This window comes from Sphingobacterium haloxyli (assembly GCF_002980525.1).
In the GTDB taxonomy this organism is placed as follows: domain Bacteria; phylum Bacteroidota; class Bacteroidia; order Sphingobacteriales; family Sphingobacteriaceae; genus Sphingobacterium; species Sphingobacterium haloxyli.
The window spans coordinates 115,344-173,014 of sequence record NZ_PVBQ01000007.1 but is presented as its reverse complement, the minus strand read 5'-3'; the positions used below and the strand labels follow the sequence as shown (position 1 = coordinate 173,014).

The following is a 57,671-nucleotide window of genomic DNA, read 5'->3' as shown; positions in this document are numbered from 1 at the left end:
CGTATTCGCTGATTTCGCGTTCCGGATAAAACCAAGTTTGGTTAGCCCATTTAAACGGAATTCCCACACCTTTCAATACGCCCGTAGCTCCCACCCTGTGTAATATCTTGAAATGCGGATCTGACGCAGGCACATCGATATAGGGCATGATATAGGCTTCGTGGTCTAACAAGATCGATTGAACATCGCGGATCGCTACCTGCGATGGCGTTATTCCTTTTTCGACTGAGATTGCCGCAATTACACCGGCGGCCTGTCCAATACCCAGGACAACCGGCTGTAGACGCGTAGCGCCGTTCACGATATTGCTCACACCGATACTTTTTTCCGCTACAATTAATCCCTCATAATCTCTTGGTATCAGCGATCCCATAGGGACATTATAAGACGGAACGCGAATTTTGACGAAATCGATTTCTGGCGCATTACCATATTTATAATGATGATGATCGATAGTATAATCACCTACAACTACACCAGTGCGATAATATGCTTCCGGCGTATCAAAGGGTGTCATCACATGCTGTAATGAAAATAGAGATTTAGCCTGCAATCGTCTTGATTCACGGTGATAAGGTATCATCGGGAAACCATCCTTAGTAGGATACTCATCATAGGCTATTCCTAAGTTTTTAAACCCTAGTTCCGATTGGATGTAATAAACGAACCGCAGGGTCATCTGTTTGGCTTCTTCCAATAGTTTAATGCGTTCCGCTGGTGTTTTTTCAACAATGTTCAGGTAAATATCATTTCCTTTCTTGGGCCAGTTGATCATGAACTTGTTGTTAGGCAACCGCCCGTAGGTCAACATCTTGAAACAATCGTTATTGTCTTTATTGAATGTAGCCGGATCAGATACATCGCAGCAACCTGCAAACTCTTCTTTGTTGTAGTTTTTCGGTTTCTTTATCGTTTTGTCTGTTCCTTTGCCAAAATCTTTGAGTGTGATGACATAGGTTAAATCCTGTACGATATCATTTGCTTCATCCAAGGCAAAAGGCTCTCCAGTCAGCGATTTACTGTCCATCCCCAAATAGTAAGGCACGTTCAAAAAAGCTAAGACATCACCTAATTCCGTTGCATCGATAAGAACTTTTCCTTGGACAGTGGATCTCTTGCCAGATTTAGATTTAATATCCACGAACCAGTTACTGTTTGTTTTTTGCACGTCGCTCCACGAAGTCTCAAACAATACTTGGATGCTTTTCTCTGCGCTAACCATTTTTTGGAGAATGTTATTACCGATAGCAGGCTCGAATAGCGTATTGCTCACCCAACCAGTTTCCACGGCTTTCGGTCCGCCATAATAATCGTACAAATGTTGACGGAATTCACCCCAAAGGCCCGATGGTAGTTTATGGTTACCGTCTATCGCAGATACTCCCGCCGATGTCAACATGCCTCCTAGCCAAGTCGTCTCTTCGATTATCGTCACGTTAGCCCCCAAACGAGCAGCTTGAATTGCAGCCATGGTACCACTAGCCCCTCCACCGACAATAATAACATCTGTTTTTGTTTGCGCGGATAACTGCACGATCCATAGCCATAAGAAAACTGATAAAAGCGCTGCGTAACGTATCTTCATCATAATATGTTAGGTTTCTAATACACGAAATAAGAAATAAAATTTTAAATAAACAATATATTTTTAATTTATTTTAATAATGACGGAACATTTATTTTATTTATTCACAAATGCAAATAATATCCAGTTTTGGTTTTACTGCGTTGCTTCCACTGTCTCATCTTCATCCACCTTTCTCAGCGGCACTAACCAGGTCACCACAAAAGCCGGAATAGTTGCGATCAACACCCAGATGAAAAATTCTTTATAACCCAAATAATCACTCAATAGACCGCTGACCATCGAAGGGATCATAAAGCCTAAGTTCATCAAGCCACTTCCAAAGGCATAGTGTGCCATTTTATAAGGGCCAGGTGCAATCTGCTGCATCATAAATAGGATGAGTCCCACGAAACCAAAGCCATACCCAAAATATTCTGTGACCACTGCCGCCCCGATCGTCAGGAGGCTTGTCGGCATACCTATGGCTAAAAATGCGTAAGCTGCAAAGGGCAAATTAAAGGCTGCGCACAGAATCATCAATGTCTTCCGGGTGAGGCCCTTATTAGACACGTAATGGCCTGCCACAATAGATCCCAGCACAAATGCTATGGAGCCAAACACCCCATATAACAGCCCAATTTGAGAAGTGCTCAACTCCAGTCCCCCCTCGGCCCGGGACGCTTTAAAAAACAGTGGGATAATCTTGATTGCCTGTCCTTCGGCGAAGCGATATAACACAATAAAACATAAGCTATACACGATATTCTTCTTTTGGAAGAAGGTAATGATGACGTCCCTTAATGTAACGAATCCCCCTTTTAACGAACTTGTGTTCGCCGCCCGCTGCTTGGAAGGCAGTACGCGCATATTATACACGCCAAGTATCAACATAATTATACCATAGACAAACATGACGATCATCCAAGCGTTCCGTATGCCTAATTCTTCTTCCAATTGCCCAGCCAAATACACCAACGCTCCGCCAGAAAAGACTTTGGCTATATTATAGAAGGCACCTTGCCAGCCGACATATTTTGCCTGTAGCTTGGCATTCAATTCATTTAGATATACCCCGTCCGCAGCCGTGTCATGGGTAGCGCCACTAATAGCAATAATTGTTAATACAGCTATCGAAAAACTAAAAAAATGATCGAGTTGGAGCGTAAGGCCGACCAAACCGAAGAGTACGCCGGTAAAAATTTGAGTGATAAATACAAAGAATTTCTTAGTTTTATACATCTCTAAAAATGGCCCCCACAATGGTTTTAACGTCCACGGAAGCATAATAATAGACGTCCAGAAGGCAATCTGCGTGTCAGATATGCCAAGGTTCTTGTACATAATGGAGCTCGCCCCCGATAAAGCGACAAACGGTAGGCCCATAGCAAACCAGGTAGTAGGAATCCAGTATATAGGATGTATAGTTTTTGTATTAGTATTACTCACGGTATATTGAAGGATATATAATTTGTTAAGGTTCATGTTTAGAAAATTCCAAACACCCAATATTATTAAAAAAATTAGACAATTCAAATTTATTATTAAATTTTTTTAATAATTACGAGGTTTAGAAAAATGACTATAGACTAATGCCGCGTTATTAAATAGTTTTTTTCTAACTTCGCTTGTTAATTGGATAAAGTTTTATTAACAAGATGAGCTCAAGTTTTCTGAAAGATTTACATAATGCCAATATCAGCGGTGTGGCGTACAAGAACGTTCAATTAAAGAAGAAGATATTGGCTTATTTTGCGACACATGAATTGGGCACGATTGCTGAATTAAGCAAGGCGTTTAACGTCAGTATTCCGAAAATCAATGAATCGATTAACGAATTGATAGAAGAAAAACTGGTCAAAGATTATGGCAAACTAACTTCCAATGTAGGAAGGAAGCCCAACCATTACGGGCTAGAGGCGAATTCCGCTTTTTTTATCGGTGTTCAGGTAAGCGATGATTATATCTCTATTGCCATGATCAACATGAAAAAGGAGTTGGTCGCCCATAAAGATGAAATCCCATTTTTACTGGAGAACAACGAACGGTCTCTTCAACATTTATGTAAGGAGATAAAAGATTTTATCACAAAGATTGCTATTAAGCAAGAGAAGATATTAGGTATTGGCGTTAATTTGTCTGGAAGGATAAATTACCGGACCGGCTATTCCTATAGTTATTTTAATTTTTACGAGGATCCGTTGTCTAACTTTTTCGAGCAGCAACTCGGAATACATACTTTCCTTGAAAATGACACCAAAGCGCTGTCGTACGGTGAATTTACAAACGGGGGTTTGAGTAACGAAAAAGACGCCTTGTTCATCAACGTCGATAATGGGATAGGTTTGGGGATTATGATCAACAAACAACTTTATTATGGAAAATCCGGCTTTTCAGGCGAGTTTGGTCACATTCCCATTTTTGACAACGACATTATCTGTCGGTGCGGAAAAAAAGGTTGTTTGGAGACAGAGGCTTCTGGACACGCTTTACGCAAGAAGATTATAGAAGCAATCCAAAACGGAGCCACCAGTATTCTGACAAAAAAATTCAGTTCTATTGAAGATGTCCGGCTTAACGATATCATGCAGGCCGCAAAAAAAGACGATACGCTCGCTATCGAGGCTATTAACGAAATAGGCGAAAAATTAGGCCGCGGCATGGCTGCACTCATTAATATATTCAACCCCGAATTGATTATTATAGGAGGTATCCTTGCTAAATCAGAGGAATATCTAAGCCTCCCACTCAAAAACTCAATAAATAAATATTCTTTATCAGTAGTTAACAAGGACACCAAAATTGTCCTTTCTACCCATGGAGAGAAGTTTGCCGCAATAGGCGCTTGTTTACTCTTAAGAGATAGACTGCTATCTATCACCGAATAATCCGATATTTACATGTTGTTTATCGCTCCCGCCAAAACGGATAGCGTAACCGAAAATTTTCTTTTCGCTGTTCTTTACGATACATTAACAGACCAAAGTGGAATAGGTTGATAGATACGACGACGTCCTTACTTTGCACTAGTCGATGCCATATCCTTTTTGTTTTACGGGTTCGAAAAGGCTCGTGTACGACGATCACCTTTCCTGCACGAACCGCGTCTGCTATCTCATCAGCAGCAGCATCCCTTAAATCCACAAACAGCGCCTCAGTCTGACTGGACTGCCCCAGATACCCCAGTTCCGGTACTTTCATATAAACCAATATATCTAAAAGTAAGCTTCGATATTTGGGATTAAAATCCAACGGGACTTTCAGCGTATTCGGCTGTGCACGTGAAACCTGATAAATGGCGCTCGAAGCCAAACCGTATACGAAAGGAGAATGCGTACCATGTCGGCTGTTGGATACAAAAAAATGTTTTATCAGATCCCAGTAGTAGCGCATGCTACAAAGGTAATATTTAGTATGAAGTTAAGACATAAACTGCAACGAAAATGTGCTCCCTTTCCCTTCTTCACTTTCCACAAAAAGGTTTCCTTTGTGCAGGAGCATAATCTGCTTACTGAGCGTCAACCCTACTCCACTGCCCGATTTCTTGGTCGTAAAAAACGGCGTAAATATCTGCTCCTGAATATCGGGAGACATCCCTCGTCCATTATCTTGGATTTTGATAAACACGTGGTCGTCTCTTTTCAGCCCCGCTATACTGATATAAGGTGCAGCACAATCTTTAACCGCTTCCATCGCGTTGAGTAACAGGTTAATCAAAGCTTGCTCCACTAAGTTAATATCCGCCTGGAGAACCAAACGCGTATCCTTCAAAATGATGTCCAAGTCAATGTTTTTTTGTAGTAGCGTAGGTTCCAGCAACTGATAGGTATTCTCGAAGAGCGTCTTTAATTGTATATCTACAAAATTAGGCTGATCTACCTTATTAATTAACCGATAGCTCTTAGCGAATTGCAAAAGACCCTCACTGCGTCGCTTTATCGTATAGATGCCAAGTTTAATATCGTCTATATCTTCTTCCCCATATCCCTGCTCTAAACGAGCGTGCAACGTTTCTGCCAACGAGCTGATCGGAGCGATGGAATTCATAATTTCATGCGTCAATACCCGAAGTAGTTTATGCCAAGCCCGGGTTTCCGTCTCGTCTATCGCTTCACTAATATTTTGGTAGACGACGATGCGAAATGTCCCGTCTTGCGTTGAAAACGTGGAACCGTGCATGAGTAGTTTAACCTTTCCCATTGCGAAGCTTATCGATTCCACCTGTTGCTTTCCAAGTTTCAAGTGAATTGTCTTCTCATACAACTCAGGGTGGCGTTTTGTCAAACCACGGATATTTCCGACGTGAGGCGTTCGAAAGAGCTGTTTGAACGCCTCATTGATCCACATCACTTTTCCGGTATCTTCCTGGTAAAAGATAATAGCGGAATCCAGCATATTGAGAACCTTATTAAGATACTGATGCTGAATTTCCTTGTCCATACTGATACGCTTATACACGTCATTAATGTCGTTAAATGCGGCAAACAATCTTCCCTCAGCCGTTTTCGGATGCTTGACTACGAACCGTCGGGTAAAATCCCGGTAGCGTACCGATTCGGAAAAATCAAGTACCTCACCGACTAATTTCCGCTGTTTGCCCAACCATCGAGAAGCGAGCAGGAAAAGCCCAATAAAACTTACCACTGCAAGTAAATAAGATTTCAGAAAGCATAAATAGGCTATTCCTACCGCAGCCGATAGCAGTAACAGTATTTTCCAAACGAAAAAATCCCGCACTCGCTCCATTTATCAAATGTTATATTTCTCCATCCGCCGATACAACGCAGCTCTTGTTAATCCCAACTCGCGTGCTGCTTTGCTGATATTGCCATTATAACGTTCGATTGCGGATTGAACGGCGTGACGTTCCATTTCTTCCAGGCTCTGATTAGCATAAGCCGGTTCACCCAGCTTATTATCCTCCCGCATCGCCTGCTCGATGGGAGAAAACAAAATATCGCTATCCCGTATGCTTTTTTGCTCCGCCATAATGACGGCACGTTCAATACTGTATTGAAGTTCGCGAACATTACCCGGAAAATGATAGGCTTTTATTTTTTGGATCGCATCACGTTCGAAGCCCTCCAAATGCTTGTGATACTTCCTGTTATAGAAGTCTAGAAAGTGGTTTGCCAATAACGCAATATCCTCCCCTCTTTCCCGTAACGGCGGCACCTGTATCTCTACCGTATTGATACGGTATACTAGATCTTTACGAAACCTGCTTTCATCGGCCAGCGCTTTCAAAGGCACATTAGTCGCACTCAACAATCGAATGTCCACCGGAACTGGTTCATAAGAGCCTAACGGCACGACTTGCCGGTTTTGCAGAACGCTCAATAGTTTAGCTTGTTGCTGTAGGTTGATATTGCCTATTTCATCCAAAAACAAAGTACCGCCGTTCGCCGCCGTAAAACGGCCCTGCCGGTCTTCTCTCGCATCCGTGAAAGCACCCCTCTTATAGCCAAACAGCTCGCTCTCAAAAAGTGTTTCGGTCAAGGCCCCTACATCCACTTTAATATAGGTTTGCTTTGCTCGCAAGGAACGCCGGTGTAAAGCCTGCGCAATCAAGTCCTTTCCTGTCCCATTCTCGCCTAATATTAAAATATTTGCTTCTGTCGGCGCGACTTTATCTATCTTATACTGGAGGTCTTCCATAATCGCCGATCGACCTATCAAATCATGTTCTTGACGATGGACTTGGGTGATTGTTTTGTCTCGCCCTTTTGTTTGTTTTGCTTCTTCGAAAACGGCCGTCAACGTCTGCAATAGATGCTCGTTTTGCCAAGGCTTTACGATAAAATCTGATGCTCCCTGTTTGAGGGAACGCACCGCAAGATCAACCGCGCCATAGGCCGTAATCATGATCACTTTGATATGCGGATATTGGCTTTTGATTTTCCCCAGCCAAAACAGGCCCTCGTTACCCGTGTTGATGGCACTTTTAAAATTCATATCCAGCAACACCATATCAATGGCATTCCGCTCCAGCGTACGGAAAATATTTTCAGGATTAGGCTCGACTATGATCTGCTTTACTTTCGGTCTTAATAAGATGCGAACGGCTGTAAGCAAATCCTGGTCATCATCAACTACTAAAATAGCGGCTTTCTTCATCACAAACTAAGGTAATCTTTTTCTAAGTTACAAACTTAATGTTCCTGCATAATAATCATTGATATATTTTTGCATTATCCACTCGTATTGTTTAATTACCAATGCATTCCGGGTATTGTCCAGCTTGTTCTTTGCCGTAAGAAATACAACAGAATTACTATTCCCGGCGTCAAAATGCACCTGCGCAATACGGAAGGCCTCTTGATAACTTTGCTCTTGTTCACGCAAATTATTTACATTTTCCCGAAGCGTTTTCATGCTAAACACCGCTTTGGCAGTTTCTTCCCGTAATGCATTTTCTTGAATTTCTTGTTCCCATTTCACCTCATCCAAGTCTAATTTCGCCAGTTTTACTTGTGTCCTTATCCGCATCTTACTAAAAATCGGAATGCGTAAATTCAGCGAAACGCCTTTTGCAGGATAGTTTCTGAATTGTTGCCAATAATTAAACCCCGATTCATCAATACTTGAAAAACGAGACTGGATGGAAGCAGCTAGCGATAGCGAGGGGTAATAATCGGATTTCGTCACTTTAATTTGTTGTCGGGCTTCCTTGACACGCCAATTCAAGGCCTTAAATTGTGGTAACACGTCTATCGCGGTGTGATACAGCTCGAGGCCGGAATAACGTTTTTGATCAATAGAGAATGGTAATGGTTCTAATTCGGGCAATTCATCAATAGCCATATTCAATAAAGCGGCTAGACGTAATCGTCGATCGTACAGCACCTGTTTGTTTGTTTCTAACATATTTTGATCAGTACGCAATTGCCCCTTTAAATCGTAGAAATCGCCCGGATCAGCGGCACCCTCCCGTTGCATGATTTCCATCCGGTCTACATTTTCTCGTGTTACGGCCAATTGTCCCTCTGTCTGCAGCAACATATCCTGCGCCGTCAACACCAACACATAGGCTTCTATAACATCGAGCTTCAATTCATTCACGGCACCTTCAAATTCCAACTTTCCCGCTTCCCGGGCACTAGCCCTGCGCCGGATGTCATGCAGAATTTGAAATCCGTTGAATATCGGCGCACTGAGATAAAGTGACTGTCCCCCAGAGAAGAAACTCGTGTTCACGAACTGATTGGTCGTGGCGTTCACGCTTCGTCCTTCGTTATATCCATGTTCTATATTTCCTTCTAAAGACGGCAACCGATTATAACGCGCTTGCTGATAATTTACCTCATTCCGATATAAGTTCAATTCCGTTTGCTTCAGGGTTGGGTTATGCTCCACCGCCAACCGCACACATTCGTGAAGGGACAAACGGGCCGAAGTTTGTCCCACCGTAATCGTACTACAGCTGATTGTAAATATGACAATTAGAATAACAAAATTCTTCATTCACCATGTGTTTTACTATTCTTTCCATAGCACGTGCCAAAAACATAAAAGACTATAATAGAATATAATAGGAAACATAAACGAGACCACGTGTCCGCTATCGAACAGTTGTTGTTCGTCAACGAACATCCTTGTCTTTCTTTTCCCTTGATGGAAAAGAAACAAAAGATCAAGACTGAATATAGTTCTGCTATTTTCCTTCGTCTATTCCTGAACAAAATAAACTCGCTCCGCTCGGACAGTATTTTGTTCTATACGGAATAGCCTTCAGAAAAATGGTCGCAGAACAATATAAGGTCATTTTAATCCGCGGCATCGGTATCAATTATTGAACGCGTCCATTTACGCATTTGCACGGTCCTTCCCTTAACCTCAAATGTCGCCTTAAAAGCTTTGGCAAATGTAGAAATACCAATTTTGCACTATCTCCAATGCCAAAGGTTTTCAGCGACGAGCTTTTTGTTTCTTTTTCGCGGAGAAAAAGAAAGAAGAAAAACTATTATTTCCAATTCTTAAACAACAATTTCCTTATACGTTATATTTTATTTGTAATCTTTCTAAATAACCAGCATCTTTACAATAGTTTAAAATGATTCTAAATAAATCATAACAAAAATATACTTTTCTATTTCTCTCTCTATTTCTATTGGCTTCCGTGCGCTCCTCAACTAGCATGGGAGCCGTAGAAATTTTCTCTTTGCTCACACGTTTATCCCCTTGTTCACGACCGAACAGCTAACTGTCCGTATACGGACACCTTTTGCGAAACAAGCAAATTAAAACACTATGAATAAACCAATTACAATATTGGCACAGCGTTGTATAGTAAAAAGTGGACAAACATAAATCTTTAATTTTTTAATGGACAGGCCAATACAGCAAAAGAAATGGAATAGTAAGCGGATCTTAACGCTCGCCGGTACTGTTGGGATCATCATTTTAATCGGTGCAAGCTACTATTTTACGAGTGGAAACAGCCGTTTGAATGTTGATGCCGATCGCATCAGTATTGCCGAGGTAAAAGAAGGTGCCTTTCAAGAATTTATTCCGATTAACGGAACGGTACTTCCCATTAGCAGTATCTATCTAGATGCTTCTGTAGGGGGACGTGTAGAAGAAAAATATGTGGAAGATGGTGCGATCTTAAAAAAGGACGACCCGATTATGCGGTTGGCAAATACAGATCAAGAACTGAGCCTCGTCCAGCAAGAAACCCAAGTGCTCAATCTCTTAACACAGGCGCAGATTGCACGCACCAACGCGGAACAAATGACCATCAACAACCGTAATCAAATGGCGGATGTACAGCAGGCGTTTCGGGAAGCGGAGCGCGTGTATAGCTTAAACCAAAAATTATATAAGGAAAAAGCTATCGGCTCGCAGGAATACGAGAAATCGGCTAACGAATACAACTATCAAAAGCAACGTGTGGTATTGACCAAACAAATCCTTCGTCAAGATTCCATTTCCAATAATCAAAAAGCCCTCCAGGATCAAAAGACATATGAACGCACGCAAAGCGCATTAGATCTCATGCGGAAGAAAGTAGATGACCTTATCGTGCGTGCCCCTGTTGACGGACAACTAACGTCTTTTGATGCAGAAATCGGTCAGAATAAAAATGCCGGCGAACGGCTTGGGCAAATCGATGTTTTGACCGGATTTAAAGTACGTGCTGACATTGATGAACATTATATCAATCGTATCTTTACGGAACAGATTGGTGAATTCACCTTGAGCGGGAAGGTCTATAAACTGAAAATCAAAAAAGTGTACACACAAGTAACGAACGGACGCTTCCAAGTAGATATGGAGTTCGAAGGGCAAACACCTTCCAGTGTACGTCGCGGACAGACGTTGCAAATTCGTTTAGCGCTAAGCGACGAAACAACAGCGTTACTACTGGCAAAAGGAGGCTTCTATCAACAGACGGGTGGAAATTGGATTTTCAAATTAGATAAAAACGGGAATACCGCCTATCGGGCAGATATACAGCTCGGGCGTCAGAATCCAGAATATTACGAAGTAATTGGAGGTTTACAACCCGGCGATAAAGTTATCGTGTCGAGCTATGAAACGTATGATAAGATACAGGAATTGAATGTTAGATCGAACTAGTTATTATAAAGCATGATAAAAATAACCAACTTACAAAAATATTACCGCACCGACGAGGTGGAAACAGTCGCATTGAACAATGTCAGTATTCACGTAAAAGAAGGTGAATTTGTGGCTGTCATGGGGCCTTCCGGCTGTGGCAAGTCAACCCTGTTAAATATCGTCGGATTATTAGATGATTTGGACGAAGGAAGCTATCTATTCAACGGCACGGAAGTGGCGAAATTCAAAGAGAGCAATCGTTCTAATCTGCGTAAACATAATATTGGTTTTGTTTTCCAGAGTTTCAATCTGATTGATGAACTGACTGTATTTGAAAATGTAGAACTTCCATTAGTGTACACAAAAGTACCCGCTGCGGAACGCAAACGCCGTGTAGAAGAGGTATTAGAGAAAGTACAGATTATGCATCGGCGCAATCACTTTCCACAACAGTTATCTGGAGGCCAACAGCAACGTGTGGCCGTTGCCCGCGCAGTTGTCAACAACCCGAAACTCATCTTAGCCGATGAGCCGACGGGTAATCTGGATTCAAACAATGGTAATGAAGTCATGCAGTTATTGACAGAATTGAACGAGACCGGCACGACTATCGTGATGGTAACACACAGTGAACACGATGCAAAATTCGCCGACCGTGTGATCCGTATGTTGGATGGGCAGGTCATTATGGAAACGGCGCACGTTTAAAAATTAATGAGATACGGAGATTATAACTAAACACCAATGATTAAAAACCATTTCAAAATAGCTTGGAGAAACCTTTTGAAAAACAAAGGGAATTCCACCATCAATATTCTTGGTTTAGCGTTGGGTATAAGCATATCGCTCATCATCGGGTTATGGGTAAACGCTGAAGTACAATACGATCGCTTTTACGCTAAAACCGATCGCCTATCTCAAGTATATACGCTCGATACATTTGAGGGTAAAGCCCACACATGGGGTGCTACGCCCGCAGTACTAGGCCCGATCTTAAAACAGGAGCATCCAGCGCTAGAAGAAGTCGTCAGAACCGCTACCGTCAATCACCTTCTCCATGACGACGAAAAACGTTTTAAAGCCTCCGGTACAGTGAGCGATTCTGGATTCTTCAAATTATTTGATTTTCGGTTTTTAGTAGGGAATCCAGAAACCTCGCTTACAAGGCATGACGCTATTGTACTGACTGAATCCTTAGCGAGGAAAATGTTTGGGCATACGCAGGTGATAGGAGAAACAGTAAAAATAGATACATTAGCTTCGATGACTGTGCAAGGTGTTATCCAAGATATCCCAAGCAATTCTACATTTCATGGAAACGATTTCTTCTGCTCGTGGGGTTTTCTAACCACCGCCGGCTGGACATTCAATGATTCTTGGACAAGCTACAATCACCAAACATACGTCTTGTTAAGAGAGGGTGTTTCCCTGTCTTCAACCAATCGAAATATCGCCGATCTGGTGAGGAATCACACCAACAATCAGGTAAAAGCCCGTATTTATCTCTATCCAGCAGACCGTTGGCATCTGTATAATAAATCGGAGAATGGAAAGATGGTAGCTGGTCATATTGTCAATTTACGTATGTTTGCTTTAATCGGAGTATTCATTCTGCTCATTGCCTGTATTAACTTTGTCAACCTCAGCACCGCGGGGGCGGAAAGAAGAGCTAAAGAAGTTGGTGTCCGCAAAGTCGTCGGCGCTCCAAAGAAGACACTTATTCAACAGTTTTTATTGGAGTCGTTTATGATAACACTCCTGGCGGGCATCATAGCATTGTTACTCACCGTCATAGGGCTCCCTTTCTTTAACAACCTTATCAACAGCGACATCAGCATAGACGACCAGCCCACTATATTTTGGGTGCTTTTTGCGACTGTGATTGGTGCTGCCACTCTTGGTGCCGGTATATACCCCGCTTTCGTATTGTCCGCTTTTGAGCCAATCAGAACCCTTAAAGGCAATCTCGTATCGGCCAAAGGAAATTTCAAACCTCGGAAGGTATTAGTAACGCTACAGTTTACCATCTCCATCTGTTTAGGCATTTGCACCATTATCATCAGCCAGCAAATACGCTACGGGCAGGATCGTGATAGCGGTTATGACCGAAACAATTTGGTTTACATCGCTTTGGACGGCGATTTAAGAAAGAATTATGAGGTAGTGCGTCACGAGCTCATGCAGCGGGGAATCGCCTCTAGTGTTGTTAAATCGGCCGGACGTGTCACATCTTACAACAGCAATAGTTGGGGTTATTCCTGGCCCAATGCGCAACCGGAAGATTATGACGTAACCTTTAACACCATGAGTACAGATGCCAGTTTCACGCAAACGATGGGTATAAAATTGCTAGCTGGACGAGACATTGATATTTACACACACCCATCTGACTCCAATGCCGTATTATTAAATGAAACTGCTGTTAAGCGTATGCGGCTTACAAATCCGCTAGGTACTCCTATTATAGAAGGTAAAGGAACAATATACGAGACAACATGGAACGTAGTCGGTATCATAGCGGATTTCATATTGGCATCACCCTACCAGGAAATCGACCCGATGATGGTGAAAGGCCCCGCCAGCTATTTTAGCTATATACATATTCGGCTAAACACCGATAATAACCTGTTATCTAATTTGGAGCAAATACAAACCATCTTAAAAAAATACAATCCAGATTATCCGATAGACATTCACTTTGCGGATGAAGCGTATGCGCTAAAATTTGTTCAACAAAAGCGTACCGCAACATTAACGGCCTTATTTTCCGGATTAGCTATTTTCATCGCTTGTTTGGGGTTGTTCGGGTTAGTCTCCTTTGCTACGATACAACGACAAAAAGAAATTGGTATTCGAAAAGTATTAGGCGCGTCGGTTGCCACCATCGCCACGATGCTGTCGAAAGATTTCTTAAAGCTGGTCATCTTGGCCATTGTTGTCGCCTCTCCTATTGCCTGGTGGATTATGCATCAATGGTTACAGGATTTTGTCTATCGGATAGACATACCTTGGTGGACATTTTTCTTCGCCGGTCTTCTCGCTATTTTAATTGCATTATTCACGGTCGGTACATTAGCCATTAAGGCCGCACGGGCAAATCCCGTAGATAGCTTAAGGGATGAGTAATTAGGAAGGATGATTTAAAATACGAACCATGCTAAAGAACTACATAAAATTCACTTTCCGTACCCTCTGGAAAAACAAGGGCTACGCAGCCATTAATATCTTAGGTTTATCGGTCGGGCTAACAAGCTTTTTGGTGATTTTACTCTACCTCAATTACGAACTAAGTTATGACCGCTGGGATCCGGGACTTGAAAAAGTGTTTAAGGTTTCCATTCGTGATGCCGACGACGATATTTCCCCGAATACACAGGCCCCTTTAGCGGCTTTATTGCGAGATAACGCCTCTCAGATCGAGAGCGCTACAAAAATCTCCACAGATGTCACATTTGAAATACCGTTATCTGTGGAAGACAAGGTAATATCGCAAAGTGGGGCGATATCTGCCGACTCGTTATTTTTTCAAGTGTTCCCCTATAAAATTATAGATGGTGATCCGCTTACCCCGCTGCACAAACCGAATGCCATGGTCATCAGCGCAGCTATCGCAACGAAGCTGTTTGGACAGGAAAATCCTATCGGAAAAACGATTAAAGTATTCAACTCCTTCGAACGCGAGGTAACCGCTGTCATGGAACATCCCCAGGGACCGACGCATCTAGATATTCAGATGGTGTATCGTTCGCCATATGAAACCGACAATTACCACTGGGGAAACTGGTCCTATTACACGTATGTCAAAACCAAAAGTCTTATACGGGGCGAAGAAGTAGAATCCGCAATCGATCGGATTTATTATACCGATAGACTGATGAAAGACAAAAACATGACCTATGAAGCCTTTCGTACGTCGGGAAGTCAAGAAGGTCTGTTTGTTGATGCCGTCCATGATATCCACAACTTTCCAAAATATGGAAACAGCAATATGGCTAATATTTCCATTTTGCTGGTATTGGCAATATTGCTCCTATTTGCAGGGGCTGTTAATTTCAGTAATCTGTCCATTGCTTCTTCCTTAAAACGGGCTAAAGAGGTCGGCGTGAAGAAGGTATTAGGTTTTAGCCAAGCAAGATTATTCTGGCAGTTCATGGGTGAAATCGTCATCCAGTGTCTTATCGCATTAGGAATTGCTATCCTGCTTTTACATATCGCCTTACCCTACTTCAACCGGGAATTCCAGATCTCCTTACGTCTTTTCGATGCCCAATTTTCATGGGGTCTCGTCACACAGGTTATAGCATGTTTGGTTGTCGTCACTTTACTTTCGGGTTTATATCCCGCCGTCTTCCTTTCTCGTTACAATACGACCAAGGTGTTGAAAGGAGACTATTCTAGTGGAAAACAGGGGGCTACCCTCCGCAATGGATTGATTGTAATACAATTTGTGGTCGCTGCTTTTTTTATCATCGGGATTGTGATTGTCGACCGTCAACTAAATTACATGCAGCAGTTTGACAAAGGATTTTCGGGAGAGCAGGTACTACGGATACAGGCATTAATGATGCAGACCAGAGAAGATAATTTCGAGCAAGTCAAGAATAGCCTCTTAAGTATATCTGGAGTACAAACAGTGGCAAAGACTACCAAGGTTCCAGGCGACCAATTCTCCGACACATCAACGATGAATTTTAAGCATAATGGCGAGTTACACCGTCTTGGATCAGTCAAAGTAAGTAAAGATTATTTTGAAACACTGGATATCAAACTGATCGATGGCAGACTGTTCACGGATAGCTACAACGATCAACATACGCGCTCGGCCATTATCAATGAGACGGCAGCGATGAAGCTCGGGCTTCAACACGCTGGCGGCACCTATATTACCTATCCCGATTGTGACAGCATTCCGATGGAAGTTGTAGGCATCGTGAAAGATTTTAACGTCCTTGGGCTGGAACAGCAGATACAACCAGCCGTTTTTACCATCGGTAATGATGCTTGTATGTTCCAGTCGGGCGGGGCCATACTCGTTAAGCTGGCCGATGGTGACATCGGAAAACAGGTGACAGCGATCGAGAATCTCTGGAAACGTGTCGAGCCGGGATTCGGTATCCGGCTTTCCTTTTTAGACGAAAATTTCCATCAACTCTTTAGCAGCCATCTTCGTTTGCAACGTATCGTCGCTTTTTTCGGATTTACGGCGATTGCTATAGCTGTTATCGGGCTATTTGCCCTAACTGCGTTTTTGATTGGACGACGTACGAAAGAAATCAGCATCCGCAAAATATTAGGTGCTAATGCCACTGATCTCGGTCTTTTACTAGGGAAAGATTTTATGCGGCTCATTGCCTTTGCCGTCGTGGTGGCTATTCCATTGGGCTGGTGGGCCGCTGATGTATGGTTACAGAACTTCGCCTATCGCATTTCGTAAAGCGGGTGGCTGTTTGCCGTAGCGGCAAGCAGTGTACTTGTCGTCGCTGCGTGCACGATTTGTATCAACATCTTAAAAGTATCCCGGACAAATATTGCTGAAAACTTAAGGGACGAGTAAAACCTAAGATCATGTTTAAGAACCATATAAAAATCGCGTGGCGGAATGTCTGGAAACGGAAGTTCCATACCGTCATTAATATCGTTGGGTTAGTATCGAGCATGACTTTCGTGTTATTGATCGCCGCTTACGTATGGCAGACGCATCAAGTAAATAGCGATCTACGTCATCAAGATAGACAGTATGTATTGCAAAGCGAATACAAAAAAACTGGTATCGGCCTAGAACTCACTACGATTGGTGCCCTCCCGAAAGCATTACGGGAAGAATACCCCCACCTTGTCGCAAATTATTACCGCATCGATGGTTTAACTTGCATCATATCCAATGGAACAGCTGTTTACGAGGAGTCCGTTTCTCTAGGGGATTCCACGTTGCTTGAGATGTTCGGCTTTGAGCTTTTCGAAGGAAATCCAAGCACAGCGCTCACCTCTCCGTTCTCGGTTGTTATCACAGAATCAGCGGCGATGAAGTATTTTGGTAAGAAAGAAGTTCTCGGCGAAAATCTGACTATTCGCAATTTCGCAGGCGAAAAACGGGATTTCGTTGTAACAGGCGTACTGAAGCCGACTGCACAAAATTCCGTTATGGAACTGAATGCCGCCTTGAGCAGCTCCATATTCCTTCCCATTGCGAGCGAACAGTATTTCGGCAGAAACGTAGACAACTGGAATAATCTATGGATTGCCGGTTTTATCGAGCTACAGGAAAACGTGCAACCCGAACAATTAGCTATCCCCATACAAAATTTATTAAAGCAACACGCCGACGAGCAAGTTGCGGCCAACCTTATTCCGCAACTCAAACCACTCTCCTCCTATTATCTAGATGATAATAATGGTGCTATGAGACAACTAACGCAGGTCTTGATACTCATAGCAGGCTTTCTCCTCATCATGGCTGTGGTCAATTTCATCAATTTTACGGTAAGCCAAAGCTTCACACGCCTAAAGGAAATCGGCGTTCGAAAAACGATGGGAAGCAACAGGTTCCAATTGATACTACAATTGACCACCGAATACATCATGTTGGTATGGATCGCCGGCTTAGGCGCTTTGGCGTTATATCCTCTATTAGCACCTTTGTTTGAGTCCATCATGCTGACCGCGCTGCCAAACATCTTTGAGCTGCCGGTATTCTTCTTCGTTTATTTTATGCTTGCGGTATTATTTTTAGGTATGCTCTCCGGTTTGTATCCTGCCATGAAGCTGTCCCAAAACCATCTCTTGGAATCAATGAAGAACCAGCTGACGAACATACAGCAAAAGCATCTTATACGCCGCATATTGTTATTCACACAGTTCACGGTTACTATCGTTGTTCTGATTGCCGCCGTTGTTATTTCCCGACAAGTTGATATCTTTATGAAAGGAGATTTAGGCTATGACAAAGACTATCTCATTACCGTACAAGCGCCACGCGACTGGTCGGAAGCAGGTCTGCATAAAATGGAGCTGGTGCGCGAACAGTTACGCGCTTTACCTCATGTCGAAAATCTCAGTCTGTCTTATGGTGTGCCTGGAGCATTTGCTGACGGCATACAACAAATACAAAAAGTAGGAAGCGAGGACGAAGTAGACGCATTGATGATCGCATCCGATTCATACTTTTCCGAAACGTACAGTATTCCGTTATTGGCCGGTGAATTTTTTAACCAAAAGGGAGCTATGACGGATAATTCGAAACTGGTCATCACCAACAAAACGGCAAAAGCATTGGGGTTCCATATGCCACAGGGAGCTATCGGACAACAGATCAGCTTGTTCAATGGTCGGTTTGTAGGGACTATAGCTGGTGTTACAGAAGATTTCTATGCCAATTCTATGCATAGCGTGTCACCTCCGGTAATCTGGTTTTCAATTAAAAATAATAACCAGTATCGATTTTTATCCATTCGACTTAACGCAGGTTCCACACTCGACGCGTTGACCGCGCTTGAAAAAAAATGGAAACAGCTTATGCCAGAAGCCCCTTTCGAATTTCGTTTTATGGATGATACAATTAAGAACATGTATACGATTGAGCTTCAACTACAGCGCGCTTCGCAGGCTGCGACGGTTATCTCGATTGTTATCATCGCTTTGGGTCTGATCGGGCTAACCGCTTTAGCGATTAATCTACGTCTAAAAGAAGTCGGTATCCGAAAGGTGTTAGGCGCCTCTTTACAACAAATCATCATGCTATTCAGCAAAGAATTTTACATAACGTTCTTCCTAGCGGTGCTGGTCGGTTGTCCCTTGGTTTACACCCTCATGAATAAATGGCTGGCAAACTATGCCTCACGAATAGAATTGACCATGAGCGTGTTTATATTTCCGCTAATAGGGCTGATTCTGCTCTTATTTTTCGTTACTGGTAGCATTATATCAAGCGCGATAAAATCCAATCCGGTGGATAGTTTAAGGGATGAGTAAAAATTAAAATCATGTTTAAGAACCATATAAAAATCGCTTGGCGGAATATAATACGGCACAGATCTTTTGCTTGCTTGAACATTGCTGGCCTTGCAGTCGGCCTCGCTGCCAGTATGCTGATATTGTCATGGGTACAGCACGAGCGCAGTTACGACAGCTTTCACACCGATGCCGATCAGCTCTATCGTATAAAGTCTATGCTGGACCATGAGCATTTTAAAGCTGCTGTCTCGCCTTCACCTTTAGCGCCTGAACTCAAAGAAAGAATGTCCGAGGTAGCCGACTTTGTGCGTATAACTCTACCACGAACCCATTATTTCGAATATAGAGATGACCAGTATGAAGAAAAAGGCGTTATTTACGCTGATACCAATTTTTTAGATGTGTTCACTTTCCCGCTTGTTGCCGGCCATACAACCTCTGCCCTGCAACGTCCCGATGGTATTGTTATTACAGCACGTATTGCCAAAAAATATTTCAACGACGAGAACCCCATAGGCAAGGTTTTAAAGATTGACCACACACAGCAGGTCACTGTAACGGGTGTACTGAAAGATATCCCTGATAATTCGCACCTGCAATTTGATTATGTTCTTCCGCTAACTTTTCTAAACAAAGACCATTACCTCTATCCTAACGACGACTGGGGGCACTTTATATATCACAGTTATCTGCGGCTCCAACTACCTCATTCCACCCATCATACTGGACTTAAGGCTTTAGAACAGCACATTAACGAAATTTATCGTGAGCATGTAGAAGGTACTTTGCTTAAAACAACCTACCAGTTACAGCCCTTAAAAGATATACATCTTCATTCCCAAAACTTGCAGGTCGAATGGGCTGCACGAGGCAATTATCAATATGTTAACACCCTATTCTTTGTCGCTATTTTCATCCTTATTGTAGCTTGTATTAATTTCATGAATTTAGCAACGGCTCGCTCTACACGACGGGCCAAAGAAGTAGGTTTACGTAAAGTCATCGGAGCGCACCGTATGCAACTCATTTTTCAGTTCCTGAGCGAAGCGTTAATGATCGCCTATTTTTCCTTTGCCTTGGCTATCGGCTTGGTATGGATTTCCCTCCCCCTATTTAACAACCTAGCGAATGCCTCCCTTGACGCTGCTTTTTTCAACCCTAGTTTTTTCCTCTCCGCTCTAGGCATCGCGACACTTACGGGATTCGTAGCTGGTATCTATCCGGCAATATATTTGTCAAGTTTTATACCTATAAAAGTCCTTAAAGGTATATTCGGTGGTTCCGGAAGTGGAAATCTAGTATTCCGCAATACACTTGTTGTTATACAGTTCGTCGTTTCCATCATGCTGTTAGTAGGCACCCTATTAGCTTATCAGCAGCTGAATCACCTTAAAAACAGAAATCTCGGTTTTGATAAATCGGGACTGGTGTACGTACCGATGATTGGCGATATCTGGGGACAGCAACAAGCCTATAGGAATGCACTACGTGAAAATCCGCTGACAGCTAACTTCTCCGTGACGGACGATGTGCCTACCAATCTGCGTAGTGGCACTATAGATTATCATTTTGAGGGCAAAGATCCTAACTCATCCCTTGTCCTACCAACCATGGATGTAGATGAACATTTTCTAGATGTTTTTGACATGCAATTGATAGCCGGCCGTAGCTTCTCTCACCAATTTGGTAACGATTCAAGCAATTATATAGTTAACGAAACCTTGGTAAGCCATATGGGTTTATCACCTCAACAAGCCATCGGTATACCTTTTACGCTTTGGGACAAAAAAGGAATGATTATCGGTGTAGTGAAAGATTTCAATTTTAAACCCGCCAGTCAGGTTATCGAGCCCATTGTTCTAAAATACAATGATTGGGGAGGGATGGTTGTTATCAAAGCGCCAAGAAACAAATTGGAAGTTACACTTAAAGCGCTGATGCAAATTAATACAAAGTTAAATCCGAATTTTCCGTTCTCTTATGGCTTTGTAGATCGGGATCTGGAAGAGCTCTATCTTGGGGAACAACGCTTAAGCAACTTGTTTCATTTTTTTGCCTTACTGGCTATTTTTGTTTCCTGCCTCGGCTTATATGGCTTATCATCTTATATTGCCGAACGACGTGCCAAAGAAATCGGCATCCGAAAGATACTAGGCTCTTCCTCGATCAGCATTTTCTATCTATTATCTAAAAATTTCTTAACCTTGGTGGCGATCGCCATCTCTATTGCACTGCCTTTTTCATGGTATGCCGGCAAAACTTGGCTGGCATCCTTTGCTTACAGAATAGACATTCATTGGAATATCTTGATATTAGCTGCTGGAATAGCCACGTTGACCGCAATGGTAACGACAAGCTACCAAGCATGGAAAGCCGCTCGTGCCAATCCAGTGGACAGTTTACGAGATGAGTAAAACCTAAAATCATGATCAAGAACCATATAAAAATCGCTTGGCGGAATATCAGAAAAAGCAAACTATTAAGCGGAATTCATATTTTTGGGTTGTCTCTTGCTATTGCTACCGCTACGTTGCTCTACCTCACAGCTATGTTCGAACTGTCGTTCGATGATTTTCATGAAGAAAAGGAGCGCATCGGTTTAGCGTACACCACTAGCGAGCCGGAAGAAGGAATAACATATAGTGCGACCATGCCAGCACCCTTCGCCACATCGTTGAAATCGGAACTGCCAGGCATCGAGCATATCAGTCGTTATTACAACACCAGCGTTACCCTGCGTCATGGCAACAAACAATTTGCATCCAATAATAAATACGTAGATGCCGACTTTCTCTCTATATTCAGTTTTCCCTTACTCCATGGGCACCAAAAAGCATTGGAAGACCTAAACGGAATCGTGATAGACGGAACGATGGCGAATAACCTTTTCGGGACGACGGATGTTGTGGGCAAACAAGTGGAGATTTCCCGGGGAGAAGGATGGGTACCCCGAACTATTACAGCAGTCATTACGCCTCTTCCTTCTAATTCTAGCCTTACGTTTACCAGTTTACAGCGTTTTGAGCAAAAGGCAGATTACCAAAATCGCATCGAGGATTGGGGGCACGAAGACCATTCGGTGTTCGTAAAAATGACCGACAAAATAAACGATGCTGCTTTTACGCAGCAGACAAAATCGTTTATAGATCTTTATTATAAAGACAACAGCAATATGCTGAAACGAGATGGGGCTAAGGCCGATAAAAGTGGGGCCTATATTTCCTTACACCTGTTACCCCTAGATCAATATCACCGAAATGATCTGGGATTGGGACAAGCGAAATCCACCCTATTCCCGTGGATATTATTAGTAATCGCCGCACTCATACTCTTTATCGCCTGTTCAAATTTCATCAACTTGTCACTGGCAAATTCCATCACGCGCACCAAGGTGATCGGTACGCGGAAAACACTGGGAGGTTCAACCACTCAACTCATCGGACAACTGTGGACAGAGTCGCTGGTGCTCTGCGTAGTCGCCCTGATAATTGGTCTCGGACTAGCCGCTGTACTCCTACCCGAATACAATGCCGCTATGAACGTTCAGCTTAGCATGTTGCAGCTGTTTTCTCCAATCAATCTACTCTTTTTTATGCTAATGTTCGTACTGCTCACCCTTTTTGCCGGCGGGTATCCAGCATGGCGTCTGGCTCGTATTAATATTATCCATAGCTTGAAGGGTACAGCGACCGTTACAGGTGGTGGTTTACGCAATAGTTTAACCGTGGTGCAGTTTGCGATAGCCATCGTTCTGATTACAGCGACCATCGTCATCAGTACGCAATTACACTATATCAGCGAACGTCCGTTAGGTTTCAACAAGTCGGAAGTGATCAGTATTCCGATTGGTGACGGCGTCGATCCGGAGTCGGCCTTACAAAAAATGCGCGCCAAACTAGCTTCACAACCTTGGGTGGAGGCAGTCAGTGCTTCGGATATCAATATAGGTATCGGTCAGGATGGAAATAACGCGAACAGCAGGTTTGGTTTCGATTATGAGGGAAGGCAGATATCGACGAATTTCATGCGTGTGGATTACGACTACTTGAAAACTTTGCATATTAAATTAATTGCCGGCCGTGATTTCGATCGTGCGTTTTCGTCGGATTCCACGGCTGTCTTAATCAATAAACAGATGGCGGCACAGCTTGGCGGTCTGGAAACAGTATTGGGAAAAACCTTATCGATTGACGGCGACCCACAAATTATCGGCATCATCGATGACTTTAACTTTAAGGATCTGCGCACGAAAGTAGGTCCGCTGACACTGTCGATCAATCCGCGTATCTTCAACCTAGAGTATATTTTTGTACGCGTGAAGACGAGCGGTTTACGTGAAACGTTAGCACAGGTGGGAAAAACCTGGAAGGAAGTGAACCCCAAAGCGGACATCGCGGCATCTTATCTGGATGAGAATACGCAGAACATGTATAAGGATGAAAAGCGCTTTGCGCAGGTCATTATTGGCGGTGCTCTGGTGGCCATTGCCATATCTTGTTTAGGACTTTTTGCTTTGGCGTTGCTAACAATTAACCAGCGTGTAAAAGAAATCGGTATCCGGAAGGTACTCGGTTCTTCCGTTTCGAGTATTGTTCTACTGCTTTCGAAAGACTTTGCGAAATTGGTGTTACTGGCTTTCGTCCTTGCCGCACCACTCTCCTGGTGGATAATGAAAGGTTGGCTCCAGAATTTTGCCTATCATATCGATTTGCAATGGTGGATGTTTGTATTAGCTGGTTTAGCCACTGTTATCACCGCATTGCTTATGGTCAGCTTCCAAGCTGCACAGGCCGCCCGCACTAACCCGGTAGATAGTTTGAGGGATGAGTAATCCTCCCTCAAATCACCCACGCCGTGACGATATCACTATAGTTCAGCATGACGTCGCTTCCTATATACGACACCCGGAATTCGTATTGCTCCAGCATATCGAGATGGCCCAATTCGAGGGTAGATTTCGTGTGCATTAGGTATTCCCAAGTCTCCATTCCTTTTTTCCGGTATTCGTACTGATAAAGCCTTGCCGGCCGCCATGAATTGACACGTAAGCGAATTTTCCCGGATCCAACCTGTATATGCTCTATACGGAGGTTTTCGGGTTTTGGTGTACGACCTAAAGAAACATGACTGGATCGGGAAGGACGGAATCCTGCCGCCACGATAATAGCCTCATCACCACCTGCAACACCCTCCACATAGTGTGATAAGCGGCGAATAACATCTTGGAGCTTTTCACCCTGCTGTGCTTTCAAAATCACGGCACGCTTATCCCGAAAGATGGCCTCTGCATATGCCTCTCGGTAGGCGTTCAAGCTCATTTCCAACGTCGCTAAATTCGGAACCGGATTGGCAAATAGATCGGCGTTCTCCGTCATCTTTAAAAAAATTTGTTCTGCATAGACCAACAACTGGGTTGCATCCTTGCTTGTAAATACTGGTTTTGCCATTTTATTATATGTTAGATATTATATATCAAACTTCCACGACAAAGATGGAGTAGAAAATAAAGCAAAAGGTTCGCTTTTTCGCCAATTTTTCAGGTCCCACTAAAAAGTTTTTGGCGAAAAAACGAACCTTTACAGGATGTCTTTTACTATTTGCGTAGTCAAAAACACGGCTTTCAACAACGCTAAACCAGTTTATCTTTCAGATTCTTCGGAAAACCGGCAAAACAGACTTGCAGGCACGTTTATCAAACCTGCATACCATATGCTACAAATAATCGGCGCGGTGACCATCCTTGCCTCACGCTTGGAACAACTTGTTGACGTTTTTGAAAGAACGGCTTAAATATGACCAACACCTGTTTTAGCTTATCTCCGAGTTGCGAGCATCATCAAATGTTTTATGTGCAACTCCGTTGTGTCTGTTAACCAAACTGTTCCACTTGCAAACATGTACAAACCAAGGACATGCGCGTTGCTTACGAGTACAGTTATCTTTATCCTGTCGACAAGCACCTATCATACGATCGCTAACATCGCCAGTGTACTTGCCGGTCCACTATGCCTAATGAATTACAAAGCCCTTATCCTAACGACCGGCCTGATAAGGTACGCATTAAAACCTAGCCATAAAATATCGTGGGAATCGTCCCGATCAATTGCTCCATGATTTGAAACAAGAATGGAAACAATGGTATCCAAACGAGCTTTTTGATTATAAATTTTACGACGACCAGATTGGTAACGATCATCGTTCAAACTGTCCGGGCGGCAAAAACTAATCCAGTGGACAGTTTGCGGGATGAGTAATGCTGTTATAACAAAAAGATTATTTATCCGTTCTTGTATTAGGCAACTACCGAACACGATGCGGCTATACACGGCAACTATTCACAGATGATTCACTCATGCTTCGATAACCAGAGCAGATAAATCCGTGTTCTCTCCATGGTGAGTCCGTGTTGAGTCCGAGTATCGCACAGTAACAAGGTAGACCGATTTCTCCAACACTACCCACGCACCTCCTATTATAGACGAAGCATTAGCGGAGTATGAGTAAGGCAATATACCAGTATTATCGAATAGCTCTGCTGACATGTCTCCAACTTAGTTGGGGAATAGCAAAACCATATCCAGCCTTGATTTATGGATTTGTGTTTGTTTTGGTATCCATGAGCTCGCTTCGTTCGGTTTTTTGCCTCGTTTTTTCATCAAGGAAAAAATGAAGAAGAAAAACCTTCCTTTTCTTTAAGTTTGTATAACACAGCAGCGAAAAGAGTATTACTATGAAATATAACTTTGACGAATTAATCGATCGATCGAATACCGGAAGTGTAAAATGGTCCAAACTTGACGTGCTCCCGATGTGGATCGCTGACATGGATTTTAAGACAGCTCCTGAAGTAACTGAAGCCTTAGTAAACCGTGCTTCGCATGGCGTGTTTGGCTACTCCGAAACACCAGCCGCTTTTTATGATGCAATTACGAATTGGTGGAAGAAAAGACACGCGCTACACCTGGGAAATGACTGGATTGTGGCTACACCTGGAGTCATGCCGGCACTTGCTGCAGCAGTGGAAGCGTTAACTTCTAAAGGTGACAAAATCATCGTACAACCTCCGGTATACAATCATTTCTTTATAACCGTTAAACAAAGCCACTGTGAACTCGTGGAGAACAACCTCCTGTACGACAATGGTAATTACAAAATTGATTTTGAAGATCTCGAGCAAAAAGCTGCCGATCCGGCCGTAAAGGTACTTTTATTTTGTAACCCCCATAATCCTGTCGGCCGCGTATGGACCCGGGATGAGCTCTTAAAGCTTGGTGAAATATGCATTCGTCACCATGTTGTCGTGCTTTCAGACGAAATCCATTCGGATTTGGTATATGAAGATTTTAAACATGTCCCGTTTGCTTCTTTGGGAGATGCTTACGCCAGAAACTCCATGACGTTCTCCTCCCCTACCAAAACGTTTAACTTAGCGGGCTTACAAGTCGCTTATTTCTTTACCGAAAATGAATCTTTCCGTAAGATGGTAAAGAATGTATTAACGAAATGGGAAATGACGATGTTAAACATATTTGCCATCGACAGCCTTATCGTGGCTTATGAAAAGGGAGAAAACTGGCTAGCGAGTTTAAAAGAATATGTATATGAAAACTATCAATATCTAAGGGACTTCTGCCGAACACATCTTCCCCAACTCCGTGTCATTCCGCTACAGTCAACCTATTTGGTTTGGCTTGACTGTGCTGCCTGGGGCCTACCTTCATCCGAGATCACGAATAGGCTGCTTGAGCAGGAACACCTATGGCTGCAGGCGGGAATAAAATATGGTCTGGCGGGAGACCATTTCGTCCGCATCAATATTGCTTGCCCGAGAACGCTATTAGAAGAGGGTTTGAATCGGCTAGCACAAGAATACAGGCGGATATTGAACATATAGTCGTGTTTTCTAGCTGTCCGACATCGAACAACCACTGTCCGATATCGAACAGCTGGCCACTACAAAATACCACGACAAACATTTGAAAATCAATATATTGATTTTATGGTTCAGCAATTGTTTTGATAAAGCACAGACATGGAGAATCAAAGATGATCAAAAATTATTTTAAAATTGCTTTCCGTAATCTGGCAAAGAACCGAATGTTCTCGATGCTCAATATTATTGGACTTTCATTCGGGCTTGCTGGATTTATGTTTATTGCTACTTACGTATTTGACGAGCTCAGTTATGACCGTTTTCATACCAAAGCGGAACGTATCGTTCGTCTGAATGCGCATATCCATATGGGTGAAAGCAAGCTGGACATGGCCCGAACAAGCGATATGATGGGACCGATACTTCGCGACGAATATACAGACGTGGAAGACTTCGTCCGATTATATACCTCTGCCGGTGCTAAGCTTATAAAAAACGGCGATCGTTGGATTAAAGAGGTTCGCGTGGCGCATACCGACTCCTCTTTTTTCGATCTTTTCACCTACCAAGCACTTCACGGTGATCTTCGTCGGGCACTTACGGCACCGAATACCGTTGTATTAACCCGCTCGGCCGCCGAACGCTACTTCAACACAACGGATGTGGTAGGCAAAACATTAGAGACCAATGATGCCGGCAACACAGTTTATCAGATCACAGCAGTAATCGATGATATGCCGCGAAACGGCCATTTCAGCTACGATTTCCTGTTCGCTATGGAAAATGCATCGTATGAAAGCTGGGGTTCGTTGCTTTCCCATAACTTCACCACCTATATACTGCTGAGAAACGCAACAGACCGATCACTGTTGGAAAACCATCTGGAGGAATATGTGCACAAGCATTGCCTTCCCGCAGCTAAACAGTTCATGGATATTGCGAGTATGGAGGAGTTTAGAACACAGGGGAATGTGTTTTATTACGATGTTACACCGATCAAGGATATTCATTTACGTTCCAATTTGATGGGCGAACTTCAGCCCAACGGCAGCGTACAGTATGTTTATATTTTCGGTGCCATCTCGTTGTTTATACTACTCATCGCTTGTGTCAATTTTGTGAACTTATCGACGGCACGATCAGCAAGCCGGGCGAAGGACGTCGGCGTGCACAAACTATTAGGTTCATCGAGAAGTGGTGTCGCCGGTCAATTTTTGACAGAGTCACTCCTACTATCTTTTGGAGGCGTCATGGTAGCGATAGGCATTGTCCTATTGGCACTGCCCCTGTTTAACGAGTTATCGGGTAAAGCATTCAAGGCATATGATTTAATAAACGTCCGGTCATTGCCATTGATTGGATTTCTGACACTCTTCGTCGGATTGGTGGCTGGTTACTACCCAGCCGCTTATTTGTCCGCATTTAGACCATTACAAGTTATACAATCACGGTCCGTCATTAATTCGGGAAAAAGTTTCTTCCGAAGCAGTTTGGTAGTTTTTCAATTTGCCATATCCATCACGTTAATTGTTGGTACATTTATCATTACGGCCCAGCTGCAGTACATTCAACGTAAACAAGTCGGTTATGAACGGGAGAATATTCTCCTGATCGGCGACTATCATGTTCTAGGAAATCAAGCGAAGGCATTTCGCGACGAGGTTTTGAACCTACCAGGTGTTAAAATGGGTACCGTCAGCGGTTATTTACCGGTATCGAGTTCCAGCAGAAACGATAATCCCTATTCGAAAGAAACGGTTATGTCTGCCCATAATTCGGTATCCATGCAGACGTGGCACGTCGATGAGCAATATTTACCAACGTTTGAATTAGAATTGACAGCGGGTCGTAACTTTTCGTCTGCGCGCATTGCAGATTCGACCGCCGTCATCTTAAATCAGACTGCCGTAAACCACTTTGATTTTGGTTCAGAAAAAGAGGCTATCGGCAAAAAAATACATTTTCAACTAGGCAATAGCATGAGATCGTTCGACGTTATCGGTGTGGTCAAGGATTTTAACTTTGATTCGCTCCGCGATCCCGTAACCCCACTCGGCTTCTTTTTAGGTAATCATCCTGTAGAAGCGGCTTTCAAAATTGAAGCCGCTGACCTTCCGGCTTTACTTACTCGGATAGAGAGCTCCTGGAATACATTAGCGTCCGGATACGCTTTCTCGTATCGATTTTTGGACGAAGCATTTGATGCTATGTATAGAGCGGAGCGTCGTATGAGTAGGTTAAGCTTAGCGTTTGCCGCGTTGGCAACTGGCATTGCTTGTCTAGGGTTATTTGGGCTCGCCGCATTTATGGCAGAACAGCGTAGCAAGGAAATCGGTGTCCGGAAGGTACTAGGGTCGTCTGTGATAGGAATAGTCATTATGCTTTGCAGGGATTTTATAAAATTGGTTCTCATTGCCCTTTTGATTGCTGTTCCTATTGCGTGGTGGGGCATGAGCAAATGGCTAGAAGACTTCACCTACCGAATCGAGATGTCTTGGTGGATATTTGCGTTAACCGGCGTAATTTCCATTCTCATCGCACTGCTCACGGTGAGTACACAAGCCATTCGAGCAGCTCGCACGAATCCAGTGGATAGTTTAAGAAATGAATAACAATGATGAATAAACGACAAAGATGATAAAATTAGAACATATTTTTAAATGGTATAATGTAGGTGGCACGCGCTCTTTTGTCGTGAAGGATATTAACCTGCAAATTGAACAAGGTGATTTTATTTCCATCATGGGCCCGTCGGGTTCGGGAAAATCTACACTTCTGAATATTATCGGTTTGCTCGATGAACCCAGCGAGGGACATTATTATTTTATGGGCGAGGACGTATTGGCTTTAAAACCAAAGAAGCGGACCGCATTGTTCCAGTCGCACATGGGCTACGTTTTCCAATCTTATCACTTGATAGACGAACTCACCGTATACGAAAATATCGAGACACCTTTGATTTATAAGAATCTATCGGGCAAAGAGAGAAAAGCCATCGTAGGCGATATGCTGGACCGTTTCGGAATTGTAGGAAAGAAAGATTTATTTCCGGCACAATTATCCGGCGGGCAACAGCAGGTCGTGGGCATTGCCCGGGCCTTGGCTGCTTCACCCAAGCTGTTGCTGGCGGACGAACCAACAGGCAACCTCAACTCTAAACAAGGCGAGGAAATCATGGCTCTTTTCAGACAACTTAACGAAGAAGGCATGACGATCATACAGGTCACTCATTCGGAAAAAAATGCAGAATATGGGAAACGGGTTATTGATTTATTGGATGGGCAAGTGAGATAGTAAAATGCCACTCAAGCCGTGGCAGGGCTCATACTTTTTTTACCTCAAAAAAAGTATGCAAAAAAAATCGCCACTTAAAAATTTTGATGCGTGGATAGTGCAAAAATATTGTTTTCTACATATCTCAAAATTTTTGATGTGGCATTATCGTTTAAGGATGGGGCAATACATTTGCACAATCCCTCCCTTAACCTTCCAGGTCGCATACAAATTTTTGAGGTTGTAGAAAGTCCTCCTTAGTACTATCCCTTTCCTCAAAGATTTGAAGCGACGAGTTTCTTTCTATCTTTTTTTGCGGAAAAAAAAGATAAAAAGAAAACCCGTATATTCGTACAGATGAACGAGCAGGAGTTAAAGGCACTGATTTCGCTCTTGGATGATCCGGACGCGGAAATCTATCAGGCTTTGGAAGATAAGCTGATTACTTGTGGCCCCGAGGTGATACCCTTGTTGGAGGAATCTTGGGAACAGTCTTTTGATGTGTTATTACAGGAGCGCGTTGAGCAGATTATCCACAAGATACAATTCAATCAGGTCAAGCACGACCTTCAATTATGGAAGTTAAATAACGAGGAGGATCTGCTCGACGGGCTGCTTATCGTAAACCGTTATCAATACCCCAATTTAAGCGAGGACGAAGTATACGAGAAATTTGCCGAACTACGCCGCAACGCTTGGTATCATTTGATGTACGATATGAGTCCCATTGAAAAGGTGAAGCTGTTAAACAATATTCTCTTCCGGGAGTTTGGCTTGTCCGGCAACACGTCTGATTTTCACGCGCCACAAAACTCTTTTATAAACAAGGTGCTGGAATCAAAAAAAGGAAATCCGATTTCACTCGCTTGTGTTTATAGCATCGTTGCACAACGCTTGGACATCCCCATTTATGGTGTTAATTTACCCAAGCACTTTGTGTTGGCCTATATGAATGAGGAAAAACCCGAGGAGGTACTTTTTTACATTAATGTATTCAATCGCGGCCAGATTATGCGAGAAGTAGATATCACTGCATTCCTCCAACAACTAAATTTACCACCCATAGATGATTATGTTAAGCCGTGCCGTAATTTGGAGATTATCAAGCGTGTTCTGCGCAACCTCATTGCTGCTTATGAATACGTAGACAATGTCGAGAAGCGTGAGGATGTTCAATTATTATTAGATCTCATTGACCAAGCGTAGAATCATCGCGCGCATCCAGCGCTAAGCCGACGGGTGTCACACCAAATCCCAATACGGAAGTGTCGATCACGTCTTCTGGTTCTACATTTCCGTCGTCTGTATACCTAAATCGTGATACCTTTTTTGCTTCACGGTCAGCCACATATAAATAAACACCACCAGCCCGCATGTCAATGGCCACATCAACAGGTGAAATTAAACCTGTACTACGCCCCGTAATCACCCGGGAAGGTCTAATTACATCCGCCGTTCCCTGTATCAAATTGGAAAAGTTATCAAAGAGGAGGATACGTCCGCTACCCAGTGTCCCGTCTCCCATTTCGGCAATAGCCATGACATTCTTAATCGTATCGTAGCATAACCCACGCAGATTAGCCGTGGCATTCTCAATTCGTAGTGTACGGGTGGGGCTAAGCGTAGCAACGGAATCGCTTGCCCTTACCGGCATCGTCGTCAAATTCTGGAACATGTAAAGACCGGCCGGCGCATTTATTTTGGAGCTAAAGAGCCTATCGTTCGCATAGGTGGCTCCCCACATGTCAAGGTTCGTATTTATTAATTTCTTAAAGGGTTGTTTTTGGTTGCCTGTACTCGTAGGATTGTCCACAACGTATATACCTGCATCTGATCCGGCACCATTAACTACCAGAAGCGCTCGCGCAGCAGCGTGATACACAAGGCCCTTTACCTTGTTGTAGTATCGGCTCCGAAGGCCTGTTCCCAGATTGTTAAGGGTACCCGTTCGTTGTACATCAACGGCAGAAATGACGGTGTCCACCCCACTACTGTCGGCACTACCTTGAAAAATAGTTTTCACATAGGGGTTGAAATAAATGGGGCCGCCGCCCCGCACCTGGGATACATGGCTTTCTCTAAAGGCAAATACGGAAGAATCTGCCGGCTGAATGATACGGATGTTCGTATCTGCCCGTTCATCCGTAGTACCGTATTCTTCAAAGGAAACGTAAAGACGGGAAATCTGCCTGATTTCCAGTCCCGGTTCCACATTCTCATCTTCACAGGCATAAAACCCGAGGACTAGCGCTAACGCGACGACAACATATATGATTGAGGTTCTGGACATAAGAAGTGTATAGGTTACAAAACTATAAAATATCTACGAATCACTATTGCTCTCCTTCCCTAGTATCTAATGTGAGACTAACCGGCGTGCTACCATGTTGCAAATTTGAAGTCTCAATCACCTTGTCAGGCTCTACGTTACCGTCATCGGTATATAGAAAGCGTGATATTTTTTTCGCCCCGCGGTCGGCAACATAGAGATATACACCTGTTTCCCGTGTATCGATAACCACGTCAACAGGTGATATTAAGCCGGTATTGGCGCCTGTAATTACCCGTGTGGGTGTAATCGTTCCTTCTTCCTCGGCCAGACTAGAAAAGTTCTCAAAAATAAGAATACGGCCACTTCCTTCCGTCGTTCCGTCTCCCATCTGCGTAACGGCCATTACATTTTTGACCGTATCGTAGAATAAACCGCGTAGATTATTTGTCGCCCCTTCGATTTGTAATATACGCGTCGGCTCCAGTGTACCGATGGAATCTACTTCCCGCACCGGAGCGTCTGCTATACCTTCAAAAACATAAATTCCACCAGGCGAACTTGTTTTCGAGGTAAGAAGCTTCTCATTTTGATAGGCTGCCCCCCACATCGCTAAACTATTATTTCTTAATTTTTTAACCGGTTGCTTTTCGTTATTCGCATATCTTGGCCTATCCATAACATATATACCCGCGTCCGGTCCACTTCCATTAACGACGAAGAGTGAATTCGTCCGGGCCTGGAATACCATACCACGTACATTGTTATAATATCGGCTCTTCGGCAATCCGGTATTGTTCAATGATCCCGATGACCCCATATTGAGTACCGCAATTGCTGTGTCGTTGGTTCCGGCCCGGTTGGTACTGGCTTGGAATATAGCATTCAGCTGGGACTCAAAGTAGATTGGCCCTCCCCCCTGTACACGCGATACATGTCTCCCATTAAAAGCAAAAACGGACGAGTCGGCGGGATAAATGATTCGAATAGTGGTGTCGGGAGGATTCTTCCCCGGTGTATATTCTTCAAAAGAAACATACAAACGGGTAAACTTTCTCATCTCCAAGTTCGGCTCTGCGTCGTCTCGTTCACATGCATAAAAACCAAGGATAACCGTCAGGACGGCAAACACATAATATATGGGTGAGATTTTGTACATAAGTTATCGTATCATGTATCACAAAAGTAACAAATAATGGTGGGGTTTTGTAAAATCTGGTAGTTTTCCGTAAAATTGCATTATATTTTAAATGCGGTGGTATAATGGATAACAAGGAATTCAAACGAGAAAAGTTAAATTTGCCAGATGATGGCAAGAAATTGCTATTGCATTCCTGCTGCGCCCCTTGTTCGGGTGAAGTGATGGAAGCATTAATCGCGTCAGACATTGACTTTACGATTTATTTCTACAATCCGAACATACATCCGCGCAGCGAATATGATTTACGTAAGGAAGAAAATATTCGTTTTGCCGAAAAGCACAGTATTCCTTTCGTCGATGCGGACTATGATGTAGACCATTGGTTTGAGCTTGCTAAAGGCATGGAAAATGAGCCTGAACGCGGTATCCGCTGCACGATGTGTTTCGATATGCGTTTTGAAAAAACGGCTGAATATGCGGCAAAACACGGATTTGACGTCATATCGAGCTCTTTAGGCATTTCCCGTTGGAAAAACATGGAGCAAATCAATGATTGCGGGTTACGGGCAGCTTCCCGTCATCCGGATATGGCGTATTGGACGCTCAACTGGCGGAAGAAAGGTGGTTCAGCACGGATGCTCGAAATCAGCAAACGGGAAAAATTCTATATGCAGGAATATTGCGGATGCGCTTATTCGTTGCGTGACACGAATCGTTGGCGAATGGCTAACGGCAGGGAGAAAATAGAACTTGGCAAGTATTACTACGGAGACGAAGAGCAATAATTTGCAAAAAGTTTCCTTTTTACCGAAATAATAATTAATTTTGCACGCTCGAATGCAGATTGTGAAACATCTAAAATATTACAGGATCCCTTTTTCAGGTTTAACTACTGGAAAGCACAATTTCGAGTTTGAGATCGATAATAAGTTCTTTGATTGTTACGAACACTCGCTTGTAAAGAAGGGACATCTCAAAGCTGATGTAGAACTGCAAAAGCAGGAAAACATGTTGATCGTCAATTTCCATATATACGGCACAATCCGATTGACGTGTGACGTATGCTTAGCGGAGTTTGATGCAGCGCAAGACTTTCAAGAAAGAGTACTGGTCAAGTTTACTGACGATGACTGGAACGAGGAAACAGAAGAGGTATTAGTTTTGTCCAAAACAGATTACGAATTGGATATTGCAGGATTGCTTTACGAATACATCAACGTTCGCGTTCCTTATTACAGCAAATGTTCAGAGCAGAGCACGGCTACAGGTTGCGATCCAGAAATGCTAGCAAAGTTGAACGATTCAACAGACTTAGATACCGATACGGATACAGAAGAAAAAACGGACCCACGTTGGGATATATTAAAGAAAATTAAAAATAACTAAAACAGAGATACGAGATGGCACATCCAAAGCGTAAGACTTCTAAATCAAGAAGAGACAAAAGAAGAACACATTATAAGGCTGAAAGACCGACGTTAACTGTATGCAAAGAAACAGGTGCAGTACACACACCTCACCGTGCATACACAGTAGATGGTAATCTATATTACAACGGAAAATTGATTATTGAAAACACCGCTGCTGTCTAACGACATCATTCAACGAAATTAAACATCCCAAATAGGTGTAAAATTCAATTTTTATACTTTAATTTGGGATGTTTTTGCGTATTATTGATGCTAAAATAATAACGAATGAAGATTGGTTTAGACGTTTTAGGTGGGGATTATGCCCCCGACTCCACAATAAATGGGGCAATTGAAGCCCAGAAAGCGCTACAGGAGGGACAACGTCTTGTTCTTATAGGTGATCAGCAAGACACCGTAGAACGGTTAAAGCAAGCTGGGGTGGATCCCGATAAATTCGAATACGTCCATGCTCCGGAAAACATAGGCATGCATGAGCATCCTACCAAAGCTATTTCTCAAAAGCCCAACTCCAGCATCGCTAAAGGTTTTGAATTGTTAAAAAACGGTGAAATCGACTCTTTTGCATCTGCTGGTAACACAGGAGCTATGCTCGTTGGAGCTGTATTCAGTGTAAAAGCGATTCCCGGCGTTCTTCGTCCGGCTATCGCAACCAATGTTCCGAAGGTTAAAAGCGGCTATGGTATTTTGTTGGACGTAGGCGCAAATGCGGACTGCAAACCGGAAATGCTGTCACAATTTGCTACCTTGGGAAGTCTATACATGGAATATGTTTATGGCTTGGAAAATCCAAAGGTCGGCCTACTCAATATCGGCGAGGAAGAAGAAAAAGGAAACAACTTAACCATATCAACCTATCCCCTACTCAAAGAGAACAAAAAAATAAACTTTATTGGCAATACAGAGGGACGCGATCTTTTTACGGACGCAGCTGACGTATACGTTTGTGACGGGTTTACGGGTAATGTGGTATTAAAACTTGCTGAATCCTTTTATGTCGTTACGCTAAAAAAGGGGTTTAAAGACGAATTTTTTGATAGATTCAATTACGAGCGTTATGGTGGAAGTCCAATTTTGGGTGTAAATGCGCCGGTTATCATCGGGCATGGTATCTCGACTCCAGAAGCTATCAAAAATATGGTTTTACTATCAAAAGACATGATTGAGTCGCAAATCATCGATAAAATCAAGTCTGCTTTCAATTAATTATATATGTCAAAAATACATGCTGCAATTACTGCTGTAAACGGGTATGTTCCTGACTACGTCCTGACTAACCAAGAGTTAGAAACGATGGTTGACACCAACGATGAGTGGATTGTGACGCGTACGGGAATCAAAGAGAGGAGAATCCTAAAGGGGGAAGGTAAGGCTACATCAGACTTAGCGGTCCCCGCAGTTAAAGGATTATTGGAAAAACGCGGCATTTCTGCCGATGAAATTGAACTAATTATTTTTTGTACCAGTACACCGGACATGCTGTTTCCTGCAACAGCAAATATTTTAGCGGATAAGATTGGTGCCAAGAAAGCGTGGGGATACGATCTCCAAGCAGCTTGTTCGGGTTTTTTATTTGGGTTGACTACGGCAGCACAATTCATAGAATCGGGCAAACACAAAAAAGTCTTGGTTGTAGGTGCTGACAAGATGTCGTCCGTGGTTAATTACGAAGACCGTAATACCTGTATTCTATTTGGCGACGGATGTGGGTGTGTGTTATTAGAACCAGACGAAGAAGATAACGGAATTATCGATGCTGTGTTGAAAACAGACGGCTCAGGAGGTCCATATTTGAATATAAAAGGTGGAGGATCACTGAATCCAGCAAGTCACCAAACGGTAGAAGCTGGCCTTCATTACGCTTACCAAGAAGGGCGTACCGTGTTCAAATTTGCGGTTACCAATATGGCCGAGGTGGCTGTAGAGGTAATGGAAAGAAACCACTTAACATCAGAAAATGTGGATTGGCTCGTGCCGCATCAGGCGAATAAACGGATAATCGATGCCACTGCTGAACGTGCAGGCCTCTCAGAGGATAAGGTTATGGTGAATATCCATAAGTACGGCAATACGACCAGTGGCACCATCCCACTTTGTTTGTGGGAATGGGAAAACCAGTTAAAAAAAGGAGACAACTTAATATTAGCGGCTTTTGGCGGGGGTTTCACCTGGGGAGCCGTTTATCTAAAGTGGGCTTATACAAAAGCATAAAATATTATTTAACTTTGCCCCAGTTATGTCTTACGCTTGGGGTAAAATTTATCGTAAGAATTTACACATGAATGTCCACGATTTCAACATGTAAACATGCATGAAGAACCGGGATTTTTCATGGGCTATACAAGACAAAATTATTTACACATGAAACCTACTAAAAATATGAGTATGGATATTAAGCAAATTCAAGACTTGATTAAATTCGTTGCCAAATCAGGTGTGAATGAAGTCGCTATCGAAGAAAAAGACTTTAAAATCACTATAAAAACGAATCAGGAACCGACTTACGTTACAGCAACTGTTCCAAATCCGGTGGCGCAAGCTTCGCAACCTGTAGCAGCACCAACCAGTACAGCACCAGCTGTTCCGGCGTCTAGTACACCTGCGGCTGAATCGTCAAACCTGATAACCATTAAGTCGCCAATGATCGGGACGTTTTACCGTGCCGCTGGCCCGGATAAACCATTATTTGCAAATGTGGGTGATGAAATCGTTCCTGGTAAGGTACTGTGCATCGTAGAAGCTATGAAGCTTTTCAATGAAATTGAATCGGAGGTTTCGGGCAAGATTGTGAAGATCTTGGTAAACGATGCAGAGCCTGTAGAATTTGATCAACCGTTATTCTTAGTTGATCCATCATAGTTTAGATGTGAGGTATAGAAGATGTTCAAAAAAATATTAATAGCAAATAGAGGGGAAATTGCGCTTCGTATCATTCGCACTTGCCGCGAAATGGGTATTAAGAGCGTTGCCGTTTACTCCACGGCGGACCGAGATAGCCTGCATGTACGCTTCGCTGACGAGGCTGTCTGTATTGGCCCCCCTGCAAGTAAAGATTCTTATTTAAGCATTCCCAATATCATTTCGGCAGCCGAATTGACGAATGCAGATGCCATTCACCCCGGATATGGGTTTTTATCAGAAAACGCAAAATTTTCTGCCATTTGTGCCGAATACGGTATCAAGTTCATTGGTGCTACCGCGGAACAAATCGAAAAAATGGGCGACAAAGCATCGGCAAAAGAAACCATGAAACAGGCGGGTGTACCCACTGTACCAGGTTCCGATGGTTTGATTCCGGACGTGAAAACAGGTATTAAATTGGCTAATGAAATCGGTTACCCGATTATCTTAAAGGCTACCGCTGGTGGCGGTGGACGAGGGATGCGTATTGTATGGAATGACGACGAGTTTGAACCTGCATGGGATTCGGCCCGTCAGGAAGCCGGAGCAGCATTTGGCAACAATGGTATCTACCTTGAAAAGTTTGTCGAAGATCCCCGCCATATCGAAATACAAGTTATCGGAGACCAGTATGGAAAAGTGTGCCACTTATCAGAACGTGATTGCTCTATACAGCGTCGTCACCAAAAGCTGGTCGAGGAAGCACCTTCCCCATTTATTACACCGGAACTTCGCGAAAAAATGGGAGAAGCAGCCATCAAAGGTGCACAAGCCGTAAATTATGAAGGTGCGGGTACGATCGAGTTTTTGGTCGATAAACACCGTAATTTCTATTTTATGGAAATGAACACCCGCATCCAGGTCGAGCATCCAGTTACAGAAGAGGTCATCAATTTCGATCTTATCAAAGAACAGATAAAGGTAGCCGCAGGTATTCCGATTTCGGGTAAAAGCTATGAGCCGACCATGCATGCCATTGAATGCCGCATCAACGCAGAAGACCCGTTCAATAATTTCCGTCCGTCACCTGGTCGAATCACGAACTTTCATTCGCCCGGAGGACATGGTGTCCGTGTCGACACACATGTATATGCAGGATACACGATTCCACCGAATTATGATTCGATGATCGCCAAGTTAATTTGTATCGCGCAAACACGTGAAGAAGCGATCAATACAATGGAGAGAGCGCTGAGAGAATTTGTGATAGAAGGTGTTAAAACGACAATCCCCTTGCACATACGTTTAATGCGCGATCCAAATTTTAGAGCAGGTAATTTTACAACAAAATTCATGGAAACATTCGATCTTACGGAGTATCCGGACGAAGAGGTTGAATAAAATTTCCTTTACATACGCTTAAAATACCATTCTTCAAAATAAGAATGGTATTTTTGTTTTGTTTCAGAAACAACATTAAGATGTCAACATCAAACGATTTAATTAAGGCAATAAAACAGAAGGGAAGGAATCTCGAAGGAGAGATGTCGTTCTTCGAGCATATAGAAGTACTCAGATGGCATATTATCCGCTCGGTTATCGCCATAGCGGTATTTGCTATTCTTTCATTTACATTTTACGATTTCGTTTTCAACAAGATCATTATGGGTCCTAAGAACCTTGACTTTTGGACGTATCGGATGATGTGCAAAATGGGCGACTTGTTCAGTTTGGATGGTTTTTGTGTAGAACGTATCCCCTTTAATATTATTAACACGGAGATGGCTGGGCAATTTATGCTTCAGATCAATTCCTGTCTATTGATGGCGGTTGCATTAGGTTTTCCCTATCTTCTCTTCGAAATCTGGCTTTTTATAAAGCCCGCTTTAACAGATGTAGAAAAGAACTCTGCTCGGGGGTTCGTATTCTATGCGACTGTGCTATTCATTGTCGGTGCACTGTTTGGTTATTATATTGTCGTCCCGCTCTCGGTCAATTTCTTGACCAATGTGTCCTTGAGTGCCGAAATCACCAACCAGATTACCATTGATTCTTATTTATCGCTGATTGCGACATTGACACTAGGCTGTGGGATAATTTTTCTCTTGCCTATCGTTATCTTCGTATTGTCCAAGCTGGGTCTGATGACGCCGGCTTTTATGCGGGCCAGCAGACGTTACGCTGTGGTCATTATTTTAATCATTGCCGCGATCATTACGCCTACGGCAGATGTAATCACCTTATTGACCGTCAGCGCGCCTATGTTCGTACTTTATGAGCTGAGCATCATGGTTTCTGCCAATGTGCATAAGCGCAAACTCGAAAAAGAAAAACAATTTTATAATCAAAAATAAAACAAAGGCCATGTCTAAAAAAATTGCAATAGGAAGTGACCACGCTGGATTTGAATATAAAACGGCTGTGCTTGAATTTCTCAAAGATGAAGGTTACACAGTAGAAGATTTCGGCGCTCCAACAGCCGAGTCCGTAGATTATCCTGATTTTGCACATCCGGTAGCTACTAGCGTTGAAAAAGGTCAAAACGAATTAGGGGTATTAATCTGTGGTAGCGCAAACGGCGTAGCTATCACTGCGAATAAACATCAAGGTATTCGGGCAGCGATTGCCTGGCAAAACGAAATATCAGCTCTTGCGAGACAACATAACGATGCGAATATTGTGTGTGTTCCTGCGCGCTTTATCGACCTTGAACTGGCAAAAAAAATAGTAAAAACATTTCTGACTACCGATTTTGAAGGGGGCAGACATGCCACACGTGTAAATAAGATTGCTTGCATGTAGTGTAACCATTGGTAGCTAGATTGGATACTAAAAAGATATTTTTGTTGATTATGATAAAAAATTGGATTACCGCATTTTTATTTGTCCCTGTACTCCATAGTTGTGCAATAGCCCAACAAGATCGGGTACAGCTCAAATACGCGGATCTCGTGACAGAAGAAACCACAAGGGCACATTTGACATTGTTGGCGTCGCCGGAATTTGAAGGACGAGGAACAGGTCAAAAAGGAGGTGAAAAAACAGCACATTATCTTGCTGAACAGTTTAGGTCGTACGGCTTGACGGCCCCGGTGAATGGCGACTATTTTCAACCGGTAAATCTAACAAGAGTTTCCTATCAGGCAGAAAAGTTTGTCGTGAACGGCAAGCCTTATCAAAACGGTAAAGACTTCTTTGTACAGGGTGATAATAAACAGACCATCTACCATGCGGATGACATCGTATTTGTTGGATACGGAATCCAGGACAAAGTACATAATGACCTAGCCAATATCGATATCCGTGATAAAGTGGTCTTAGTTATCAATGAAGGAGAACCGAAAGATGCGAACGGAAATTCTATTGTTACAGGTACTAAGAAAATGTCGGAATGGGCCAGTAGCCGATTTAAGCGCGTGCAGGAGCTTCTAAAGCATAATCCAAAAATGATTTTGGCGACGGGCGACTACGTTGACGAAAATATGGCGCGATTCGGGAAACGCTTAACAAGTGGCCGATTCTCGTTGGATGATGGTAATGCCGCTGTATCGGGTACTAGCCAAGCTCCGGTGGTCAACATTTCGTCAAAGGCCGCAAATGAGCTATTGGAAAAACAGCAAACCAGCCTTGAACAACAGAAAAACAATCCTTCGACTTTCACCATCCCCGCAAAAGTGGATGCCGAAATGGGAATCACGAAAGAGAAATTTTCAGATCCCAATGTACTTGGCTTATTGGAAGGTTCGGACTTAAAAGATGAGATTGTCGTTGTCGTAGGGCACTATGACCATGACGGGATACTGCCTGATGGTACATTTTTCCCTGGAGCGGATGATAATGGTTCGGGTACAGTAGGTGTCATCGAGCTTGCCCGTGCCTTCGCTAAAGCAAAGGAAGACGGCAAAGGTCCCCGAAGAAGCTTATTGTTTATTGGTCTTGCTGCCGAGGAAAAGGGATTGTTAGGCTCAAAATTTTATGTTGAGAATCCAATCTTCCCGCTGGAAAACACGGTTGCCTGTATCAACATGGACATGATTGGACGTATAGACGACAAGCATTTGAACGGAAACCATAATTACATCCACGCCATCGGATTGGATAAATTAAGCTCTGAATTAAAACAGATTACTGAAGCCGCAAACCAGACATATACGCAGATGGAGCTGGATTATATGTATGATGACCCTAGCGATCCCCTGCGTCTATATTACCGTTCAGACCATTATAACTTTGCTGAAAAGGGTGTTCCGTCCGCGTTCTTTTTCTCGGGGTTGCACCCACACTACCACACGCCCGAAGATACGGTTGACAAAATCGACTTCCCGATGATGGTAAAACGGGCAAAACTGATTTTCCACGTTGCTTGGGAAATAGCGAATCGTGACAAGCGATTACCCGTTGATTCAAACAAGCAGTAAGCGAAAAAACAAACAGATATGGTGTATAGAAACTTAGGCAATAGTGACTTGAAAGTGTCTGCCATTACCTTTGGAGCTTGGGCTGCCGGAGGATGGATGTGGGGCTCGACCGATAGAAAAGAAGCTATAGAAGCAATTCAAGCTTCCTATGATGTGGGTGTAACTTCTATCGATACCGCCCCTATATATGGACAGGGGACGAGCGAAGACATCGTTGGTGAGGCGATACGAAATATATCACGTGATAAGATACAGCTCTTGACGAAGTTTGGGATGCGGTGGGATTTAGCTTCCGCGAAAGGTGATTTCGCCATGCATACTCAGGACAACGACGGAAAGCCGTTGGACGTCTATAGATATGCTGGAAAAGAGAGTGTTATATATGAATGTGAACAGAGCTTGAAACGTTTGGGAACAGACTATATCGATTTGTATCAGATCCACTGGCCGGATTCAACTACCCCCATTTCGGAAACTTTCGAAGCTGTCTCTCGGTTAATAGAACAAGGAAAGGTTCGTTACGCCGGCGTATGCAATTACTCTAGCGCACAAATGGCTGAAGCAGAACAAATCGTAAATCTCGTCTCCAATCAAGTTCCATTCAGCATGGTTAACCGCGGAATTGAAGCGGAAACCGTTCCGTATTGTATGGAATATGATAAAGCCATTTTAGCGTATAGCCCCCTTCAACGCGGATTATTAACGGGTAAGATCCATCCAGGCTATACTTTTCAGGAAGGCGACCATCGCGCATCTTCGCCGCATTTCCAGCCTGACTTTATTGATAAAACAAATGTGCTCTTAGAAAAGATAAAACCTATCGCCGCTAGTAAAAGTGCTTCTTTAGGCCAGTTAGTATTACGGTGGACGATTGAGCGGCAAGGGATTACCATAGCATTAGCCGGCGCTCGAAATGCGCAGCAGGCGCTCCAAAATGCAAAGAGCATCGACATTCAACTGACAGTAGAAGAAATCGAGACGATAAATCAATTGGTGGACAGTTTTTAGATACGCCTACCTTTAGATAAACGTCTCACAGTTTGACTGTGAGACGTTTTTTTTTATTATTTCTTGCATTTTCAATCTTCCCTCTTATATTTGTAGTGTATTAATATACTAATACACTAAATTATTTTATTATGATAGAAATCAATAATCTCTCTTTCCACTACAAAAACAACGTGGGCATCTTTGATAATATCAGTGCCGCGCTTTCAGCCGGCCACATCTATGGTCTATTAGGGCTGAACGGTGTCGGAAAAACGACATTCCTCAAACTCATCTGCGGGTTGTTATTTCCAAAAACTGGAACCGTAGAAACAAACGGTTTCATGCCGTCAAAGCGTGAGGTCACATTCTTATCGGACGTGTATTTCGTGACAGACGAGGTGGATTTACCGCCTTGGACTATCTCTAATTTTCTAGATACTTATAGTCCGTTGTATCGCAAGTTCGATCAATCCTATTTCGACAGTATTCTGGCTGCGTTCCAAGTAGATCGGAGAGAAAAAATAAAATCATTGTCTTATGGACAACGCAAAAAAGTAAATATTGCTTTCGCTCTAGCAACCAATACAAGTTTGCTATTGATGGACGAACCCACTAACGGATTGGATATCCCTTCCAAAACACAATTTCGCAAGCTAATGGCCCGACATATATCTTCCGAAAAAACGGTCATCATATCTACACATCAAATTCGGGACATTCACAATTTAATTGATCATCTCCTAATTCTACAGGAGCAGCGCCTCGTGTTGGATGAGTCGCTATATGAGCTGAGCAGGAAGATAAAATTTCAACCGGGAACCTATCCGAACGCGCTTTATTCGGAAGCTGGTTTAAACGGTAATAACAATATCCTGCCAAATACAGATGACGAAGCTTCTTCGTTCGACATTGAATTATTTTTCAATGCGATCTCCCGCCAACCCGATTTATTAAAAAAATTCACCAACATTAATTTCCAAAATCATGAATAAGCACGTAAGTGGAATACGACTAGTTATAGCACTAAAAGAGCTTTGGATTTCTAACCGGATATTGGTATACTCTTTTCCACTGATTATATTATTTTGCTTTGCTATATATTATTTATGGCCAGGCGGCATATTCTATGAGAAGTGGTTTAATCCTAAAGCATTCTCTACGAAAGAGGCATGGTCAAAGGCGCTATTAGCTACTTATACGACACAGCGCGTATTCATCTTATTTATTATCCCGATCTATTTGGTTATTTGCACGAAACCACTCCTCGACAGATTAAACAAATCCGAACGGACAAATTTAACTCCTATAACCCGTTTGGAGAGGACATTGGGATTGACCCTATTTGTTATTGGCATTACTTGTCTCGGCGTCGCTTGTTTTACACTTTACGACCATGTCATAGTTGCTTGGTTCAATAAACTATATTACGAAGAGGCTATTCGGTATTTGGAGGCACAAGGCGACCTATATCCGAATATCAGCCGCCAGACCGTCTTGTTTCCTATCCAGATAAATATTTTGGGTATAGCTTTTATGATGATTCTATTGCTCCTACCGCTTTATTTCTTATCCTTAGTCTTTTTCAGAAAAAACAGCGTTATATTATTTTTAGGTCTTCTCGTCATTATCATGATAACGCTTGCATTCTTTCTTCGCTGGCTATTCGCCCACGAAACTTCCCATATTTCTATTCCGATACAAGGTGTTTTCCCGCTCACGCTTACTATTCTCCTCTTAGCAAGCTACTGGTATCTAGCAATGGCTACTTTTTATCATAAACTCAAAGAAAAAGAAATTTAACCATGCAATTCAAAAGCGAAAAAGCGATATATATACAAATCACAGAGTTTGTAATGGAAAAAATTTTAAAAGGGGAATGGTCCGCCGACCAAAAAATCCCCTCTGTACGTGATTTGGGAGGTGAGTTAGAAGTAAACCCCAATACCGCGATGCGCGCATATGATATACTGCAGCAACAGGATATTATTTATAACAAGCGGGGGCTCGGCTTTTTCGTGTCAAAAGATGCAAAAAAATCTATCACTTCCGTAAAGAAAAAGCAATTCATCGATGTCGATTTACCACAATTCTTTAATACTATCGAGTTATTAGGCATATCGATCGAAGAAATCAATTCGTACTATCAAAAACAGAAATAACATGAAAACATCACATACACTATTTGCATTAACTGTATTGCTAGCTACACTTAGTGCTGTCTTTTTCGGATCGATGGGCAACGTGAAAATGACACATGAGAACCAGCCCATTAATACCTTATCGAAATTATGGATGAAACAGTACGACTTGAAAGTAACACACGAACTTTCCCAGCCTGCTAGATACTTAAAAGTGATCGGTAACGGCACGGCATCCCGTACTTATATACATATTCAAAAGACTGAGCACCCCAGTCTTTTTAGTATGACTCCACAAAATTTTACGCATGAAATCAAAAACGATACGCTATTTATCTATACAACAAATAATTATAATACGATAAATATAAGACAACAAACTCCAATTGAACAGATAATTCTACGTCAAGAAAATGCTTTTATCATGGGCATAAATCAAGATAGACTTTCTATTGATGTGCAAGAAAGTAGCAGCCTAAACTTAGGTGATAACTGGTATAACCGTGAAAAATTGGATAGTATTTCTCATCTTAATCTGCTTGCAGCGGATCGCTCTAATGTTAGACTGAGTAAGTTAGAAATAAAGAAGGCTACGGTAAAGTTGGAAAATGCCGTATTAAATTATGATGCATCTGTAGAAGCAGACTCCTTGATGGTATCCTTAAAAGAAAGAAGTACAGTTTCCTCTAAAAACCAAGGTGTTATCAATCAGGTAAACAATCTTATCGTTTCCGGTGACAAACAGTACTTTGCAAAAGAATTTGCGGGAAAAAATGTAGATGTTGTAATCCTGCCATAGCAATAAAAACAAAAAACTTCTTCCTCTTGTTATGTTAATTACAACATAATAAGTATATGGCTTTTGTAGACTATTATAAGGTGTTGGGGCTCAAGAAAAATGCCTCCCAAGATGATATTAAGAAAGCGTATAGAAAACTCGCCCGAAAATATCATCCGGATCTGAACCCAAATGATGAGGATGCTAAAAAAAGATTTCAAGAAATCAACGAGGCAAACGAGGTCTTAACTGATCCGGAAAAACGGAAAAAATATGACCAGTATGGTGAGCACTGGAAGCATGGAGAAGCTTATGAACAAGCCCAACAGCAACAGCGTAATCATGACGCCGACGGAGGGAGGACAGGAAACCCATTTGAAGGTTTCGATTTTGACTATTCGGGAAATTACGATACAGGGGAGTTTTCAGATTTTTTCGAGCAAATGTTCGGGAGCCGTCGGGGCGGTGGCAGACAAACCAAGTTTAGAGGAAACGACTATCATTCGATACTGGAACTAACTCTACAGCAAGCCTATACTACGCATCAACAAATTTTTACCGTAAACGGTAAAAATATTCGGATTACGATTCCTGCTGGCGTAGAAAACGGACAAAAAATCAAACTCGCCGGGCAAGGTAGCGAAGGGGTTAACGGTGGCCCGAGTGGCGACCTTTATATCGAATTTAATATTTTACCAGACCCTCGTTTTCAGCGCAAAGGGAATGACCTTTACACCACACAAGATATCGATTTATATACAGCACTTTTAGGCGGAGAAACCATAGTGGAAACATTTGCAGGAAAAATCAAAGTTAAGATTAAGCCGGAAACGCAAAATGAGACTAAAATTCGTCTAAAAGGGAAAGGTTTTCCTGTATACAAAAAAGACGAACAGTTTGGGGATTTGTATGTAACGTTGCATGTGAAACTCCCGACTAATCTCAGCGATAAAGAAAAAGAACTGTTTCAACAATTGGCCAATCTAAAAAAATAAGCTATGGAAAGGACGTTAATAAGGATAATAGATGTTTGCCAATCCCACAAAATAGAGCGACAGTTCATTCAAAATCTGTCTCGAACTGGTTTGATTGAAGTAGTGGTACAAGACGAGGAGGAATTCGTTAAAGAAGAAGAACTGAAAGCATTGGAGCAATTTGCTACTTGGCATTATGATCTGGAAATCAACTTACAGGGTATAGAGGTTACACAGCATCTTTTACATAGAATAGAACAACTGCAAGAAGAAATCAGGTTATTACGCATGCAGATACGAGAGTAAAGTTGATAATCAAGGTGCAATACCCCACCTTGATTATGTATTTATCCTCGATTTCCTTACTTCATATCTCTCGATGATATAAGTTGGAATATACTATTTCTGAAGATTCATGTTTATAGGTAAAGTATAAGCGACACGCACTTTTCGACCATTTTGTATTCCTGGCCGCCAAGCCTCGGCTTTCTTAAGAATCTTGATTGCCTCCTCGCCCGTCCCATAACCAAGATCCTCTACAATTTTAAAATCACTTAGCTGGCCATCGGCTTCCACAATAAAAGAAATGACAACCCGCCCTTTTACACCTGCATCTATTGCGACTTGAGGATAATGATAATTTTCGCCTACCCATTCACGAAAGGCTTTTAGACCTCCCTTTGGTTCTGGATTAACTTCGACGGCCGTAAATACCCGAGCCGTATCTTCCTTCTGCTGCGGAACTATAGTAACTTCTGCAACGGTTCGCTGGTGTTCCGCTTGACTGAAGCTTCCTTTGGGTATTATTTCCCCTGAGCGACTCACTACTTTACGTTTCGTTGTACCCCGCTGCTGGGTAATATCATCCCCCCCCTCATTCAAAGAGGTTAGTGGTTCATTAGATGATATATCCTCCAACTGTTCCAAATGTTCTATCTTAGCCACCATTGCGTCTCTGATAGAGACGTTGAATGCTACTGCCATTCCAGATATCAATAGCAAGGCAGGCAGGATCATCATGTAACTAATTCGGTTTACTTTCTTCGATTTATTTTTGAATAGCATCATAATACGTTGTTTTAAAAATGATTCATTGGAAAACTCGTGCATCAATACACTACGAGAAACACGCATTGCATTCGAGACCAAGAGTTCAGCATAAGTTACCTTGTCTTTGGCGCAAGCCTCATCGGCTATACACTCATGTTGAAACTTAAGTTCTTTCAAGTAGAAATAAAAAATTGGGTTGAACCAATTGAACGCACGCACGGCTTCGAGAAACAGAATGTCATAACTGTGACCCTGCTTGATATGGATATGTTCATGCGAAGCGATTACGTCGTGACGCTGCATATCCTCGGCAATAAACACCCGGTTGAAAAAAGAATAACTCCGTTGTTCTGTAGTGTTATCTCCAAATGCGCTCAACACGCGATACAACCGGATAGCTAACCAAAGTAACATCAATCCTGCACCTGCGATATAAATCAATCGAACCCAATCCATAGGGGACCAAGAATGGTTACGTTCCGCCACATCCGCTAGGCTCACGGTCTGCATTTCTGCAAAATCGATTATCACCAATGGTCGATATACTTCCCTGTGATGGCTCAAATCTACAAATTGTAACAGCGGTATCGCGAATGAAACAGCTATTGCACTCAGTAGATAGATCCTGTTCCACTGAAAAAAGGTAAGACGTTTCAGCACCAGTCTGTATATTACAAAGAACAATATCAACGATAAGTTCGCTAAGATCAGATAAGTCATAACTTACATTTTTATTTTTTATTCCGGTGGATGATTTGCATGATCTCATCCAATTCCTCGACATCCATTTTCCTTTCTTCTAAGAAAAAAGATAGCATACTCGTTGTGGAATTATCGAAGTAATTCTGCAAAAGTTTTCCGGTAATTAATTTTTTATATTCTTCTTTACTAATCTTAGGCAAATAGCGATGGCTTTTGCCAAAAGATTCATGTTCTACGAAGCCCTTGGTTTCTAGAATACGAATAATGGTAGATACTGTATTATAAGCTGGCTTAGGATTTGGCAATTGGGCTATGATTTCTTTCACGAACCCTCCCCCCATGTTCCATAGTTCCTGCATGATCTGTTCCTCCGCCTTTGTAAGTTCTTTTATTTCGTCCATAACTCTATTTATTAAAAAGACAATATTGCCTGCAATCGATTGTAAGAACAAACTTATAACTAATTTTTTAGTTACACAACTAATTTCTTAGTTTTTGTAAAAAAAGTTGCGTACATCGTCAGTATTCAGTCAATCAATCTAGTTGAGACACCGGCTGCAATAAAAATTTTCCATTATCTTTGTCATCTATAAAAATTATTATAAATGGGTTTTATACGTAACCGGCACCGCTATCCACTAAAGTGTTGGATCCAGCGTAGCGTGGTGTTTTCACTTTGTATCGTATCAATATCGATTATCGATGCGCTGCTATATCAGGATCAAGCTCATTTTTGGCTCAATACGTGTGCGGGATTTGCCGCATTTTTTGGAATTATTGTGAGTAATCTCGCACTTCATGTGCATTTCGACGTCAAGGACCCCATTAAGTCGCCTTGTAAGGTGAAGATCCTAAGTTTTATTCTCACCTTTATTATATCTTTAATATTAGTGGTGTTTTTCCTTCACCTGGACATGCTGACACCCCAGGAGCGCAAAATTATCACGGGTTCTGTCTTTAACCTCTTGCTTCTTGCAGGTTTTAGGGCTGTTATCTTGAATTTTATCGTATTGCTTTGGTTGTACTTTTTAATGACTGATTATTTTAAAAACCAACTCGAGCTAGAACGGTCGAAATTGGATAAACTAAAAGAACGGGCGGTCAATCAGATGTTACGTCAACAGGTACAACCTCATTTTTTGTTCAACGCCCTTTCGAGTTTAAAATCGCTTATCAAAAAGGACAGCGTTAAAGCGGAATCTTATTTGTTGCAATTATCAGATTATTTACGGGGAAGTTTCATGACCTCCGAGGACGGGCTAGCAACTGTCAAACAAGAACTCAAACTCTGCGAAGATTATATGTCCATGCAGAAACTTCGGTTTAACGAAGCGATACAGTTTGATATTCAAGTTTCAGAGCATGTTTACGATGACCTGCTTCCGATTTTTTCCTTGCAACCATTGGTTGATAACGCACTGAAGCATAACTTCTATACAATTGATCGCCCGCTATTCATCACCATTCGTGAGCAAGCAGGCTGGGTCGTGGTAAGCAACAACACCTGTTTACGCAAACCATCCATGGAAGACAATAATAATTATGGACTGAACAACCTTAAAGAGCGCTTTAGCTATTATCTCCAGGATAGTGTAATTATCCACGAAAACCCAACTACTTTTGAGGTACGGCTTAAACTTATCCAACATGAGAACCATCATCATTGAAGACGAAGATCTGACAGCTGAAGATTTATGCTCGACATTGAAACGTCTAGAACCGAGTATGCAACTCTCCGCCCGCTTGACAAGCGTACGGGAGGCGATAACGTATTTTAAAACAGCGCAACCTGTCGATCTTATCTTTAGCGATATTCAACTCGGGGATGGCGAATCTTTCGATATTTTTAAAACAGTCCCTCCTACTGCACCCATTGTGTTTTGCACGGCTTATAACCAATATATGATGGAGGCTTTCCAACATTTTGGACTAGATTACATTTTAAAACCATTTTCTGACGAAAGCATCCATAAGACATTAGAAAAGTACCGCCTTTTACGGCAGACGTTTAATAAAACAACGCTTGATCTGGTCCATTCGGTGGGCAAGCATAAAATAACCGAAAGAACCAAAAAGTCTTTGGTTGTCATACACGGAGACAAGATCATTCCCATTCAAATCGCTGATATCGCCCTTTGTTACATCGAGTTCGACAATGTTTTCGTCAAAACACACAGCGGCAAGGAATACCTCATCAATAAGTCACTAGAAGAAATGGAACATTTACTTGGCGACGATTTCTTCCGAGTAAACCGGCAACATATTCTAAATCGTGTTGCAATTGCTTTTGCGAACCTAGGGCTCTCCCGTAAACTTGTCATCAGTTTGCGTGTTAACCATTCCATCAAGATTTCGGTAAGTAAGGAAAAGTACCATGCCTTTATCCAATGGCTGGAGGGATAATTTGAGATTCAGGCTACAATGAGTTGGTTCGCCGGAGAAACGGACGGTTCAGCCGATATTTTGTCCGCTTCGACCGAATTTCCTTAAAAATTTCACTACGTTTCACGCATATTTGTTTTGGTTGTTGGGTAGGTTAATGCGGTGGTATTAATATTCAAAACAAAAATAGTCTACTGATGAACAAGTATGTATTGATTTTCAAAACCTCAATTCGAACAATTTTAGAGCGTTCTCACTTAATTGCAAAACTCTATCAAGTGTCAAAGGACATCAAATTTGCGACAGTGGATTTGGACGACGAAGATTTTATATTACGCATAGAATCAACCCAGCGTAATGAGGATTTTATTTCTAGATTCCTGCATTTGGAAGGACATAAAGTGGCGTTTTTGGCCGCCTTTGAAAAAGATGAACATGGACGCCCTTTGACGGTAAGCCATTTTCGCGAATAGGCGATATACTGTTGTTAATCAAAGTTGAATTTCTTTCTGCGATTCTGTTTCTTTTGAGATTGCTTTTTCTTTCGATCTAATCGATCCAAAATTTGTGATTTAGGAATTTTCGTTGCTACCCGTTTCTTTTCTCTTTTTAAGGCGTGACGCAGGAGATCAAAGAAACGGGCGGTGGCAATTTCCTTATTCTTCGTTTGGCTTCTTTCAGTTGATGCCTCCATTTGCAACAAGCCATCTTTATTCAATCGATTAGCTAATTTTTGACGAACACGTGTCTTTTCGTCTTCCGTTAAGATTTCTGATTCATTGACATTCCAGATAAGTGTTACTTTTGACTCCACCTTGTTTACATGCTGTCCTCCTGCACCTCCGGAACGGGAGGTCCTGTATGTAAGTTCTTTTTGTAACAATTCATTGTTCATAATTTTAAATTTAAGCATTTTCCCCAATTATTGCAAAGCAATTATAAAAGCATCGTTATCTTTGCGCTGTATGTTTACATACCGTTAAAAAACAAATTTATACAGATGAAAATAGGTATTGTATGTTATCCTACTTTTGGCGGAAGCGGCGTAGTCGCAACAGAACTTGGCAAAGCACTTGCTTCCAACGGACACGAAATCCACTTCATCACCTACTCTCAACCCGCTCGGTTGGATTTCTTTTCAGAAAACCTTTACTATCACGAAGTTGCTGTAGCCCAGTATCCCCTATTTGACTTTTCTCCCTATGAATCTGCTTTGGCAAGTAAACTGGTAGACGTTGTCCGATTCGAAAAACTGGATTTATTGCATGTTCATTATGCGATTCCACATGCGTCAGTCGCCTATTTAGCAAAACAGATATTAGCTTCATATGGTATTCACGTTCCTGTAGTGACGACCCTACATGGAACAGATATCACCTTAGTAGGAAAAGATAAAAGCTTCAATCCGGTAGTCACATTTTCGATAAACCATTCTGATGGGGTGACAACCGTTTCCGAGAATTTACGTGAGCAGACATTAGAATCCTTTGAAATTACCCGAGATGTGCGCGTGATTCCCAACTTTATAGATTTTTCTCGTTTTCATAATAAGAAAAGAGAACATTTCAAACGTGCCATCGCTCCTGAAGATGAGCGAATCATTATCCACACCTCCAATTTCCGGAAGGTTAAAAATACCCAAGACGTTATTCGCATCTTCCATAAAATCAATGAGGTTATTCCAAGTAAGCTTCTGATGGTTGGTGATGGGCCTGAGCGACGAAACACAGAAGAACTTGCGCGTCAACTAGATGTAAGCCAAAACGTACGTTTCTTGGGAAAACAAGATGCTATTGAGGAAATATTATCCGTTTCGGATTTATTCTTAATGCCTTCTTCCTCGGAAAGTTTTGGCCTTGCAGCTTTGGAAGCCATGGCCTGTCATGTTCCGGTTGTTTCTTCTAACACCGGAGGACTACCCGAGCTAAATATTAATGGCGTGAGTGGGTTCTTAAGCGATATTGGTGATATCGATGGTATGGCAAAGCATGCAATCCACATCTTAGAAGATTGTGACCGCCTACAAGTTTTTAAGGACGCGGCCTTTGCTCGAGCGAAAGAATTTGATTTAAGCAGAATTCTCCCCCTTTATGAATCCTATTATGAAGAGGTGGTGAAAGCGGCGAAGGACAAATTATGAACGTGAAAAAAGGGTGATATAAAACGTAGGAGGCAAGAAAAAAAGTTTTATCTTTGGCTTTTGGAAATATTCCAAAAAACGATCATGAAATATAAACGTATCCTACTCAAACTCAGCGGAGAAGCCCTAATGGGCGAATTAAGTTACGGCATCGACATCAATCGAGTGATGCAATATGCGAACGATATTAAAGAAATTCATAGCCAAGGTTTAGAAATCGCCATCGTTATCGGTGGCGGCAACATTCACCGGGGACTAAGTGCTGAAAAAGCAGGTATGGATCGCGTACAGGCTGATTATATGGGTATGTTAGCAACTGTTATTAACAGTATGGCTTTGCAGGATGCGCTGGAAAAAGTTGGTTTAAAAACCCGTTTATTGACGGCGATTAAAATGGAGCAGATTTGTGAACCTTTTATTCGTAGACGTGCGGTACGGCACTTGGAAAAAGGTAGAATCGTTATCTTTGGTGCAGGTACAGGAAACCCTTATTTCACGACTGATACGGCAGCATCGCTACGTGCGATCGAAATCAACGCCGATGCTGTACTCAAAGGTACACGTGTTGATGGTATATACACAGCCGATCCAGAAAAAGATCCTTCTGCACAACGCTATGATAAGATTTCTTTCCATGAGGTTTACGAGAAAGGTCTAAATGTGATGGATATGACCGCCTTTACGTTGTGTCAAGAAAATAACCTCCCTATCATCGTTTTCGATATGAATAAACAGGGAAATCTGAAGAAGTTAGCCAATGGTGACCATATCGGCACGGTGGTTAGTTAATCTAATGCAAAAGAAATACAAAAGATATGAATGAACTGATATCCTTAGAATTAGACGACTGTAAAGAGAACATGAGCAAGGCCGTTGCTCACACGGAGTCTGAACTGACTAAAATTAGAGCTGGGAAAGCCTCTCCGGCGATGTTAGATGGAATTTCCATCGATTATTACGGCAGCATGACTCCCCTTTCTCAAGTTAGTAATGTCAATACTACCGATGCTAGAACCATTGTTATCCAGCCTTGGGAAAAGAATTTAATTAGTACCATCGAAAAAGCGATTGTTGATTCGAATATCGGATTAAACCCACAGAACGACGGTTCTATTATTCGCTTGGCCGTACCCCCATTGACAGAAGAACGTCGTCGCGATCTGGTAAAAAAAGTAAAGGAAGAAGCTGAAAAGGGTCGTGTAGCAATACGGAATATTCGCAAGGATGCCAATGAATCTATTAAGAAACTAAAAGGAGAAGGCATATCCGAAGACGAAATTAAAATAGGAGAAGGCGAAGTACAGAAGTTAACGGATTCTTTTATCGTTAAAGTTGACCAACTTGCTGAGGTAAAAGAAAAAGACATTATGACTGTATAAGCACTTCAGTATAATTGATAAAAAGGATTCTAGTAAACAGAATCCTTTTTTTATTTATTTTTTGTTAACTTTCCTTGCAGATTACCATTCTTAATACAAGGTATGTACAACAGTAGAAGAACATTTCTTAAGCAAGCTGGTTTAGGATTATCCGCAGCTTTTCTTAGTCCTTATTTATCTTCCTGTAAAGGGTCCGCTTTAACGGACGACCCTTTTAGTAACGTAGGTATACAATTATACTCCATCCGTGATTTAATCAATGAAGATCCCATAAGCACGCTTAGTACAGTCTCGAAAATCGGGTATAAGCACGTGGAAACATTTGGTTTTGACTCCGCTGACGGTACTTATTGGAAGCTTCCTGTTCCGGAATTGAAAAAAGTATTGGACGACAACAATCTGAAGACACATTGCGGGCACTATGATATGTCCAAATACCTCAACCGAAAGTTAACGGAATATGAGAATATTGAAAAATATATTGAAACCGCCCACCAATTAGGGCAATCCTATATTGTGGCCCCGGTAACGCCAATGGATGACTTAAATAACCTGAAACCCGAAGATTACCAATATGCAGCAGAACAGCTCAACAGATTCGGTGAGATGGCTAAAAAAGCAGGTATTAAAGTCGGTTACCACAATCACTTCTGGGAATTTAGGCATTTTGCGAATGGGACAAAGGGGTTGGATATCCTTATTGCTTTTACCGAACCAGAACTTGTCGATTTCGAATTAGATCTTTTTTGGATAGAAAAGGCAGGTCTTAGTCCGCAATCTTATTTCGAAAAATATCCAGGTCGGTTTCCGATGTGGCATATAAAGGACATGGACAGACAGTACACCAAGCCCGTTGTAGGAGAAGAATACGATGATGCTGATTTTTTGGATATCATGAAAGAAGTCAGGTATACGGAAGTAGGAGCGGGAGCGATAGATTTCATCAGAATTGCGGATTATGCCGACAAATCAGGGTTAAAATATGCATTTGTGGAACAAGATGACATCTATCTCCGAAATAAATTTGAAAGCATAAAGAAAAGCTACGACTACGTAACAAAGCGTCTAGTGAAATAAGGAGGATCAAATATGGAAAGAAAGTCGCTTTATATCGTTCGACACGCAAAAGCTGAATTACCTACCTTCAGCAAAGACGACTTCCAGAGAGACTTAATAGCCAGAGGAATCAGTCGTGCCGAAGATATTGCCAAAAAGTTAAAAGTGCACCTACCGGCTATAGACAAAAAAACACTGATCATCTCCTCTACCGCTAATCGAGCGATGCAGACGGCAAAAATCTTCGGCGACATTTTAGGATATCCTGAGGAACGCATTGTATGGGAACCGAAGATCTATGAAGCACACCATCTTTTTCTAATGAAACGCCTTAACGACATACCGGCCTCCTACGGTCGTGTGTTGTTATTCGGTCATAATCCAGGTATTTCTGACCTTGTTAGCTATGCCACCGATCATTTCGTTAACCTTAAAACGTCTCACGTAGCGTGTTTGGAACTGGAAGAAGAAATAGATTATTCGTTATTATCAGCAAATACAGCGTCGTTAAAAAAAATAATTACAGAAAATTCGTAGTGGTAAAAGTTTATCACAATGAATTACGGGCTACCTGCTACACATTCCTCATAACAAATCACGCGATATGGCTAACAAACTTCAATACGAGCACTCTCCTTATCTAAAACAACATGCACATAATCCAGTTAATTGGATGCCATGGGGCGACGAAGCTTTACAGAAAGCTAAAGACGAAAACAAACTGATTATCGTAAGCATAGGTTACTCTGCCTGCCATTGGTGTCACGTCATGGAGCGCGAAAGCTTTGAAAACGAATCCATTGCGCAAACGATGAACACCCTGTATGTACCTATCAAAATCGATCGCGAGGAGCGGCCCGATATTGATCAAGTCTATATGATTGCCGTGCAATTGATGAGCAATTCGGGTGGATGGCCGCTGAACTGCATCTGCTTGCCCGATGGTCGTCCCATATATGGAGGCACCTATTTTAGACCGCATGATTGGCAACAGGTATTATTACAGATTGCCCAAATGTGGGAAGACACACCTCAAGTAGCTTTCGATTACGCTGAACGCTTGTCGAAAGGTATCCATCAAGCAGAACGACTTCCTATTGCTCCTATCCCCGAAAAGTATACCGATACCGATTTGGACCATATTGTGAACCCTTGGAAAGCACAATTTGATGCGAAAAATGGAGGGTATAGCAGGGAACCGAAATTTCCTTTACCGAATAATTGGTTATTTTTTCTCCGCTATGCAGTACTTGCGGATGACCAGCCTATATTGGAACACGTGCACTTCACTTTACACAAAATAGCAAGTGGCGGTATCTACGACCAGGTAGGCGGAGGCTTTGCTCGTTATGCGGTAGATGGTCGATGGCATATCCCCCATTTTGAGAAAATGCTATACGACAATGCGCAACTAATTTCTTTATACAGCGAAGCTTATCAACAAAATCCTGTCCTGCTATACAAAAGGATTGTCGAGGAAACCGTCGCTTGGGCAACCCGGGAAATGCTCGCCGAAAATGGTGGTTTCTATGCGGCATTAGATGCGGACAGCGAGGGGGTAGAAGGAAAATTCTATACTTTTCATCAGGAAGAACTTGAAAACCTTTTTGATGAGGATGCCCCTCTCCTGATCGATTATTTTCATGTTACAAAATCCGGAAATTGGGATGAAGAGGGCACCAACGTATTATATTGTGACATCGAGGCAGATAAAATGGCTTTTGAAAGTGGATTTTCCGAAGATAATTGGGAGAAGTAT

General features: G+C 42.4%; 51 protein-coding genes (2 of these 51 cut by a window edge). 39 read left to right on the top strand and 12 right to left on the bottom strand.

Annotated features, from left to right (window positions below; translation table 11 throughout):
* Together C5745_RS11060 and C5745_RS11055 are read right to left on the bottom strand one after the other, a co-directional pair.
* Nucleotides 1-1,588, bottom strand: partial view of an FAD-dependent oxidoreductase gene (locus C5745_RS11060; protein ID WP_243403319.1) — the 5' portion only. Its footprint begins 275 nt before the window's first position; 1,588 of the gene's 1,863 nt are visible here — the first part of the coding sequence; the start codon lies at nucleotides 1,586-1,588; its stop codon lies off the left edge, out of view.
* Nucleotides 1,589-1,720: 132 nt separating this feature from the next.
* Entirely contained in the window at nucleotides 1,721-3,049 is a 1,329-nt protein-coding gene (locus C5745_RS11055; protein WP_105717063.1) for an MFS transporter, read from the bottom strand.
* Between the two features lie 173 nt (nucleotides 3,050-3,222).
* Here C5745_RS11055 and C5745_RS11050 point away from each other — a divergent pair, with 173 nt between their 5' ends.
* The gene (locus C5745_RS11050) at nucleotides 3,223-4,452 is read left to right on the top strand and encodes an ROK family transcriptional regulator (protein WP_105717062.1); all 1,230 of its coding nucleotides are present in this window, start codon (nucleotides 3,223-3,225) and stop codon (nucleotides 4,450-4,452) included.
* A gap of 19 nt (nucleotides 4,453-4,471) precedes the next feature.
* On the opposite strand, the gene C5745_RS11045 is transcribed toward C5745_RS11050, so the two are convergent.
* From C5745_RS11045 to C5745_RS11030, 4 genes are read right to left on the bottom strand one after another with little or no spacing between them, the layout of a single operon-like run.
* Nucleotides 4,472-4,957, bottom strand: a complete 486-nt coding sequence (locus C5745_RS11045; protein ID WP_105717061.1) for a hypothetical protein — start codon at nucleotides 4,955-4,957, stop codon at nucleotides 4,472-4,474.
* A 27-nt stretch (nucleotides 4,958-4,984) separates the two neighbouring features.
* Nucleotides 4,985-6,310: a sensor histidine kinase gene (locus C5745_RS11040; RefSeq protein ID WP_105717060.1), complete on the bottom strand. Its 1,326-nt coding sequence runs from the start codon at nucleotides 6,308-6,310 to the stop codon at nucleotides 4,985-4,987.
* A gap of 3 nt (nucleotides 6,311-6,313) precedes the next feature.
* Nucleotides 6,314-7,681: a sigma-54-dependent transcriptional regulator gene (locus tag C5745_RS11035; RefSeq protein WP_105717059.1), complete on the bottom strand. Its 1,368-nt coding sequence runs from the start codon at nucleotides 7,679-7,681 to the stop codon at nucleotides 6,314-6,316.
* Between the two features lie 27 nt (nucleotides 7,682-7,708).
* The gene (locus tag C5745_RS11030; protein ID WP_105717058.1) at nucleotides 7,709-9,028 is read right to left on the bottom strand and encodes a TolC family protein; all 1,320 of its coding nucleotides are present in this window, start codon (nucleotides 9,026-9,028) and stop codon (nucleotides 7,709-7,711) included.
* An 861-nt stretch (nucleotides 9,029-9,889) separates the two neighbouring features.
* On the opposite strand from C5745_RS11030, the gene C5745_RS11025 reads away from it, so the two are divergent.
* From C5745_RS11025 to C5745_RS10995, 7 genes are all read left to right on the top strand, one after another.
* Nucleotides 9,890-11,146 (top strand): efflux RND transporter periplasmic adaptor subunit, encoded by a 1,257-nt coding sequence (locus tag C5745_RS11025; protein ID WP_105717057.1) that lies wholly within the window; start codon nucleotides 9,890-9,892, stop codon nucleotides 11,144-11,146.
* Between the two features lie 12 nt (nucleotides 11,147-11,158).
* Nucleotides 11,159-11,836: an ABC transporter ATP-binding protein gene (locus tag C5745_RS11020; protein ID WP_105717056.1), complete on the top strand. Its 678-nt coding sequence runs from the start codon at nucleotides 11,159-11,161 to the stop codon at nucleotides 11,834-11,836.
* Between the two features lie 36 nt (nucleotides 11,837-11,872).
* On the top strand, nucleotides 11,873-14,254 hold the full coding sequence (locus tag C5745_RS11015) for an FtsX-like permease family protein (RefSeq protein ID WP_105717055.1): 2,382 nt from the start codon (nucleotides 11,873-11,875) through the stop codon (nucleotides 14,252-14,254).
* Nucleotides 14,255-14,282: 28 nt separating this feature from the next.
* Complete coding sequence (locus C5745_RS11010) at nucleotides 14,283-16,562, top strand: ABC transporter permease (RefSeq protein ID WP_105717054.1); 2,280 nt, start codon at nucleotides 14,283-14,285, stop codon at nucleotides 16,560-16,562.
* A 131-nt stretch (nucleotides 16,563-16,693) separates the two neighbouring features.
* Complete coding sequence (locus tag C5745_RS11005; protein ID WP_105717053.1) at nucleotides 16,694-19,096, top strand: ABC transporter permease; 2,403 nt, start codon at nucleotides 16,694-16,696, stop codon at nucleotides 19,094-19,096.
* Nucleotides 19,097-19,107: 11 nt separating this feature from the next.
* Nucleotides 19,108-21,492, top strand: coding sequence for an ABC transporter permease (locus tag C5745_RS11000; RefSeq protein ID WP_105717052.1), 2,385 nt, complete (start codon nucleotides 19,108-19,110; stop codon nucleotides 21,490-21,492).
* 11 nt (nucleotides 21,493-21,503) lie between these two features.
* The gene (locus C5745_RS10995) at nucleotides 21,504-23,909 is read left to right on the top strand and encodes an ABC transporter permease (protein WP_105717051.1); all 2,406 of its coding nucleotides are present in this window, start codon (nucleotides 21,504-21,506) and stop codon (nucleotides 23,907-23,909) included.
* A 7-nt stretch (nucleotides 23,910-23,916) separates the two neighbouring features.
* Here C5745_RS10995 and C5745_RS10990 read toward each other — a convergent pair whose 3' ends face one another.
* A complete protein-coding gene (locus C5745_RS10990) occupies nucleotides 23,917-24,525 on the bottom strand; it encodes a fibronectin type III domain-containing protein (RefSeq protein WP_105717050.1) in 609 nt (202 codons plus the stop codon).
* A gap of 136 nt (nucleotides 24,526-24,661) precedes the next feature.
* On the opposite strand from C5745_RS10990, the gene C5745_RS10985 reads away from it, so the two are divergent.
* The 5 genes from C5745_RS10985 to C5745_RS10965 all read left to right on the top strand — a co-directional run bounded on the left by C5745_RS10985 (nucleotide 24,662) and on the right by C5745_RS10965 (nucleotide 31,430).
* On the top strand, nucleotides 24,662-24,868 hold the full coding sequence (locus tag C5745_RS10985) for a hypothetical protein (protein ID WP_105717049.1): 207 nt from the start codon (nucleotides 24,662-24,664) through the stop codon (nucleotides 24,866-24,868).
* Nucleotides 24,869-25,808: 940 nt separating this feature from the next.
* Nucleotides 25,809-26,972 (top strand): MalY/PatB family protein, encoded by a 1,164-nt coding sequence (locus C5745_RS10980; protein WP_105717048.1) that lies wholly within the window; start codon nucleotides 25,809-25,811, stop codon nucleotides 26,970-26,972.
* A 152-nt stretch (nucleotides 26,973-27,124) separates the two neighbouring features.
* A complete protein-coding gene (locus C5745_RS10975; RefSeq protein ID WP_105717047.1) occupies nucleotides 27,125-29,563 on the top strand; it encodes an ABC transporter permease in 2,439 nt (812 codons plus the stop codon).
* Between the two features lie 22 nt (nucleotides 29,564-29,585).
* Nucleotides 29,586-30,245, top strand: a complete 660-nt coding sequence (locus C5745_RS10970) for an ABC transporter ATP-binding protein (RefSeq protein ID WP_105717046.1) — start codon at nucleotides 29,586-29,588, stop codon at nucleotides 30,243-30,245.
* 336 nt (nucleotides 30,246-30,581) lie between these two features.
* The gene (locus tag C5745_RS10965) at nucleotides 30,582-31,430 is read left to right on the top strand and encodes a transglutaminase-like domain-containing protein (protein ID WP_105717045.1); all 849 of its coding nucleotides are present in this window, start codon (nucleotides 30,582-30,584) and stop codon (nucleotides 31,428-31,430) included.
* On the opposite strand, the gene C5745_RS10960 is transcribed toward C5745_RS10965, so the two are convergent.
* Nucleotides 31,414-32,514: a hypothetical protein gene (locus tag C5745_RS10960; RefSeq protein WP_105717044.1), complete on the bottom strand. Its 1,101-nt coding sequence runs from the start codon at nucleotides 32,512-32,514 to the stop codon at nucleotides 31,414-31,416. The genes C5745_RS10965 and C5745_RS10960 overlap by 17 nt on opposite strands.
* Nucleotides 32,515-32,557: 43 nt before the next feature.
* Entirely contained in the window at nucleotides 32,558-33,652 is a 1,095-nt protein-coding gene (locus tag C5745_RS10955; protein ID WP_105717043.1) for a hypothetical protein, read from the bottom strand.
* Between the two features lie 104 nt (nucleotides 33,653-33,756).
* On the opposite strand from C5745_RS10955, the gene C5745_RS10950 reads away from it, so the two are divergent.
* From C5745_RS10950 to C5745_RS10870, 17 genes are all read left to right on the top strand, one after another.
* On the top strand, nucleotides 33,757-34,419 hold the full coding sequence (locus C5745_RS10950; protein WP_105717042.1) for an epoxyqueuosine reductase QueH: 663 nt from the start codon (nucleotides 33,757-33,759) through the stop codon (nucleotides 34,417-34,419).
* A 52-nt stretch (nucleotides 34,420-34,471) separates the two neighbouring features.
* Nucleotides 34,472-35,020: a YceD family protein gene (locus C5745_RS10945; protein WP_243403318.1), complete on the top strand. Its 549-nt coding sequence runs from the start codon at nucleotides 34,472-34,474 to the stop codon at nucleotides 35,018-35,020.
* A 14-nt stretch (nucleotides 35,021-35,034) separates the two neighbouring features.
* A complete protein-coding gene (gene rpmF / locus C5745_RS10940; RefSeq protein WP_071790457.1) occupies nucleotides 35,035-35,226 on the top strand; it encodes a 50S ribosomal protein L32 in 192 nt (63 codons plus the stop codon).
* 105 nt (nucleotides 35,227-35,331) lie between these two features.
* The gene (gene plsX, locus C5745_RS10935) at nucleotides 35,332-36,270 is read left to right on the top strand and encodes a phosphate acyltransferase PlsX (protein WP_105717041.1); all 939 of its coding nucleotides are present in this window, start codon (nucleotides 35,332-35,334) and stop codon (nucleotides 36,268-36,270) included.
* Nucleotides 36,271-36,276: 6 nt separating this feature from the next.
* A complete protein-coding gene (locus tag C5745_RS10930; RefSeq protein WP_105717040.1) occupies nucleotides 36,277-37,275 on the top strand; it encodes a beta-ketoacyl-ACP synthase III in 999 nt (332 codons plus the stop codon).
* Nucleotides 37,276-37,443: 168 nt separating this feature from the next.
* Nucleotides 37,444-37,923 carry an acetyl-CoA carboxylase biotin carboxyl carrier protein gene (gene accB / locus C5745_RS10925; protein WP_105717129.1) on the top strand — a complete coding sequence of 160 codons (480 nt, stop codon included), beginning with the start codon at nucleotides 37,444-37,446 and terminating at the stop codon, nucleotides 37,921-37,923.
* Between the two features lie 21 nt (nucleotides 37,924-37,944).
* Nucleotides 37,945-39,306, top strand: a complete 1,362-nt coding sequence (accC, locus tag C5745_RS10920) for an acetyl-CoA carboxylase biotin carboxylase subunit (protein WP_105717039.1) — start codon at nucleotides 37,945-37,947, stop codon at nucleotides 39,304-39,306.
* 80 nt (nucleotides 39,307-39,386) lie between these two features.
* Nucleotides 39,387-40,259, top strand: a complete 873-nt coding sequence (tatC, locus tag C5745_RS10915; protein WP_105717038.1) for a twin-arginine translocase subunit TatC — start codon at nucleotides 39,387-39,389, stop codon at nucleotides 40,257-40,259.
* Nucleotides 40,260-40,269: 10 nt separating this feature from the next.
* Entirely contained in the window at nucleotides 40,270-40,707 is a 438-nt protein-coding gene (gene rpiB / locus C5745_RS10910) for a ribose 5-phosphate isomerase B (protein ID WP_105717128.1), read from the top strand.
* A gap of 50 nt (nucleotides 40,708-40,757) precedes the next feature.
* Nucleotides 40,758-42,323 (top strand): M28 family peptidase, encoded by a 1,566-nt coding sequence (locus C5745_RS10905; RefSeq protein WP_105717037.1) that lies wholly within the window; start codon nucleotides 40,758-40,760, stop codon nucleotides 42,321-42,323.
* A gap of 18 nt (nucleotides 42,324-42,341) precedes the next feature.
* Nucleotides 42,342-43,331 carry an aldo/keto reductase gene (locus tag C5745_RS10900; RefSeq protein ID WP_105717036.1) on the top strand — a complete coding sequence of 330 codons (990 nt, stop codon included), beginning with the start codon at nucleotides 42,342-42,344 and terminating at the stop codon, nucleotides 43,329-43,331.
* 131 nt (nucleotides 43,332-43,462) lie between these two features.
* Nucleotides 43,463-44,305: an ABC transporter ATP-binding protein gene (locus C5745_RS10895; protein ID WP_105717035.1), complete on the top strand. Its 843-nt coding sequence runs from the start codon at nucleotides 43,463-43,465 to the stop codon at nucleotides 44,303-44,305.
* Entirely contained in the window at nucleotides 44,298-45,113 is an 816-nt protein-coding gene (locus C5745_RS10890) for a hypothetical protein (RefSeq protein WP_105717034.1), read from the top strand. The genes C5745_RS10895 and C5745_RS10890 overlap by 8 nt, the downstream gene beginning before the upstream one ends.
* Before the next feature lie 2 nt (nucleotides 45,114-45,115).
* Nucleotides 45,116-45,472 (top strand): GntR family transcriptional regulator, encoded by a 357-nt coding sequence (locus C5745_RS10885; protein WP_105717033.1) that lies wholly within the window; start codon nucleotides 45,116-45,118, stop codon nucleotides 45,470-45,472.
* Nucleotide 45,473: 1 nt separating this feature from the next.
* On the top strand, nucleotides 45,474-46,250 hold the full coding sequence (locus C5745_RS10880) for a hypothetical protein (protein ID WP_105717032.1): 777 nt from the start codon (nucleotides 45,474-45,476) through the stop codon (nucleotides 46,248-46,250).
* Nucleotides 46,251-46,306: 56 nt separating this feature from the next.
* Nucleotides 46,307-47,224: a DnaJ C-terminal domain-containing protein gene (locus C5745_RS10875; RefSeq protein ID WP_105717031.1), complete on the top strand. Its 918-nt coding sequence runs from the start codon at nucleotides 46,307-46,309 to the stop codon at nucleotides 47,222-47,224.
* Between the two features lie 3 nt (nucleotides 47,225-47,227).
* Nucleotides 47,228-47,509, top strand: a complete 282-nt coding sequence (locus C5745_RS10870) for a chaperone modulator CbpM (RefSeq protein ID WP_105717030.1) — start codon at nucleotides 47,228-47,230, stop codon at nucleotides 47,507-47,509.
* A gap of 93 nt (nucleotides 47,510-47,602) precedes the next feature.
* Here C5745_RS10870 and C5745_RS20635 read toward each other — a convergent pair whose 3' ends face one another.
* On the bottom strand, nucleotides 47,603-48,973 hold the full coding sequence (locus C5745_RS20635; RefSeq protein ID WP_105717029.1) for a TonB family protein: 1,371 nt from the start codon (nucleotides 48,971-48,973) through the stop codon (nucleotides 47,603-47,605).
* Nucleotides 48,974-48,984: 11 nt separating this feature from the next.
* The gene (locus tag C5745_RS10860) at nucleotides 48,985-49,356 is read right to left on the bottom strand and encodes a BlaI/MecI/CopY family transcriptional regulator (RefSeq protein WP_105717028.1); all 372 of its coding nucleotides are present in this window, start codon (nucleotides 49,354-49,356) and stop codon (nucleotides 48,985-48,987) included.
* Nucleotides 49,357-49,560: 204 nt separating this feature from the next.
* Between C5745_RS10860 and C5745_RS10855 the strand changes: the two genes are divergently transcribed.
* The 3 genes from C5745_RS10855 to C5745_RS10845 all read left to right on the top strand — a co-directional run bounded on the left by C5745_RS10855 (nucleotide 49,561) and on the right by C5745_RS10845 (nucleotide 51,810).
* A complete protein-coding gene (locus tag C5745_RS10855) occupies nucleotides 49,561-50,622 on the top strand; it encodes a sensor histidine kinase (protein ID WP_105717027.1) in 1,062 nt (353 codons plus the stop codon).
* On the top strand, nucleotides 50,603-51,358 hold the full coding sequence (locus tag C5745_RS10850; RefSeq protein WP_105717026.1) for a LytR/AlgR family response regulator transcription factor: 756 nt from the start codon (nucleotides 50,603-50,605) through the stop codon (nucleotides 51,356-51,358). Before C5745_RS10855 ends, C5745_RS10850 begins: the two co-directional genes overlap by 20 nt.
* A gap of 176 nt (nucleotides 51,359-51,534) precedes the next feature.
* The gene (locus C5745_RS10845; protein ID WP_105717025.1) at nucleotides 51,535-51,810 is read left to right on the top strand and encodes a hypothetical protein; all 276 of its coding nucleotides are present in this window, start codon (nucleotides 51,535-51,537) and stop codon (nucleotides 51,808-51,810) included.
* Nucleotides 51,811-51,824: 14 nt separating this feature from the next.
* Here the strand turns inward: C5745_RS10845 and arfB are convergent, their stop codons facing one another.
* The gene (gene arfB, locus C5745_RS10840; RefSeq protein ID WP_243403316.1) at nucleotides 51,825-52,232 is read right to left on the bottom strand and encodes an alternative ribosome rescue aminoacyl-tRNA hydrolase ArfB; all 408 of its coding nucleotides are present in this window, start codon (nucleotides 52,230-52,232) and stop codon (nucleotides 51,825-51,827) included.
* A gap of 105 nt (nucleotides 52,233-52,337) precedes the next feature.
* Here arfB and bshA point away from each other — a divergent pair, with 105 nt between their 5' ends.
* The 6 genes from bshA to C5745_RS10810 all read left to right on the top strand — a co-directional run.
* Nucleotides 52,338-53,477 carry an N-acetyl-alpha-D-glucosaminyl L-malate synthase BshA gene (gene bshA, locus C5745_RS10835; RefSeq protein WP_105717127.1) on the top strand — a complete coding sequence of 380 codons (1,140 nt, stop codon included), beginning with the start codon at nucleotides 52,338-52,340 and terminating at the stop codon, nucleotides 53,475-53,477.
* Nucleotides 53,478-53,561: 84 nt separating this feature from the next.
* Nucleotides 53,562-54,266 (top strand): UMP kinase, encoded by a 705-nt coding sequence (pyrH, locus tag C5745_RS10830; RefSeq protein WP_105717023.1) that lies wholly within the window; start codon nucleotides 53,562-53,564, stop codon nucleotides 54,264-54,266.
* Nucleotides 54,267-54,292: 26 nt separating this feature from the next.
* The gene (gene frr, locus C5745_RS10825; protein WP_105717022.1) at nucleotides 54,293-54,856 is read left to right on the top strand and encodes a ribosome recycling factor; all 564 of its coding nucleotides are present in this window, start codon (nucleotides 54,293-54,295) and stop codon (nucleotides 54,854-54,856) included.
* 102 nt (nucleotides 54,857-54,958) lie between these two features.
* Nucleotides 54,959-55,933, top strand: coding sequence for a sugar phosphate isomerase/epimerase family protein (locus tag C5745_RS10820; protein ID WP_105717021.1), 975 nt, complete (start codon nucleotides 54,959-54,961; stop codon nucleotides 55,931-55,933).
* A gap of 12 nt (nucleotides 55,934-55,945) precedes the next feature.
* Complete coding sequence (locus C5745_RS10815) at nucleotides 55,946-56,449, top strand: SixA phosphatase family protein (protein WP_105717020.1); 504 nt, start codon at nucleotides 55,946-55,948, stop codon at nucleotides 56,447-56,449.
* Between the two features lie 67 nt (nucleotides 56,450-56,516).
* Nucleotides 56,517-57,671, top strand: the 5' portion of a protein-coding gene (locus C5745_RS10810) for a thioredoxin domain-containing protein (RefSeq protein WP_105717019.1). 876 nt of this gene lie beyond the right edge of the window; 1,155 of the gene's 2,031 nt are visible here — the first part of the coding sequence; the start codon lies at nucleotides 56,517-56,519; the stop codon falls past the right edge of the window.

What these genes read in the sequence shown, in the direction of transcription:
- C5745_RS11055 (WP_105717063.1), bottom strand. Translation starts at nt 3,049, where the DNA reads ATGAACCTTAACAAATTATATATCCTTCAATATACCGTGAGTAATACT.
- C5745_RS11050 (WP_105717062.1), top strand. Translation starts at nt 3,223, where the DNA reads ATGAGCTCAAGTTTTCTGAAAGATTTACATAATGCCAATATCAGCGGT.
- C5745_RS11045 (WP_105717061.1), bottom strand. Translation starts at nt 4,957, where the DNA reads ATGCGCTACTACTGGGATCTGATAAAACATTTTTTTGTATCCAACAGC.
- C5745_RS11040 (WP_105717060.1), bottom strand. Translation starts at nt 6,310, where the DNA reads ATGGAGCGAGTGCGGGATTTTTTCGTTTGGAAAATACTGTTACTGCTA.
- C5745_RS11035 (WP_105717059.1), bottom strand. Translation starts at nt 7,681, where the DNA reads ATGAAGAAAGCCGCTATTTTAGTAGTTGATGATGACCAGGATTTGCTT.
- C5745_RS11030 (WP_105717058.1), bottom strand. Translation starts at nt 9,028, where the DNA reads ATGAAGAATTTTGTTATTCTAATTGTCATATTTACAATCAGCTGTAGT.
- C5745_RS11025 (WP_105717057.1), top strand. Translation starts at nt 9,890, where the DNA reads ATGGACAGGCCAATACAGCAAAAGAAATGGAATAGTAAGCGGATCTTA.
- C5745_RS11020 (WP_105717056.1), top strand. Translation starts at nt 11,159, where the DNA reads ATGATAAAAATAACCAACTTACAAAAATATTACCGCACCGACGAGGTG.
- C5745_RS11015 (WP_105717055.1), top strand. Translation starts at nt 11,873, where the DNA reads ATGATTAAAAACCATTTCAAAATAGCTTGGAGAAACCTTTTGAAAAAC.
- C5745_RS11010 (WP_105717054.1), top strand. Translation starts at nt 14,283, where the DNA reads ATGCTAAAGAACTACATAAAATTCACTTTCCGTACCCTCTGGAAAAAC.
- C5745_RS11005 (WP_105717053.1), top strand. Translation starts at nt 16,694, where the DNA reads ATGTTTAAGAACCATATAAAAATCGCGTGGCGGAATGTCTGGAAACGG.
- C5745_RS11000 (WP_105717052.1), top strand. Translation starts at nt 19,108, where the DNA reads ATGTTTAAGAACCATATAAAAATCGCTTGGCGGAATATAATACGGCAC.
- C5745_RS10995 (WP_105717051.1), top strand. Translation starts at nt 21,504, where the DNA reads ATGATCAAGAACCATATAAAAATCGCTTGGCGGAATATCAGAAAAAGC.
- C5745_RS10990 (WP_105717050.1), bottom strand. Translation starts at nt 24,525, where the DNA reads ATGGCAAAACCAGTATTTACAAGCAAGGATGCAACCCAGTTGTTGGTC.
- C5745_RS10985 (WP_105717049.1), top strand. Translation starts at nt 24,662, where the DNA reads ATGTCTTTTACTATTTGCGTAGTCAAAAACACGGCTTTCAACAACGCT.
- C5745_RS10980 (WP_105717048.1), top strand. Translation starts at nt 25,809, where the DNA reads ATGAAATATAACTTTGACGAATTAATCGATCGATCGAATACCGGAAGT.
- C5745_RS10975 (WP_105717047.1), top strand. Translation starts at nt 27,125, where the DNA reads ATGATCAAAAATTATTTTAAAATTGCTTTCCGTAATCTGGCAAAGAAC.
- C5745_RS10970 (WP_105717046.1), top strand. Translation starts at nt 29,586, where the DNA reads ATGATAAAATTAGAACATATTTTTAAATGGTATAATGTAGGTGGCACG.
- C5745_RS10965 (WP_105717045.1), top strand. Translation starts at nt 30,582, where the DNA reads ATGAACGAGCAGGAGTTAAAGGCACTGATTTCGCTCTTGGATGATCCG.
- C5745_RS10960 (WP_105717044.1), bottom strand. Translation starts at nt 32,514, where the DNA reads ATGTCCAGAACCTCAATCATATATGTTGTCGTCGCGTTAGCGCTAGTC.
- C5745_RS10955 (WP_105717043.1), bottom strand. Translation starts at nt 33,652, where the DNA reads ATGTACAAAATCTCACCCATATATTATGTGTTTGCCGTCCTGACGGTT.
- C5745_RS10950 (WP_105717042.1), top strand. Translation starts at nt 33,757, where the DNA reads ATGGATAACAAGGAATTCAAACGAGAAAAGTTAAATTTGCCAGATGAT.
- C5745_RS10945 (WP_243403318.1), top strand. Translation starts at nt 34,472, where the DNA reads ATGCAGATTGTGAAACATCTAAAATATTACAGGATCCCTTTTTCAGGT.
- rpmF (WP_071790457.1), top strand. Translation starts at nt 35,035, where the DNA reads ATGGCACATCCAAAGCGTAAGACTTCTAAATCAAGAAGAGACAAAAGA.
- plsX (WP_105717041.1), top strand. Translation starts at nt 35,332, where the DNA reads ATGAAGATTGGTTTAGACGTTTTAGGTGGGGATTATGCCCCCGACTCC.
- C5745_RS10930 (WP_105717040.1), top strand. Translation starts at nt 36,277, where the DNA reads ATGTCAAAAATACATGCTGCAATTACTGCTGTAAACGGGTATGTTCCT.
- accB (WP_105717129.1), top strand. Translation starts at nt 37,444, where the DNA reads ATGAGTATGGATATTAAGCAAATTCAAGACTTGATTAAATTCGTTGCC.
- accC (WP_105717039.1), top strand. Translation starts at nt 37,945, where the DNA reads ATGTTCAAAAAAATATTAATAGCAAATAGAGGGGAAATTGCGCTTCGT.
- tatC (WP_105717038.1), top strand. Translation starts at nt 39,387, where the DNA reads ATGTCAACATCAAACGATTTAATTAAGGCAATAAAACAGAAGGGAAGG.
- rpiB (WP_105717128.1), top strand. Translation starts at nt 40,270, where the DNA reads ATGTCTAAAAAAATTGCAATAGGAAGTGACCACGCTGGATTTGAATAT.
- C5745_RS10905 (WP_105717037.1), top strand. Translation starts at nt 40,758, where the DNA reads ATGATAAAAAATTGGATTACCGCATTTTTATTTGTCCCTGTACTCCAT.
- C5745_RS10900 (WP_105717036.1), top strand. Translation starts at nt 42,342, where the DNA reads ATGGTGTATAGAAACTTAGGCAATAGTGACTTGAAAGTGTCTGCCATT.
- C5745_RS10895 (WP_105717035.1), top strand. Translation starts at nt 43,463, where the DNA reads ATGATAGAAATCAATAATCTCTCTTTCCACTACAAAAACAACGTGGGC.
- C5745_RS10890 (WP_105717034.1), top strand. Translation starts at nt 44,298, where the DNA reads ATGAATAAGCACGTAAGTGGAATACGACTAGTTATAGCACTAAAAGAG.
- C5745_RS10885 (WP_105717033.1), top strand. Translation starts at nt 45,116, where the DNA reads ATGCAATTCAAAAGCGAAAAAGCGATATATATACAAATCACAGAGTTT.
- C5745_RS10880 (WP_105717032.1), top strand. Translation starts at nt 45,474, where the DNA reads ATGAAAACATCACATACACTATTTGCATTAACTGTATTGCTAGCTACA.
- C5745_RS10875 (WP_105717031.1), top strand. Translation starts at nt 46,307, where the DNA reads ATGGCTTTTGTAGACTATTATAAGGTGTTGGGGCTCAAGAAAAATGCC.
- C5745_RS10870 (WP_105717030.1), top strand. Translation starts at nt 47,228, where the DNA reads ATGGAAAGGACGTTAATAAGGATAATAGATGTTTGCCAATCCCACAAA.
- C5745_RS20635 (WP_105717029.1), bottom strand. Translation starts at nt 48,973, where the DNA reads ATGACTTATCTGATCTTAGCGAACTTATCGTTGATATTGTTCTTTGTA.
- C5745_RS10860 (WP_105717028.1), bottom strand. Translation starts at nt 49,356, where the DNA reads ATGGACGAAATAAAAGAACTTACAAAGGCGGAGGAACAGATCATGCAG.
- C5745_RS10855 (WP_105717027.1), top strand. Translation starts at nt 49,561, where the DNA reads ATGGGTTTTATACGTAACCGGCACCGCTATCCACTAAAGTGTTGGATC.
- C5745_RS10850 (WP_105717026.1), top strand. Translation starts at nt 50,603, where the DNA reads ATGAGAACCATCATCATTGAAGACGAAGATCTGACAGCTGAAGATTTA.
- C5745_RS10845 (WP_105717025.1), top strand. Translation starts at nt 51,535, where the DNA reads ATGAACAAGTATGTATTGATTTTCAAAACCTCAATTCGAACAATTTTA.
- arfB (WP_243403316.1), bottom strand. Translation starts at nt 52,232, where the DNA reads ATGAACAATGAATTGTTACAAAAAGAACTTACATACAGGACCTCCCGT.
- bshA (WP_105717127.1), top strand. Translation starts at nt 52,338, where the DNA reads ATGAAAATAGGTATTGTATGTTATCCTACTTTTGGCGGAAGCGGCGTA.
- pyrH (WP_105717023.1), top strand. Translation starts at nt 53,562, where the DNA reads ATGAAATATAAACGTATCCTACTCAAACTCAGCGGAGAAGCCCTAATG.
- frr (WP_105717022.1), top strand. Translation starts at nt 54,293, where the DNA reads ATGAATGAACTGATATCCTTAGAATTAGACGACTGTAAAGAGAACATG.
- C5745_RS10820 (WP_105717021.1), top strand. Translation starts at nt 54,959, where the DNA reads ATGTACAACAGTAGAAGAACATTTCTTAAGCAAGCTGGTTTAGGATTA.
- C5745_RS10815 (WP_105717020.1), top strand. Translation starts at nt 55,946, where the DNA reads ATGGAAAGAAAGTCGCTTTATATCGTTCGACACGCAAAAGCTGAATTA.